The organism is Mycobacterium sp. DL592 (genome assembly GCF_011694515.1).
GTDB lineage: Bacteria > Actinomycetota > Actinomycetes > Mycobacteriales > Mycobacteriaceae > Mycobacterium.
In genome coordinates this window covers 790,448-847,882 of the sequence record NZ_CP050192.1, presented here as the reverse complement: position 1 = coordinate 847,882, position 57,435 = coordinate 790,448, and the positions used below count along the sequence as shown (strand labels likewise).

Here is a 57,435-nt window from a genome sequence, read left to right as displayed (position 1 = left end):
GCTGATCACGACCAGCAGCTGGACGTCACCCTGACCGAACTTGTCGGTGAGCAGGGTGGCCGTTCGAGACGACTCCGCGGTCGGGTCCTGCAGGCCGCCCGGGGACAGATGGGTGGCCACCGGGATCCCGAAGATACCGATGGCAACCATGACGAGCACCGCGACCGCGATCACTCGCCGCGGCGCCGCGATGGCGAGCCGGGCGATCGCTTGCAGCAATGTTTCGTCCTTCGGTTATCGGTGACGTCCTGAACCTGATACGTACACCAAGGTCCGCGAGTTCACCGCCGCTTTCCCGGCGATGGTAGCCAGTGCGGCACGCCGGCGGGGTGCCGCCCCGGGCCGTACAACGCGAATCGGCCCCCTCCGGTGCGGAGGGGGCCGATGTCGCGAACGTCGAGAATCAGGCAGCGTCCTTCTCGCTGGACCGCTTGCTGCCACCGGTGGACTTCTTGGCGGAGCCGCCGGAGGTGCCGGCCGATGACGAGGTGTCGCCGGACTTGTCCGACACCGACTTCAGCGAAGTCGCCTGGCGGGCCGAGCCGGACTTGCCCGGCTCGACCTTGTTGCCGTCACTGAGATCGGTTGCGCCGTTGCTGCTTTGGTCGCCGGAGGCGGCCGGGGTGGTGTCCGAGGAGTCCTTGACCGGCTCGGTTGCGGGCGCCGCGGACTTGACGGTCGCAGCCTTGGTCGCGGCCGCGCTGGCCTGCGCCCCGCCCGGCAGCGCGCCGACGATCGCGTTGACGATGTCGGTCACCGAGTTCTTGACGAAGTCGACGCCGGCCTTGGCGACCAGCGCCACGCCGCCGGCGATCGCCTTGACGATCGTGGGCAGGTCCAGGGTCTTGACCGCCTGAAGGACGTTGTAGATGGCGGTCTGCGGGGCGACGATCAGACTGCGGGTATTGACGAAGAGCTGGGTGGCCAGGCCCGGAGTCTGGCTGACCGGGATACCGGCATAGCTGACCAGCGTCCAGCCGTCTTGGGGGTTACCGGTGATGACGACCTGCTCGGTGTTGCCCAGCGGATGGCTGAGCAGCAGCGGAATATCCGGGTTGTTGACGTTCATCATCGTCCAGATCATGATCGTCGCGCCGTGCGAGAAGATGACCGGATCGGTGCCGCCGTTGGCGATGACCGAGGCCAGCGCGCCGTTGACGCGGGCTTCGAACTCGTTTCCGCCCTCGCCGAGCGGGATGGGCAGCGAGCGCAGGCCCAGGGTCCAGGTCAGCGGGATCAGGAAGTAGAAGATGCGACCGATGCCGCTGTCGATCGGGTCGCCCTCGAAGATGCCGGCGCTGATCTCGTTGAAGCCCGCGTTAGCGGTGGCCACCTGATGGGTGATGCCCAGCATCGGCGCCGCGGTCTGCGCGGTGCGGACCATGGTGGAGGTGTAGACGCTGGAGAAGCCGGCGTTGGCCAGGCTCTGGGCGATGCCCTGGGCCTGCTGCACGCCCAGCGTGGTGAGGTTCGGGCCAGGGACCTGGGTGTCGATACCGGCGCCGGGCACGTTGCCTTCGGACTGTGCGTGCCGGACGAAGGTCACGGTGACCGAGTCGGCCGCCCACGCCGGCAGTGCCGACGTGACGAAGAGAGCGACGGCCGCCAGGGCCGTCATGACCGCTGTGAGGGCTCGGCGCGGCATCAGCGCGCCGCCTGTCTGATCTCGCATCCATACTCCATCTGTGACCCCCAGTGTGTGGTTGCTCACAGTCGTCGCCGACTGTGCGCCCCGACACTGTACAAGATCGGAAATGTGTCTACCGAATGTTCGTCCACCGACACGGTGGCCGCATTCGGCGACCGTGGGGTATCGGGAAACTAACGATCTCGTAGTTTCTCGGCATCGACCCTCGTAACCCGCGCCCACCCGTGGTGTCGTGGATGGAGTGATGTCATCTGTGTGGGTCCGCACCGCCCGAGTCGCGGCGGTCGCGGCCGTGTCGTGCATGTTCGTCATCGGGTTGCCCTCGGCTGCCGCTGCGCCGTCCTACGACTCCCAGGGTTACGTCGACTCCACGGCACGGTGTGCCGCGTCCGAGACCGCCGTCCTTTTCGGTAGCACCGAGACCTCCCGGGTGGCGATCTGCAAGGACTCCGGCGGGCAGTACGAGTACCGCGGGGTGCGGGTGCGCGACGGCGCCAAGCTGATCCTGTCGGCGTCGGCCTACGGCAGCGGCGCCTATGACGCGGAGAACGACGGCATCACCTATCTCGTCGACTCGAAGTCACTGACGGTGAACTCCAACGGCAAGACGATCCGCAGCGAGTCGTGGGTGGACTTCCACGGGCCGCAGGCGCCGAAGTCGACGACGACCAGTTCTGCGCCGAGCACGTCCGGGACCGCCACGCCGACGACGTCGGCCACGCCCACTTCCACCACGCCCACTTCCACCGCGCCCACTTCCACCACGCCGACGTCGACCACGCCGTTGCCGCCGCCGCTGCCCGCCGAGGTGGGCGGAAGCCGGTAAGCGGCGCGCACTCAAAAACCACGATGATTCCAATCGGCCGGGCCCGGCGCCCGCCGCGGGCTTCCTCGCGCAGCTCCCCGAAAACCCACTGCACCAGCGGGTTTGTGGACCGCGATCCAGCGTGGCCGGCACGGGCCGAGCGGGCGACGCACGTGCACCGACTCTTTCGAGTTGACCTCGCTCCGCGATGGGCTTGAATTTGTTGTACGCGAGTAGAAGAGGAGTGTCGGGCATGGTGTTACGTGTCGTTCCCGAAGGACTGGCGGCAGCCTCGGCGGGAGTGGAAGCGCTTGCGGCACGACTGGCTGCCGCGCACGCGCAGACCGCCCCGGTGATCTCCGCAGTGACACCGCCGGCGATCGACCCCGTGTCGCTGCAGACCGCAACCGATTTCAGCGCGCGAGGCACCCAGCACGCGGCGATCACGTTGCAGGGCGTCGTCGAGTTGACCCGCGCCGGAGCCGGAGTGGCTGAGACCGGCGTCAGCTATGCGACCAGTGACGCCGCCATCGCATCGTCGTACGTGTTCCCTGCCTGAGGATGACCGCCCCGGTCTGGATGGCCTCGCCACCGGAGATTCATTCCGCGCTGCTGAGCAGCGGCGCCGGTCCAGGACCGCTGCTGGCCGCCGCCGCGGCGTGGACCTCGCTGAGCGCTGAATACGATTCGGCGGCAGCAGAACTCACCCAGCTACTGGCGTCGGTTCAGGCCGGTGCCTGGGAGGGCCCCAGCGCCGAGGCGTTCCTGGCGGCCAACGTGCCGTACCTGGCCTGGCTGGTGCAGACGAGCGTCGACTCCGCGGCCGCCGCCGCGGCGCACGAGACCGCCGCGGCGGCCTACACGGCGGCGCTGGCGGCGATGCCCACACTCGCCGAGATCGCTGCCAACCATGCGACTCACGGCGTCTTGCTGGCCACGAATTTCCTCGGTATCAACACGATTCCGATCACGCTCAATGAAGCCGACTACGTGCGGATGTGGGTGCAGGCCGCCACCACGATGTCGACCTATCAGGTAGTGGCGAGTGCCGCCGCGGCGGCGACACCCCAAACCACCCAGGCACCGCAGATTCTGGCGGCCGAGACCGCTGATCCATTGAGCACGCTGCAGGGCATCGTGCAGCAGATCTTTGCCATCCCGGTAAAGTTCTTGCAGCAGGTCTTCTCACTGTTCGGGTGGACCTGGGATCCTGTCGCCGGCACGATCAACGGAGTCCCCTACGCCGACATCCCCCTCGGGAGCGGTCCGATCTACTGGATCACCAGGCTCTTCCTCTACGCGCAGGAATTCCAGAACCTGTTCCAAACGCTGCTGACGAACCCGCTTGCCATCTTCCAGGCGATCGGAAGCGCCTCGCCGGCCACGATTGCGGCTTACCTTTCGTTGCACCCAGTCCTGGCCATCGCGCTAGGCGTATCACCGTTACTGGCATCAACACTGCTGTCGGTGGTCCCCGCGGCAGCCGCCGGCGCCATCGTCGGAGGGGTGCTCGGCGGGCTCGCGGCCATGCCCACCGACATTCCCGCCGACGCGCCATCGCCCGCACCGGCGCCGGTTCCCGCCGCGGGTAACCAGTTGCCGGCCGCGGGGATCGCCCCCACCGTGGCCGGTGCCGGATCCGCGGCGGCACCCGCACCGGCGGCGTCGGCCGCCGGGTCGGCAGCCAGTCCCGCACCGCCGCCTCCCCCACCGGCCACCGGGGCCGGCTTCTTCCCGCCCTACGCCATCGTCGGGCCGCCGCCCGCCATCGGATTCGATTCGGGTACAAAGACCAGGACCACCGCGAGCGCATCCGCGCGGGCCTCGGAGGCAGCGGCCGCCGCGGCCGTGGCTGCCGAAGCGGCACGGCGCAAGCGTCGCGCGCGCCGGCGCCAGACCACTCCGCAGACCGGCCACGCCGACGCGTACATGGACGTCGAGGTTGATCCGGAATGGGAAGCGCCACAGCAGGACAGCGGGCCGGCCCCCACCACTGCGGCGTCCGGACGCGGCGCCGGACCGATCGGGCTCAGCGGGACCCTGCCCAAGACCGCGGCCGAGGCCGCCGGTGTCACCACCCTGGCGGGCGGCTCGTTCGGCAGCGGCCCCACGGTCCCGATGGTGCCGCAGACCTGGAATGCCGATACGCCGCAGGGGCCGCCGGCCCAGCCCGCGGACCGCGATGACGAGGACCGACGCTAGTCGGTCTTGAGGCTGACCAGCGCCGCTGCCGGATCGCCGAGGGTGCGTTGGCCCGTCACGACATCGACCTGGTACAGCGTTCCCGTCCATGCGAAAGGCGGCTGGTAGCCGTCGCAGACGCCGATCCCCTCGTCATAGCCGGGTCGCAGCTGAGTGCCACCGATCTGCCAGACGAACGGTAGGTGATTGGAGCTCAAGCCGGTCGCCGCCACCTGTCCGTCGATGATCGCCTCGACCCGGGTTCCGCCGCCGGATTGCGGCGCCAGTCGGCACCCGAGCCGATGGCGGCCACCGCCAACGGCTGGGGTGCCGACGGTGACGGTGTCGCCCAGGATGACCACTGTCACCGTCAGCCGGCCACCGGTGACGTACGCGACCAAGCCCGCGATGCGGTCCCCTAAAGCGAACAGCACGCCGTCGCTGCCGCTGTCAGCGACCTCGACGTCGGCGCTCACCTCGGCGCCTGCCACGAGCGAGGGAAGCACCTCGTCACTCACCGGACCACCGGCCGGATAGATCACCGTGTGCGAGCGAGGCGGATAGTCCGGCGGCACCAGGCGCCCGAACCGTGCGATCAGCGAGTCGGCCAGTGGCAGAACGTTGTTACGTTCAGCTTCGGACAACCACTGCCGGGCAAGGGATTCCACGATATCCGGGTGCGCGTCGGCGACGTCGTGCGCCTCGGAGAAGTCCTCGTCGAGCCGGAACAGTGACCACCGGTCGGAGTCGAAGTCCCGGCTGCCGGTGAGAAGTTCCTCTTCGTCGACGACGCCGCCGGAGACGTGGTCGGTGGTCGCCTTCCAGCCTTGACTGACGATCGATCGCGAGCCCAGCATCTCGAAGTACTGCGTCGAGCGGGGGTCGGGCGCGTCCGGATCAGTGAACGTCGCCAACGCGCTCGCCCCGTCGAGCCCGACCGGCTGCTCGATTCCACACGCCTCCAACACCGTTGGCATCACGTCGATCGCATGCGTGAACTGGCCGCGGACCCGGCCACCCTGCGCGCCGATGACACGGGGCCAGTGTGCGATCAGCGGCACGCGGGTCCCGCCCAGCCACGAGTAGCGCTTCCACAACCGGAACGGGGTGTTACCCGCCCATGCCCATCCCCATGCGTAGTGGGGGTAGGTGTTCGGGCCGCCCCAGTCGGCGAGGTGAGCCAGGCTGGTCGCGACGTCACCCCGGATGCCATGAGCGAACAGGTGTTCGTTGACCGTGCCGGAGACCCCGCCTTCCGCACTGGCTCCGTTGTCGGAGAGCAACAGGATCAGCGTGTCGTCGTAGACACCGAGGTGCCGCAGAGCGTCGAGCAGCCTGCCGATCTGGGCGTCGGTATGGGAGAGGAAACCGGCGAAAACTTCGAGCATGCGCGCGTACACCCGCCGCTCATCGCTGCTGAGGTCTGCCCAGGCCGGAACCCACGACGGCCGAGCCGTCAATGTCGTGGTGCGGGGCACCACACCGGTGGCGACCTGGCGGGCGAACACCTCCTCGCGCCAGCGATCCCAGCCCTGGTCGAAGCGGCCGGCATAAGCGTCGGCCCAGGATGCGGGCACGTGATGCGGCGCGTGCATAGCCCCGGGCGCGAAGTAGGTGAAGAACGGCTTGCCAGGAGCGGACTCCTGCTGATTGACCACCATACGGATCGCCTGGTCGGCGAGATCCTCGGTCAGGTGATAACCCTGGGCCGGCGTCTTGGGCGCAACAATCGACGAATTGTCACGGACCAGCCGCGGCGCCCACTGATTGGTGTCGCCGCCGAGGAAGCCGTAGTACCGTTCGAAACCCAGCCCCAGCGGCCATCTTTCGAAAGGCCCGGCGTCGCCGAGTTCGTAACGGGGTGCCAGATGCCACTTACCGAACGCCATGGTGCTCCAGCCCGCGTCGCGCAACACTCTCGGCAGGGTGGGAGTCGACGGCGGAATTCGGCCCGAGTAGCCCGGCAGGTCGGTGGGGAGGTCGGTGAGCATCCCCATCCCGACCGCATGGTGATTGCGCCCGGTCAACAACGCCGCACGGGTCGGCGAGCACAGCGCGGTGACGTGAAACCTGTTGTACCGAAGTCCGTCTGATGCCAGCTTATCGATGTTGGGCGTAGCGATGTCGGATCCGAAGCACCCCAGCTGACCGAAACCGAGATCATCGAGAACGATCATCAGGACGTTGGGAGCGCCGCTGGGGGCCCTCATCCCAGACCGGCCCGCTCCCCGACCGCTGACGTCGGCCATCCCACGTCGGGCACCTGGCTCAACTGGACCTGTTCTGCCACAACACCTTCCAGCGACAGCGGATGCAGTGACGTCACGGCAGCCAGTTGGCGGCCATCCTGGACCACCAGCGTCGGCAGGTCGGCGGGTGAGCCGTCCTCACTGCGGATTGCCGCCGCCGCGGCCAGCTTCGGCCGCTGCACGGTCCCGGTGATCTGCACCGCCGTCCAAACCTCGGACGACGGGTAAGCCCGGATCTCGGCCAGCGTGCTGCCCAGATCCTCGCCGACGGTGACGCCATAGGCGGTCAGGTATCCCTGCGTACCGTCCTGCACGGAACGCCAGCGTTCCTGGGGAACCGGCCCCAGCAGGTCCGGGATGTCCAGGTCGGTGGTGTTCACCGACCAACCCAGTTCACGAAGGTGGTCGGCGAGCCGGCGCAGGACGGTCTCCGCCGTCTCACGCAGCGGCAGATCGGCTGAGCGTGCCTGCAGTGCAACCAGATTGGCTGTCGCCGACAGGGTTAACGTCACCCAGGTGGTCCGCCCGGATGCGGTGTCGCGGCTGGTGAGCCGAACCGCATCGGCGCGCACTCCGTAGCGGTCGAGGTAACCGGCGATCAGCGACAGCGGGATCTCGTCGTGCGCCCCGGGAGCCAGTCGCAGCGCGACCGTGGTCCGGGCGTCGGTGAGCGGCGCGGGTTGATGCGTCGATGGCCGGCGTCCCCGAACCAGCAGGGCGATTCGGCCCGCGACCACCGAGGTGAGGTGCCGGCCCCGCCACCAGGCCAGCAGAACCACGGCGAGGACCACGCCGACGCCGAGCACCCAGCGGTCATGGGCGGTGCGCCACGGATAAGCCAGCACGGCGGGGATCACGGCCAGCGCCACCAGGGTGATCCGGCCCGGACCGGGCAGGGCGATTCGAGACCGCAACGCGCTCATCGGGTGGTGTCCTTTCGTCGATTCGCGGTGAACGCGACCACGGCAACCGCGGCAGCCAGAACCGCCGTCCCGGCCAGCGCGATGGTGCGCGGAGTGTGGTTCTCAACCGGCTGTGGCGCCGGTGCGGCAATCTGTTCGCGGGCCGCGACCTGCGGGGCGGGCAGCTGCCAGGTGAGGGCGGCCACCGGGTCAACCGTCCCGGCGCCCACCAGCGTCGAGGGTGAACGCGCACCCCGATGGGCGGTCGCGGTCAGCCGTTCGACGACCTGCGGCGCGCTCAGTTGCGGGAACCGGCTGCGCACCAGCGCAGCCACGCCGGAGACATAGGCGGCCGAGAAACTGGTGCCACTGAGCGGGGTGAGCTTTCCCCGATCGGTGGGCGCACCGTTGGCCAGGCCGTCGCCGCTGTTGCTCAGTGAGAGCACGTTCTCGCCGGGAGCGGCCAGCCCCAGCCATGGGCCGGACATCGTGAACGTCGACGGCTGACCGTCGGCGGCGACCGAGCCGACCGACAACACGTAGGGCTGCCACCACGAAGGCACCGATACCGTGGTGACTCCAGCCCAGTCGCCCTGGTTGGACTGGCATGCAGTGCCCGCCGTCAGCCCGACGGGCCCCGAATTGCCGGCGGCCGCGACGATCACGACGTCCTTGTCGACGGCCGCGTAACGCAGCGCCGCACCGAGCAGGGACTGGTCGGGGCCGCTGCCTGCGGGCAGGCAGATCACCGACGAGATGTTGATGACCCGCGCGCCGAGGTCGGCCGCCCGCACCACAGCCCTTGCCAGACTGGAGATTTCAGCCGCCGCACGCGCGGCCGTCGGATCGTCACCGGGGATGCGTGGCCCGAACTTGTCCGATGTCTGCCGAATGGACACCAGCCGTGCGGCGGGCGCCACTCCGGAGAACCCGTCGGGGCCCGGCCGGCCGGCGATCAGGCCGGCGACCGCGGTGCCGTGCCCGTCGCAATCGGCCAGGCCGTCGCCGGCGCCGATGTAGTCGCCGCCGCCGGACAGATCGGGCAGCCGCGGGCCGGGCTGTACACCGGTGTCGATGACGGCGACGGTCTGGCCCTCACCGCGGGAGAACTGCCAGGCACTCTGCAGGTCCAGCGCGCGCTGCGCGGGTGCCGGGGTCGCCACGTCGGTGCCCTGGATCAGACCGGTCGTCTCGCACTCGAGGCGCTGCACCAGAGGTATCGCCGATCCGGTGGTGCCTGGCGGCGGCACCGCGGAGGCGTCGACCTGAGGCGGGTCCACTCCCCACGCGGGCGGGGCGCAGAGTACCGGCAGTGCGGCAGCGAGAAGCGCTGCCGCCCAACGGTTGAGAACTGCTGTCATCGATTGAGGACCCAGTCGAAGAGGCCGACGACGTAGACGATCACCGGGATCAGCGAGGCATCGAAGCCGGCTGCGACGAAGCCCAGCCCACGGCGGACGGGCAACGAGTAGCTGTCGGGATCGGCGAGACCGGGGTTGGCGGCCACCACCCACCAGGCGGCGACCAGCGCCGCGAGCACCGCCACGGTCACCAGTGCTCCGACATAGCGGCCCTGCACGGCGAAGACAGCCAGCAGCGAGAGGGTCAGCAGTGCCGGCTGGGCCAGCAGCCACGCCTTGTCGGCGGCGGTGTCCCAGATCCGGGCCCGCAGCACCGCCGCGGCACTGGTGGCCAGGACCAGATACCACGCCCACGGCCCGGGCTGGCCGAGCCCGACGACGCCGAACGACCCGATCACCGAGAGCAGCACAGCCCCGGCGATGAAACCGGTCTGATGGGCCTCGCTGATCCGGACCCGGCGGGGAAGGTCCTTGAGCACCTGCAGCGGCGGCGCGGTCGGCGCCGGGTCGCCGGGAGCCGGGATCACCGGAAGCGGGAAGCGGGCCCACAGCGCCGACAGCGGGGCGGCTTGGATGGTCACCAGCAGCGCCACCGCGATCACGATGGCGCCCAGGGTGAGCAGCGGCAGATGCCACAGCACGGCGGCGGCCGAGGCCACCAGCAGGCCGGCCCCGACCACGGTGGTGGCGGTGAAGAAGGCCAGCCCGTCCTCGCCGATGATCGTGTTCAGCAACGACCAGGCGGCGAACCCGGCGGCGGCGAGTAGAACGTGGGACCAACCGAACGGCCCGGGTACGACCAGCGCAAGCGCAGCCGTGATGGGGGCCAGAGCAACACCCGACAGCAGCAGCGATGCGCGACGGGCCCGCGCGGTCAGCAGCAGGCTCGCCACGACGACGACGGCGGCCAGCGCGCCGAGGACATATCCACCCACCGGCGTGCCCGATGCGAGGCGGTACCCCACCGCCAGGCCGGTGAGCGCCAGCACGAGGGCGACCGTGCCTGCCGAGGCCGCTCGCCGGATGTGATCAGGTCCCCAGGGCTGCTTACGCGCCTCCGAGAAGATCACCGCAGCGTCGGCGATGTCTTCGACGATGCCCGGCGCAGCGGGACCCGCCGGAATGGGCTGCAACGCAAGTAGATCCCCGTCCACCACGCCCACCGTGTCAAGGCTGGCGTCAAGGCTGAACGGCGCCCCGCCGATCGGGGCCAGGGTCAACCGTGCCGGTGCGGCCGTCTCGGCCTGTTCGACGTCGTCGCCAGTGTGGGCCAGCCGTTCGACCGCAGGCAGGATCTCGCGCAGCGGGACCTCCGCGGGCAGCGAGATCTCGGTGATCCGATGGCCGGCAAGCACGGCAACGCGGACCACCGGCAGTACCGGTGTCACCAGGGTCTCAGTCATGATTGGCTATCTCTTTTCAGTGAACGAGTTCTCGGAACAATCCGGCGCCGGAGAACCAGCGCCCTTCGGGCAGGGTGGCGGCCAGCGTGTCGACGGCCCGGGCGATCGCCGCGGGGGATCCCGGGGTGAACGTCGAGATCCATTCGCCGTCGTCTGCCTTGTCGGGCGTGACGAGGACGCGGCCGTACTCGCAGTCGACGACGGCGACTCCGACCGGACTGGTGGTGGTGCTGCCGTCGCGGTTCTGGCCCGAGACGATCTCGACGTAGCTGCGCGGCCCCGCGAACACCGCGCTCACCATCTCCCGGGCGGCGCGCGGGATCCCGAGATAGTCCATCACCGTTGACAGTTCGGCACCGGCGCGCAGTTGTGCGTCCGCCCGAGCGCCGACCCGGGCCGGAATCCGGAAGTCGGGAAACGACGCCGGTGGGCGGTTCTCCAATCCGACGGTCAGCACCGGAACCAATGCGGCCGCATCGTGGATGGCCATCTCGGTGAAGGTGATCAGCTGCGCGTTGCGCAGCGCCACCACCACGTGCTCACCGCGTCGGGCGATGATCCCCCGCAGCAGGTCACCGCTACCGTTTCGGGTTGACACACAGCGCATCTCGTACCACTGCTCGGGGTGGCACACCACCCGTATCCAGTCGGCCACCGCAGGCTCCAGTGGCACGTCGTCGGGACGGACCGGGTGCGGGGGCGTAGTCACCCCGAGCACCCAGGGGAACGTCCCCGCACCGACCGCCTCGGCGATGAACCAGGCTGCCTCGACCGAGAGTTCAGCCGCGTTGGGCGAACTCACCTGCTCAGCCCCACTTGGCGCCTTCGGCCTGGTCGCGGGCCTGCATCGACAGGGTGTTGGACTCATGCGTCGAGGCCATCGCCCGGTAGGCCGTCACCAGCTCGTCCAGCGCCTGATTCCACTGGACCTGCCAGGCCTGGTAGGTCAACCCGGTGTCACCCTGCCAGGCGCCACGCAGCGCCGCCTGCTCGGCAGCGATGTCGCCGCCGATCGCCTGCAGCGTGCCCGCATAGCCGGCCATATCGGCGGCGTGCCCGAGCATCGCCGGGTAGTTGTAAGCGATCTGGGACATCAGAAACCTCCGTAAGTTGCGGCGGCGGCCGAGTCGGCGGCCACATAGGTGCCGCCCGCCTCACCGAGGTTGGCCTGGGCCAGGTCGAGCAGGGTGTTGATCTTGGCGGCGGCTTCGACGAACCGGGCGTGGGAGACCTGGAACGCGGCCGAGGCCTCGCCGATGTGGAACGCCTGTGCGGCAACGGCTTCCTGCTCGGCTTGGGCGATGGTGGACCGCAGCAGCGCGGTCTTGGCGCCGAACGCCGATTCCGAGGCGATCAGCTGGGGGATGTGGGCATCAAGCAGACTCATGACGGGTATCTCCGATCGGGGACTGGTGAAGGACGGTTCGTCGGTCGATGGCGGTGGCGCAGATCAGGTGTGCCTCCTTGTCTGCGGTGATCACGGTCGGTGGTCCTCGCCACCCGAGACATGCTCGGCGACAAGGGGGTTGACGAGCTGGACGTAGGTCCCGGTGTCGCCGGCGGAATCGTCGTCGAGCAGCAGAGCCCGGCCCGCGGGCAGCCGGGCGAACCGGTGACCGCGGATCTTGGCGCCGTCGGCGGGGTTGCCCGACAACAGCAGGGTGGTCGCCTGCAGGTCGTTGAGACGGCGCAGCAGCGGGTTGGTCATCAGAGCGTGGGCCGAGCCGGTGGCCCGCGCGGTGACGATCACCCTTAGACCGAGATCGCCTGCCTGGGCCAGCAATCCCAGCAGCGGCGTCCACGGGCGCTGACCGGCGTAGGGACCGGTCACAGCGGGCACGTCGGGGATCTGGTCGATGTCGTCGATGATCAGGTAGTGCGTGTGCCCGGTGTAGGTCCAGCCGGTGAGCTCCTTGGCCGACGCCCCCGCCGGCGGCCGGCGGCCTTCCAGCAGGGCCGACAGTCCGAGGATCGCGGGCGTGATCCGGTCGACATTGGCGGTGTATTCGTTGTCTTCGAACAGCGGTTCCGCCACGAGGTGCAACCGCCGGTCCAGCACCGTGAACGCCACCCGGTCGGCGCTGGAGTTGTCGCGCACCGTGCGGATGACGTGCCGCAGGAAGGTGGTTTTGCCCGTCTTGCCGTCACCGAACACCGAGACCAGCGGGTTGGCGGCGAAGTCCAGGACGACGGGGCCCAGATCCTGTTCACGCTGCCCGATCACGATGCGTTCCACTCCGCGTGCAAGCGGTGCGACCGTGGCAGGCGCGAGGTCGGCGGGAAGCAGGCGCACCGGCGGTGCACTCAGTCCCGGATACCGCGCGTTGATCGCCTCGACGTATTCCGGCTGCGGCGCGGCGAACAGGAAGTGCTCGGCCCCGGTCGTCAGACCGCGGCCGGGCTGGTCGTGCGGAACACCGTCGGCCGGACGCCGGAGCTGGCCGGGGACGCGCACGTTGCTGTCGCGAGGATCGGTCAGGCGCAGCTCCAGGCGCAGGCCCAGTCCGTCGCGCATCGCCAGCGGCACCTCCAACCAGTTCGGCGTGGTCACGACGACGTGGATGCCATAGGCCAGCCCGCTGTTCGCGAGCTCGGTGACCTTGGCCAGCAACGGGTTACGCGTGTTGAACTGGTCAGTGTTGTCCCGGCTGAACCCGTAGAGGTTGTCGATCACCAGGAACACGTGGCCGTAGCCGTCGTCCCAGCGGCCGTCGACGGAGCCCGACCGCTGCCGGGCTTCCAGCAGCGCCTCGAGCTCACCGAAGGTCCTGCGGATGCGCTCGGCCTCCAGCGGCGAGGCCACACTGCCGACATGAGCCAGGCGCTCGACGTCGCGCAGCCTGCCGCCGCCGTAGTCCAGGCAGTAGAAGCTCACCTCACGGGGTGTATGCAGGGCGGCGGCCGACAGGATGAACGTCTGCAGGGCCGTCGACTTGCCCGACTTGGGCCCGCCATGGATGACCAGGTTGCCCGCGGCTGAACCGGCGTCGAAGATCAGCGGATCGCGCCGCATCTCGAACGGGCGGTCGATCTCACCGAGCGGCCAGCGCCATTGCCCGGCGGGCACACCCGCCGAATTCAGCACCGCACCAAGGGGAATGGTTTCCTCCAGCGGGGGCAGCCACAATGTGGGGGCGGACGGCCCGACCGCGGCGAGTTGCTCACCGATGGTGGTGATGAGCTTTCGGGGCGCCACCGGTAGCGCCTCCTCGACAGGCAGCACGATCACGTCCGGGTCGACGTCGACGTGCGAGGCGGTGAACAGGCGGGCTTCCGGGGCGGCGGGCAGCACCTTGGTCCTTGCCGCCGTGGGCGGTTCGTAGATCCCGTCGACGTAGGTGCTGCGGAACTTGATCGGATCCGCACCCGGATTGGGCACCAGGAAGCCGACGCCCTTGTGTTCCCTGCCCGACTCGATGTGGTAGGCGTCCTCGACTCCGATGACCTGGCGGGAGACCGCCGCGCTGGCGACCTTGAGACCGATGCGGTACGAGGTGTTCTTGTCGATGTCCTTGATCCTGCCGACGTCCAGCGTCTGCGACGCGAACAGGATGTGGATGCGGAACGAGCGGCCCTTGCGTGCCACGTAGTCGAAGAGTTCGGCGAACTCGGGGTACTCGGCGAGCATCAGGGTGAACTCGTCGGCGACGATGAACAGCGTCGGCAGCGGCGGAAGGTCGTAGCCTTCGGCCGTCTGGCGGGCGGCCTCGTACTCGGCGACCGAGCTGAATGCGCTGCCCTGGATCCGCCGGCCCGCTTCACGCAGGAGCGCTTCGCGGCGCGCCACTTCGCCGCGCAGTGTGTCGGCGAATCGATCTGCCAGTGAACGCTTTTCGGCCAGGTTCGAGATCACCGCGACGACCTGCGGGAAGTTGCGGAACACATCGGCGCCCGCCTCCCCCTTGAAGTCGGCGTAGATCACGATGAGGCGCTCGGCCGAATGGGTGGTCAGCAGCGACAGCAGGATTGACATGAGCGTCTGCGATTTGCCGGAGCCGGTCATACCGATCATCAGGCCGTGCGGACCCATCCCACCTTCGGCCTCGTCCTTGAGGTCGAAGAACAACGGCTCACCGTTGGCGGTCACGCCGATGGGGACGCGCAGTTCGTCGTCGCGACGGCGGGGCGCCCACAGCGTCGGAACGTCGAGAGCCGAGGCGTCGTCGATACCGAGCAAAGTAGTGAACGCGGCCCCGGTGGTGCCCGCCGAGCGAAGCCCGGCATGGGTGGGGTTGGAGTCCCAGCGAGACAGCCTGCGCGCCAGCTGATTCGCCTCGTGCGCCGGCAGGCTGTCGGCGTGCTCGACATAGGTCTGCCACCCGTCGGTGCCCCAGCGGTCGATGCGGCCCTCCCCCACCCGCAGGATCGGCCGTTCGGGATCCGGGTATTGGTCGCGACTGGGAGCGGCGTCGTCGAGGTGGATGACGGTGACACCGGCGAACCCCGCCGACAGCACCGAACCGGCGAGGTCGTACCCGGGTTCGTCGATGACGACGACCAGGTGGCGAAGGCCGGACTCCGAGCCGTCGAACACCGGCCTGCTGGCCAGTGCCGGTCCGACCTTGGCGGTCAGGCTGTCGACGTCGGCACTGAGATACCGGGCCGGTCCGACACCGTCGACCTCTCCCGGGATGTCGCTGTGCGGCAGCCATTTCAGCCACGACCAGTCGGCGGTGTCCAGATCCCGACTGGCCAGTGCGATGCCGAGCAGGCCGGGGTCATGCCAGGTGACCGCCTGCGCGATCCAGGACCGGACCGCAGCGCGGACCTCATCGGCGTCTCCGACCACGGTCAGCTTCGAGACCTTGGTCAGGTCGACGCCGACCGGCACGTCCGGGACGGTTCGCTGGGTGTCGAGCAGCCCGCGAAGCGCGCTGTGCGACACCGGCTCCAGATCGATCTCGTCGACGGAATCCTTCACCCGCAGCGGGGTCTGCAATTCGACGTCGCTGCGGCCGGTCCGCACCACGAGGAAGTCGCCGTCATGCGGGTCGCGCTCCCACTGGCGGCGCGATCCCGGAATCGCCGCGAGCGTTTCGGGTTCGGGATGGGACCACTGGGCGGCCGCGCGCTGATCGGCGGCCTGGGCGCGGACGTTGTCGCGGACCACCGAGAGGTAGCGCAAGTAGTCGGCGCGTTCGGCGTCGACCTCTTCGGTGCGAATCTTGTTGTCGGAGCCGCGATACAGCGCCGTGGCCGCGAGCAGCAGGACGAACGGGAAGAACAGGGTCTGCGCCGAGATGATCTTCATGCCGGTGGCGACCATCGCCACGATCATCCCGATGATCAGCGCGACGATCAGGTACGGCAGCACGCGGCGCAGCAACGACGGCGGCACCACCCTGGGCAGCTCCGGCGGCGGCTCGATGACGATCGCACCCTTGCGCACCTGCGGCGTGGGCAGGCGCCTGCGCGCCTCGAAGATGAGCCTGCTCATCGGTTCTCCGTCCCGGTGTAGGCGGCAAGGGCATCGGCCTGCGACAACGCAGGACCGGGGGTGAGCAGGGCGAGCACTGACCACGGGACCGGCAGCGGCGGCTGGGTCAGGCCCAGTGCGGCAACGGTTTTCTTGGTGCCGTCCTTAGCCGTCCCCCCGTCAATACCGAAACGCACACCGGTGTCGGAGACCCAGAACAGTGAGCCGGCGCTCGGCGATGCCGGCTGTTGACCGACGGTCTGGACGAAGTACCCGACCCCGGGTTTGAGCACCGCACGCTGCGCCCCGCCGGATCGCACGAGGTCGACACCGGGTGCATTCTGGCCGACCGGCAGGGTCCCGCCGGCCAGCAGGGTCTGCGAGCTCACGCTGGCGCCGTCCGGCTTGGCCCAGTGCAGGCAGGTGACCGGGGACGCCGAGGTGTCGACGATCTTCACCTCGCGGTCCGGGAAGGCCGCGGCGTCCAGCGCCCGTGACACCGGTGCGCGGGCGATGTCGTCGGCGGTGAGCTGCGGCGGCTGTGCGAACCCGTACGAGTTGCCGTTGCGCAGCACCGCGGCGAGCACCGGCGAGATCTCCTGCACACCGTCGGCGAGGACGGCGTAGAACACCGGCGCATTGTCCGGGCCGTATGCACTGACCACGCTGCCGACCGGTATCCCGGCGGGAAGTGCGTAGGCGGGTGGCTGGCCGGCGTCGGCGATGACGGGCTGGCTCAGCGGAGCGCTTTCCGGGATGGCGTTGAACAGTGCCGGCGAGATCGGCCGGGCGGCCGGGAGTTCGTTGCCCAGTCCCAGTGCGGAGGTCACCGACCGGTCGTTGAGGTCGATCGCGCTGCGGCGGCCGTTCCACAGCAACCACTTTCCGCTGCCGTTGTCGGCGAGGATGGCGGAGCCCGACTGCAGTGGTTTCGCGTGCTCGCCGTTCTCGACGAGCGGGCCGGCGATGACGGTCACCCCTGCCGCGGCCGGTGGGAGTCCCTCGCACACCGTCCAGTTCGCGTCGCGCGTCCCGTCTTGCACGATCCGTTCCGGGGCACCGGGTATGCCGATCGCCGGTCCACGCGACAGCGTGTCCAGGGCGGTGCTTCGCACGTCGGCCGGGTTGACCGGCTTGCCGACCGCGAGCCGCGCCGAGGTCAGGTTGAGCACCGGGTGCAGGACGTCGTTGACGCGCACGTACAGCGCTGCGCTGTCACGGTCGGCGAGCACGTCGTTGTTGCCCACCTCGCCGCCGGGCCTGATGACCGAGAACACGAAGCAGCCGATCAAGCCGGTCACCGCAAGCAGGACACCGGTCAGCACTGCCCTGGACTGGCCGCGCAGCGGGTCGACGAGCATCCGGGTGTCGTTGAGGGCGACGCCGGATGCGATGCGCCGCAACACGAATCGCCAGCCGGTGACCTGGTGGCGGGTGACGAACCCCCGCCGGTAGCTCACCCGGTCGGGGTTGGCGTTCACAGGTGTACGCGCCGTGAAGGATTGGCGGTCCTGCGGGTCGCGGGCCGGGCCCGTCATGCCGGCTCCGCCAAGCCCAGTCCGCGCAGCAACGGCCGCACGGCATTGACCACATCCGGGGCGGTGATCGTCATCAAATCCTCGTCGGTGAAGGCGCTGGAACCGGAATGCTCGGAGTGATCGAGGCGGAACTCGCGTTCCTCCTCGGAGCGTTCGACGACGTTGCGCACGAAGCGGCCGTTGCCGGCGACGTCGAGGCTGCGGCGCTCGACGCCGGCCGCATCGGGGGTGCTCGACGACGCCAAATGCGTGAACAGCGAACGGAGATCGTCCAATGCCGCTGCGTCGAAGACGCTGTCGCGTTGGCGGGCCATCGCGCTGGCGATCTCGACGAGTTCACCGGCGGTGTAGGACGGGAAGTCGATGCTGCGGGTGAACCGGGAACGCAGGCCCTCGTTGGTGTCCAGGAACCGGTCGAGGTCGGCGCGGTAGCCGGCGACGATCACCACCAGGCGGTCGCGGTCGTTCTCCATCCGCGCCAGCAGGGTGTCGATGGCCACCAGACCGAAGTCGTTCTTGGCCCCAGTGGCCACCAATGCGTAGGCCTCGTCGAGGAACAGCACCCCGTCCAGCGCGCTGTCGATGATGGCGTTGGTCTTGGCCTCGGTCTCACCGATGTGCTGACCGATCAGATCAGCCCGGTGCACCTCCTTGACGTTCTCCTTCTTCAACAGGCCCAGCCCGCAATAGATCTTGGCGACCACCCGGGCGATGGTGGTCTTACCGGTTCCCGGCGGGCCGGCGAAGACCAGATGGTGCGAACGCTGCGCAACCGTCAGACCACGCTCCTGGCGCAGCAGCGCCATGGCGACCGAACTCTTCAGCCGCGAAACCTGATCCTTGACCTCCTCCAGACCGATGAACTCGCCGAGCTGGCGCTCGGCTTCGGTCAGCAGGGTGGCTTTTCGCTCGTGTGCCCCCGGGTCGATGAAATCGTCCTCACCGGGTTCGGTGGCCGGGTCCCACGGGTCGCTGCGGGCCTCGATGCGGGCGGCCGTGGTGACGCTGATCCCGTAGGTGGGATCCAGCAGCGCGTGCTCGACCTCGGCGTTCTCCGGGTTCGCAGCGTAGAGGTCCTGCAGGGTGTCCTGCGCCTCGTCCTCCTCGCCCTGGGCACGCAGCGTCAACCCCTTGGCGAGCGCGCCGTCCACCGCCGCGACCTCGACCGGTCCGGACGGATCTTCCAGGTAGGACAGGGCGGGTGCGAACATCCCGAGGCGAGCCAGCGCGGTTCCCAGCGCGACTCTGACCGCGTGCCGGAACAGGTCGTCGGCCTCGGTGTCGTTGACGATCGGGGTGAGCAACCGGACCACATCGGACCACCGCTGCGCCCGGTAGTTGACCGCGACGGCCGCCCATCGGGCTTCCCGCGAGTCGGGTCTGCGCTCGGTGACGTCTGCGACCACCTCGGCCGCCTCGGCGAAGGCACCCCGGGACAACAGATCTCCCGCGTAGGCAAGATGAAAGTCATCGGGCCGGCTGGCCTGGAACGTCAGGTAGAGCCCGCTGTCGTAGCTGAACGTCAGGGCGCCGGCGTCGAGTTCGATGCGACGCTGCAGGGCCCCGGCGGTGTGCGCGGTGGCGGAGATCGCGTGGAGAACCTGCGGGGTCGTCTCCCCCGCGGCGGCCAGTCCCACCCAGGCATCGTTGTGGTCCTGCGCGATGCGGGTCAGCGCCGCGAAACCCGAACGGGCCGCGGTCAGGTCAGCGGGCCGGCGCCTGCCATACACCGACAGCCCCAATGCCTTGCAGCACGTGGCGAATCGGCTGACCAGGTCACCATCGACCTTCAGCGTCGGGCCCGTCGTGAGAATCTCAACAGCAGTAGTCATAGGCCATGCGCGGGCACGCTGACGCGCGCCCGCTTACTCCTCGGGATTGTCACTTGTTCCAGTTGCAAGAAGGTATCCAGATGTCGAGATCTGTGCACTACCGCCGATCGCCGAAGATCGACCATCGCGAAGGTCAATTACGCACTGCAACAACAATATTGATGCTATTGACGCGGTGTCAGTAATTATTGATCGCGGCGAGCAGAAGAGGTCGGAGCGTCGATCATCCACATCACCGAGCACCCGGCAGATACCCTGCGACGGTAGCGCGCGTCGACAGCACGCCGGAGGAGCACCATGTCATCTCTCACCTACTCGGTGGGCCGAACAGTCGCGGTCGGGCTCGGTGCCGGCGCAGTACTGCTCGCTGCCGCCGGACCCGCGGCGGCCGATCCGCCGCCCAACTGCACCTCCGCCGACCTGGCCGGCGTCATGTCCGGCGTCAGCTTCGCGTTGTCCGGCTATCTGTTCACCCATCCTGACGTCAACGACTTCTTCACCGGCCTCAAGGACCTGCCGATGGACCAGAAGCGGGCCGAGGCCAAGGCCTATCTCGATGCGAACCCGCAGGTGAAAGCGGAAGTTCAGGGCATCCGGCAGCCGTCGGTGGACTTCCACAACCGCTGTGACGTCCCCGTGCCGGTCGACATTGCCGGGCAGTAGCCGACTGCCGCTGGCCAGCGACTCTTCTGTCGGACATGCTTGACGGATGACAACCAGAGAATCCGACGAGGTGTCGGCGCCCGGCGATACCGTCGAGCCTCAGGCGGTCTTCGCGAACCTGGCCGACATCGTCTACCAGGGGTCGGGCTTGGATGACGTTCATCCGGCCATCTGCCTGGCGGCGACCATGATCGTTCCCGGCTGCGACCACGCCAGCATCCTGCTCAAACGCAAAGGCGACTACGTGACGGTGGCGGCCACCGATGAGGTCGCGCGGCGGGTGGACGACCTGGAGCGCGCGACCGGGGAAGGCCCCTGCGTGGACGCCATCGAGGAGGAATCCGCCCAGGTGGAGCCGGACCTGCACACCTTCAGCCAGTGGCCCACGCTGGCGAAGCGGCTGCTCGCGGACACACCGGTTCGCGGGATGATGGCGTTCCGCTTGATGGTCGACCAGCACAAGGTGGGCGCGCTCAACCTGTTCTCCGACACTCCGGGCGCATTCGACTCCTACGCCGCGGGCCGGGCGATCATCATGGCGTCATTCGCCAGCGTCGCGGCTGCCGCGGCCGCCCGCGGGGAGGACGCCGAGGGGCTGCGGTCCGCACTGTTGAGCAACCGCGAGATCGGCAAGGCCGTCGGCATGCTCATGGTGCTCAACGACATCGACGAACCGAGAGCGTTCGAGGTGCTGCGCCGCAGTTCGCAGGACTTCAACATCAAGCTGACCGATGTCGCCAAGGCCGTGATCGCCAGCCGCGGCAGGCCCCCCGCCGGCTGAGCCGCGCGCCGTCAGGGGTGATCGTGGTGGTCGCCGCCGGTGTGCAGCCCCATGTTCGTCACCGGTTCCGCGTGCGGGGTCTGGGCGGAATCGGTGTGCGTGGCTGTCGCCGCCGGCGGGAGGTCGTGGTGATGGCCCTGCAATCCGGACGCCAGGCCCACCGTAACCGCGACCGCCATCACAGAGTTGGCGCCGAGCAGGACCAGCGCTCGCCCGGTACCGGAAACCTGTTGTGCCCGAGAGCTTCTCAGCCAAGTCCACAATGCGCCCATGATCACGTAACACTGCAGCAGAAGCACGCAGATACCGGCTGCTTCCACCGCTTCGGGCTGACCGGCGTGCGGCCCGAACGGCATGCCGACCGTCCGTGAGACGATCCAGAGGCCCACAGAGCCGGCATTGACCGCGATGCCGGCGGCGAGTGCCACCGCCGTCGGACGCGACCAGGCCAGGAATCCCCAGATCAGCTGGAACACCGCGATCGAGGCGAAGAACACCCCGGAGACCGCCCAGTCCCGCCAGTGCGCAGGCGCGACGCCGAGATGGATGACGGCTGCGCCGATCGACGCGACCGCCGCGCAGCGCGCGGAGAGCCGGTTGTCGATCCTCATCGGATCCATGAAAGCCACGGGATCGACAGTGACACGGCCCCAGCGGTTGCGACGAGCAGGAACTCATAACGTTCGGGTGCCAGATCGACAACGCGGTCTGCGCAGCGGACCTCAGGTATCGCGGTGCCGGCGGTAGTGCCGGGCCACCCGGGTGCGGTTGGCGCAGATGTTCTGGGTGCAGAACTTCCGGCGCGCGTCGGTGGCGACGAACAGCATGCTGCAGGCGGGATTGTGGCACCGGCGTAGGCGGCCGAGGCCGGGCCCGGTCAGCAGGTCGATGAGGCTGTCGGCCACCACGGCAAGGGCGATGTCGTGGGGCTGGTCCGCGGGCGCCTGCCAGTTGGTCACGGCGGCCCATCCGGCGCTGGAGTGCTCGAGGCGCCGGATCGCCGTCGCCCGTGCGCTGACGTCGTTAACGGCCCGCACGGCGGCCGGGTCCTGGGTGGCGCCGGTGAGCTGTGCGTCGAGGATCTCCCGGACGGCGCGGCGCAATTCGACGGTGGGCTCGCGCGGCGGTACCGCGATCCCCTGCGGAAGCCGGTCGGCTTGGAGATTCCACCACCGTCGGCACATCGCGTCATCAGGTACGAGGTCGACCGGCGGATCCTGCACGGTGATCAAGGTGTCGGCGAGATCCACGGCCAGCGGCTCCCCCGCGACGAAGAAGCCGGCCGCCTGCGCGTCGGCGAGCCGCGTCTCGATGTCCACCCGACTAACGATAACAGCAACTTGACATCGTTAGTGCGTTCTGTGCATGCTGACTAACGTCAGTAATCAATTAATAGCGTTAGCACCCCAGAGAAGGATCCCGATGACCTCGCTCAACCTCCTGCACAGCGCCGACCGGCGACTCGTCACCCTGACCGCCTCGCTCGCGACCGCGGATCTCGACCTGCCGAGTCCCTGCACCGGCTGGAACGTACGGTCACTGCTCAGCCACACCGTCGCCTCGATCGACGCCTTCGCGTCCGGTGTCGACGGCCAGGGCGGGCCGACCGAGGAAGAACTGTTCAGCGGCGCGGACATCCTCGGCGCGACGCCGCTTGCGGTGGTCGAGAATTCGGTGCACCGTTCACACCATGCGTGGGCGACCGTCACCGACTGGCAGGCCCCGATTTCGACGGCGCTCGGTGTGATGCCCGCCGGGCAGGCCGTCGGCATCGTCACCTACTCCACGCTGATCCACAGCTGGGATCTCGCGGTCGCCCTCGACCGGCCCGTGGAGTTCGACGACGCCGAGGCCGAGTTGGCCGAAGCGGTCGGCTCTGCGCTGGTTCCGGCTCTGCGGCCGCAGAACCTCTTCGGTCCGGCGATCACCGCGGACACGGCCGCGACACCCACTCAGCGGGTGGTCGCCTTCGCCGGCCGGCACCCGCTGTGACGAACGGGAGCGGGGACGCCGCGGTGGGATTCCACAGCGGCGAACTCGCCGTCCAGAACCTGGCCGGAGTCGGTGCGCAGGCCGAGCGGCTGGCCCCCATGCTGGCCCGCGGTCAACTCCGCGGCGCGAGCACCGCCCTTCTGGCCAGCGCACAACTGGCCGTACTGACCGCCCGCGACGCCGAAGGCCGACTGTGGACGTCGCCGGTACTCGGCGACCCGGGTTTCCTCGCCGCCGTCAACCCGACCACGCTGCAGGTCGATGCCCGCATTGCCGACGCCGACCCGCTGCATGACATGCCGGCAGGCCAGCCCGCCGGCGTGATCGTCATCGACTTCGCCACCCGGCGACGCTGGCGCATCAACGGGGTGGTGAGTCCCACCCCGTCGGGGCTCGTGATCGAGGTCGACCAGTCGTACGGCAACTGCCCGAAGTACATCCACACCTCGATCACTCCGGATGGCGCGGCCGGCGCGGACCGCGAGCCGGTCTACACCGGGGAGGCGCTGCGGGCCGAGGACCGCAGGCTGATCCAACGGGCCGACACGTTCTTCCTCGGCACGACGCATCCGGTGTCGGGATCCGACGCATCGCACCGTGGCGGCCCGGCCGGTTTCGTGCTCGCCGCCCACGACCGGCTGTGGTTCCCCGACTATCCCGGCAACAACCTGTTCAACAGCCTGGGCAACATCGCCGTCGACCCGAGCGCAGCGCTGCTCTTCATCGACTTCGACACGGGGACAACGCTTCAGCTCTCCGGGCGGGCCGCACTCACATGGGATGACAGCGCGACTGCCGACGACATCATCACCGGCCGCGGCGTGAGCTTCACACCCGAGCGGGTGGTGGTGACGAGACTGCCGCGATAACGCGGCGAACTGCACAAACTTCAGTGGAGCTAAGAGGAATCGAACCCTGGCGTGGCAGATGGTATAGCTATCTCGTCTGGCCAAACGATGTAAAGCATGACGTGCGGCCGTACTTCGCTCGGCGAATCGCTAAAGCGATGCCCAGCATAGGCAGCCGGCGCCTCGGGGGACGGTGCGAAATCCATCTCCTCGTTGACGCCCTCCGAAGCTGGCGCACGGTGACAAAATTCGCGTTCGTCGGTTTCGGTAGGCGCACCGACCACCAATTTCGGGTGGACCACCGCTGGGCTTCTGCCAGCCCTACGCCAGAGCTGATGTGCAGTCTGGGCGGTAGCCCTGGCCTCGATAGCAGCGTGTCGAGCAGCTCAACAGAAACGGTTGAGCGGCCACGGCCACCGTTCGCATGCTGGAAGCCAGTGCCGAAGTGAAACGACGTCGGTTTCATCCTCGCGGGCGTGCCGCCCACCGGTAGATAATGCGTCGTACGCCACTGCCGTCACGACGTTAGCGAATTGGCCAAGACTAGACCCACTGTATTCGAGTGGTCCGCGTATGTAGGTGCGAACCACTTCGTACACGCCTGCACGCAGAATATCCGGAGATTCTGACCCATTTTGCGCCGAAAAGAGAAATCCGAATTCTCCGCCACGCTGCGCGAGAGCGGGTCGATTGAGAGAATCGAGCGTGCTGAATGCCCGCGCAGAAACCCTCTCGTCAATCTCGCTCCTATCCAAATAACCTGCAGTCATCTGTTGGCACACATCAAGATCCTCGACCACTCGGACCAAAAAGGCATCGAACAGGGCAGGGTCTTCGAGAACAAGCCCGCCAAACTCATCGGACACAAGGCCATATTCTTCGAACGATCTCGGCACCGGCCCCCCTATTGTTAGATGAGAAACAAGCTAACGATTACGGTTGCACTCCCCGCAAAGAAGGCGAGCTCCGCCAAAAAGAAGACAAGTTGGACCGAACCACTCTTCGACACATCCGCATCGTTGCCTTGCAACTTACTAATCATAAATTGATACCCGAGGAAAGATAGGAAGATGCACGCGAGCAGAAGAATGGCCGCGATCCGAATCGTACACAACACGTCACTTGATGGAGTTCCACGAGTGGCAAGACCGCCGACCAGTGCCAGCATGACTCCCGATGTGCTTGGCATGAGCTTGAATAGCTCACCGACAAAGTCCGTGGCTTTCGCGTCTGAACTCATTCTTGACCCCTGGCCCGACGAAGACGCGGTCCCGCGCAATCCGGGTGTGACATTAGCCCCACGAAGCGCTGCAGTAAACCGTTCACAGCAGCTCCACAGGCGGTAGCTGGAAGCTAACTAGTGTCTCGGGTCAGACCACTTGGAAAGCTTCAATTTCGTCCAACACGGTGATCGTCACTTGGATGATCAACGGACTATCCCAGTCCACATGGAGCACAAACTCGACCCCGCCAGTACCGCCCTCTGGATCGTGCGCTCCGATGTTTGTGACGTAGACATTGGCATCGCCCACGTGCGGTCGGCCTCGCTCGTCGAGCGGATCGGTGCCGGGTTGCCACTCGACGGCGGTAACGAGGACCGACGACGACTTGTTGATCGCATCCCAGTTGAAGTTCTTCTGCATCCGGCCTTGCTGATTCCGATAGATAAGTCGGATCGAACGAGACATGGCGTACCTCCAAGTACACGTAGCTGTTGACCACTCATTCGGCGAACCCATTGCTGAGTGATCAGTCCAGTCTCATTCCAGACAGCCGAGACCGAGTGAGTACTCGACTACTCGAAAACCAACTCACAGGAACGTTGAGCACGTTGTTCCCCTGGCCCGTGGCGACGATGCGTTATCCCTAACGTTCGATCGCCACCCATTCGTGTCGGCTAATGCCGAACGAGCAGTCACCCAACTCGAAACCCTCGGCTACCGAGTCACCCTTGAACCACACACCCAGCCTGCACAACCGCGCCCAACAGCAGGGACACCCGTTGCGGTCACCCAATTTTCGGGCAGAACGGTCGGGCAATCCCCTTGCCTTGTCGACGACATGCCTACTTCGTGGACAACAGCAGTTATTCATGAGTTGCACCACGAACCTGCCAGTCCGCGATGCGGAGCGAGTTCGATCTTGAAGCCTTAGGCTGCCCAAAAAGTCGCAGTTTCTAAAAGTGGAGCTAAGGGGAATCGAACCCCTGACCTTCTCGATGCGAACGAGACGCGCTACCAACTGCGCTATAGCCCCTTGGACGCTAGCAGGCTACCAGTCGAAGGCCCACCGGCTGAAACCGCCCGGGCTACTGGCCGGCTGCGCGCGGCAGGTCGTAATGCCGCGCGAACGGCACCTCGTCGAGGTGCTCGAAGATCGGGTCCTCGTCGTCGATGTCGAGCACGGCCGCACCCGGCCGGCGCAGCCGTGAGGGCACCACGTCGTACTCGCGGTCCTCGGTGTTCTCCACCCCGAGCCGCGAGCGCGCCATCCGCTGCTGCCGGCGGCGACGCACCTGCTCCTCGATGCGGGTCTGGCGGCGCAGGTAGCCCAGGTACAGGATCGTGACCACGGCGGTGCTGGCGCAGGCCCACCACAGGTCGCGGCTCACGGTGAACGCCAGCACGGCGGTCAGGATCATGATCGCCGACATCGCCGTCAGCATCCGCCTGCGGAACCGGTACTTGCGTGCCGTTACCGCGGCCGCGGTGCTGGACTCGAGGCGCCGCGAGCGGCCCACCCTGGGCGTCGCCGAGGTCGCCGGCTCGTCCTCGGTTTCCAAACCCGAGGTGTCGTCGACGTATTCGTATTCGTCGGCGGTGCCGTCCTGCGGGTCGTCGTCGGTGACGGCGTCGAACTCCTGGGTGGCGTCCAGCTCGGCGACGGGCTCAGGCGCGGGTTCCGGCGCGGGCTCGGGTTCGGCCTTGACGACGGGTTCTGCCGCCTCGTCGAACAGGGTCGGCTGAGCGGCCTGGGCGCGCACCGCGCCGCCGCCGACCGGCAGTGCGCCGGAATCCTCGTCGACCACGTCAACGTCGAGGTAGTCCTCGTCGGCGCGCACTTCTTCGGCTACCGCGGCGACGACGACCACGGCGCGGGTCCGCACGGGTTCGGCCAGCTCCTCGTCGACCTCGTCGTGGTCGTCGAACTCGTCGTCGTCGCGCTGCCAGTCGGGATCGTGGTGGTGGCCTGCGGCCGGTCGGCCTTTGCGGCGCAACAGCCGGGACTTGTCGTCGCCGTTGAGCACTCTGGTGGCCAGTGCGACGTCGCTCGTGCGACGAACAGTGTCGCGCTTACTGATGAGCATCGGCACCAACACGAACAACCAGAGCACCACAAGTGAGATCCAGAGCAATGACTGGGGGATGCTTGGCATGGTGGCCTGCTCCTTTCCCGTTCAGGCTAGGTCCGTGACCTACGCAACCCGAGACGGCGCGCCGCAGACAATTACACACGTGTAATTAGGCCATGACAAGCACCAACAGCCACAAATGTCACATTAGTAACAGGTGACGTGGGCGTCAGCTCCAGCGGGCGAGTCCTCGGTCGACCAGACGGGCCGCCACCGAGCCGTCCACCTCCTCGACCGTCATGGCCACCAGAAGGTGGTCGCGCCACGCCCCGTCGACGTCCAGATACCGCTTCAGCAGGCCCTCCTCGCGGAACCCGGCCTTGGCCAGGACCGCCCGGCTCGCCGCGTTCTCCGGCCGTACCGTGGCCTCTACCCGGTGCAGGGTCACCGGCCCGAAGCAGTGGTCCAGCCCCAGCGCCAGCGCACCGGTAGCTATCCCCCGGCCGGTCACCGCACTGGACACCCAGTAGCCGATCCAGGCCGACCGCAGGGCCCCGTGCGTCACGTTCCCGATCGTCAGCTGACCGCAGAAATGCCCGTCGAGCTCGATCACATACGGCAGCATCCTGCCCTTGCGGGCCTCGGCCCGAAGACCCGAACACACCGGCGGCCATGACGAAACGGCATGGCGCACAGTCCAATCCACCTCAGCCGTCGGCTCCCAGGGCTCCAGCCGCGACTGGTCGGCCAACCGGATCCGGCTCCACTGGGCGGCATCGCGCATCCGCACCGGCCGCAGCCGGACCAGACCGGCGGGCACCCGCAGCGGACCGACGGGAGTCGGCCAGCCCGGATGCAGCGAGCTACTGCGCCAGAGATTCACGGGCTCAGCCGCGCTGAGCCAGGAAGGCCACGTCGACGACCTCGCCGGTGCGCACCTGCTCGGTCTCGGTGGGAACCACCACCAGGCAGTTCGCCTCGGCCAGCGTGGCCAGCAGATGCGACGAGGCGCCGGGTGCGCCGCCCAGCGCCTGCACCAGGTAATCGCCGGTGTCCTGGTCGCGCATCAGCTGCCCACGCAGAAAACCTTTACGGCCGGCGACCGAGGTGATCGGCGACAGCGCGCGGGCCTGCACGACACGCCGCATGGGTGACCGCTTGCCCAGCGACAGCCGGATCAGCGGCCGCACCATCACCTCGAACACCACCAGCGCGCTGACCGGATTGGCCGGCAGCAGGAACGTCGGCACCGCGTCCCGACCGAGCTGACCGAAGCCCTGCACCGAACCGGGATGCATCGCGATCCGGCTGACCTCCATCTCACCGAGCTGGGACAGCACGGTGCGCACACCCTCGGCCGCCGCACCGCCGACCGCGCCGGCGATGACGACGACCTCGGCGCGACTGAGCTGGCCCTCCACCACCTCCCGCAGTTCCTTGGGTTCGGTGGTGACGATCCCGATCCGGTTCACCTCGGCGCCGGCGTCGCGCGCGGCCGCGGCCAGCGCGTAGGAGTTGACGTCATAGACCTGGCCGTTGCCGGGCGTGCGGCTGATGTCGACGAGCTCGCCGCCCACGCTCATCACCGTCACCCGCGGCCGGGGGTGCACCAACACCCGCTCACGTCCCACCGCAGCCAGCAGGCCGACCTGGGCGGCCCCGATGATCGCGCCGGCGCGCACCGCGACGTCACCGGGCTGCACATCGTCACCGGTGTGCCGGACGTAGGCGCCCGACCGGACCCCGCGCAGCACCCGCACCCGGGTCTGACCGCCGTCGGTCCAGCGCAGCGGCAGCACCGCGTCGGCCAGCGTCGGCATCGGGGCGCCGGTCTGGACACGTGCGGCCTGCTTGGGTTGCAGCCGGCTCGGCGTGCGGGTGCCCGCCTCGATCACGCCCATCACGGGAAGGCTGATCTCGCTGCCCTGTTCGTCGTCGTCGCCGACGGCCAGCACGTCGACGCTGCGCACGGCGTAACCGTCGATGGCAGCCTGGTCGAATCCCGGCAGCGGATGTTCGGTGATGACTTCCTCGGCGCACATCAGTCCCTGCGCCTCGGCGATCGCAACCCGAACAGGGCGGGGCGCCACCGCGGCAGCCGCCACCTTGGCCTGCTGTTCTTCTACCGAGCGCACAGCGCGCCTTTCTGCCTCGAGCCCCGGTCGCGCAGGCCCGCCGCAGCCCCTACTGTTCGGTCTTTTCGGTCAGGCCCAGTCGCGCGACCAACCATCGCCGCAAGTCCGGGCCATAGTCGTCACGATCCAACGCAAAGTCAACCGCAGCCTTGAGGTAGCCGCCGGGATTTCCCAAGTCGTGTCGAGACCCGCGATGGACCACCACATGCACCGGGTGGCCTTCCTTGATCAACAACTCGATGGCATCGGTGAGTTGAATCTCCCCGCCCACACCACGCTCCACCCGGCGCAGTGCGTCGAAGATCGCCCGATCCAACAGGTAGCGCCCGGCCGCAGCGAAGTGCGAGGGCGCATCCTCAGGTTTGGGTTTCTCCACCATGCCCAAGACCCGCAACACGTTCGGGTTGGTCGCGTCTGGCACCGTCTCGACGTCGAAGACGCCGTAGGAGCTGACCTCGGCCGCGGACACCTCAATGGCACACAACACCGAGCCGCCCCGCTTGGCGCGCACCTTGGCCATCGTCTCGAGCACACCCGTGGGCAGCACGAGGTCATCGGGCAGCAGCACCGACACCGCGTCCTCGTCATCGGAGAGCACCGGCTCCACGCAGCTGACCGCATGGCCCAATCCCAGCGGCTCGTGCTGGATCACCGACTCGACCTTGATCAGCGCCGGGGCCCGACGGACCTTCTCCAGCATCGCCTTCTTGCCGCGGGCCTCCAACGTGCCTTCCAGCACCAGGTCCTCGACGAAGTGGGCGACAACGCCGTCCTTGCCTTCCGAGGTGACGATCACCAGCCGCTCGGCACCGGCCTCGGCGGCTTCCTCGGCGACCAACTCGATACCCGGAGTGTCGACGACCGGCAGCAATTCCTTGGGCACCGTCTTGGTCGCCGGCAAAAAACGCGTCCCCAGGCCCGCCGCGGGCACAATCGCCGTGCGCGGGAACGGAACCACTGACGGCGTCATCGTTCACACCCTATCCGCAACTGCTGGACCTTCCCTATGGCGCAATGGCTGCGCTCGCTGACATGGTGGACGTCGTGCGTGCCGGAACGAAAGCTCAACACAGAGCCGCGCTGTTGGCCGCGCGCCGCGCCGTTCCCGACCAGGTCCGCGAGGCCGAGGCCCGCGCGTTGAGCAGCCACCTCGCCGCCGTCGCCCAACCCGGTGACACGGTCTGCGCCTACGTGCCCGTCGGCGCCGAACCGGGCTCGCCGGAGCTGCTGGACCGATTGCGCGATCTGGGCGCGCGGGTGCTGCTGCCGGTGACCCGCGCCGGGGACCCGCAGGCGCTGCTGTGGGGTGAGTACGCGCCCGGAAACCTGCACGCCGGCCGGTTCGGCCTGCTCGAACCTACCGGCCCGCGGCTGGATCCGACGGCGGTGGCCCAGGCATCGGTCGTGCTGGTGCCGGCCTTGGCGGTGGACCGCCGCGGCGTGCGGCTGGGCCGAGGCGGCGGCTACTACGACCGTTCGCTGCCGCTGTGCGCCCCGGGCGCACGGCTGGTGGCGGTGGTCCGCGACGAGGAGCTCGTCGCGGAACTGCCCAGCGAGGCGCACGACATCCTGATGACGCATGCACTGACCCCGCACCAGGGACTGGTCGCTCTCGGCGACGGATAATGACGCCACGGAAACACCATGCACTGCCGGACTCCCCCTGAAACCGCTTTCGCGGCAATTTACGGCCTGCCGCTCCCCCGTGCAGCGTGAGGGGAATGATACCCACCGGATGGCGGTTCTAGCACTTGACACGGTAGAGTGCTAACAAGTTTTGTTTCCTTCCGGAGGTTCATGTGCCGACCTACAGCTATGCGTGCACCGAGTGCGACAACCGCTTCGATGCTGTGCAGGCCTTCACGGACGATGCGCTGACCACCTGCCCCAAGTGCTCCGGGCGCCTGCGCAAGCTGTTCAACTCCGTGGGCGTGGTCTTCAAGGGCAGCGGCTTCTACCGCACCGACAGCCGGGACGCCTCGAAGAGCACCGCCAAGTCGGAGTCGTCCGCGTCGAGTTCGGAAAAGTCATCGAGCTCGGAAAAGTCGTCGAGCACCAGCGACTCGTCGGCAGCGAGCACCGGCTCGAGTTCGACGTCGAGTTCCAGCTCGTCGACTCCGGCTGCCGCCGCCTCCAGCTAGTTATCCACAGGCCGCCCGCCCGGCCGAGCGCCAGGACTCCGCGCGTCACCTAGCGTGGCCGCATGGGCGAATCGCTCAATCCGACTCTGCTGAGCCGTCTTTCGCGTGCGCTGCGACCCGACTTCGCCCGCACCGTTCTGGCGCGACGCGTCGCCGCGGCAGCCCTGGTCCTCCTCGCGGGCGTCGCAGCGCTGCGCCCCGATCCCGGTGATGCCCGCACCGACGTGGTGGTAGCCGCCCGCGACCTCAGCCCCGGTGTCACGCTGACAGCTGACGATGTCCGGGTTGAAAGCCGTTCTGCGGCAACACTTCCCGACGGCTATCAACACGCCACCACGCAGATCGTCGGTGCGACGCTGGCCGGCCCCACCCGTCGCGGGGAGATTCTGACCGACGTCCGTGTGTTGGGCTCGCGGCTGACCGGGCTGACGGCAGGACCGGACGCACGGGTGGTTCCGCTGCATCTGGCCGATGCCGCCGTCCTGGACCTGATCCGCCCCGGCGACGTGGTCGACGTGCTCGGCGCGGTGTCGGCCGAACCGGACGCCCAACCACGGGTGGTCGCCGCCAATGCCATCGTGGTGCTGGTGTCGGCCAAACCGAAGGCAGTGGGCTCGGGTGACGATCGTGTGGTCCTGGTGGCGCTGCCCGCCTCGGCGGCGAACTCGCTGGCCGGTGCCACCCTTGTGCAGACCGTCACGCTGACGATCCACTAGACCCCCGAACAGGACCTTTGGTCTGCTTTCCGCGGGCAGACAGGTATTACCCTTCGAGGTCTCTGCGAATCACTCGCCACCAGAAAGGGCAATACTCGTGTTGAAAGGCTTCAAGGAGTTCCTCTCCCGCGGCAACATCGTTGACCTGTCGGTCGCGGTGGTCATCGGCACCGCGTTCACCGCGCTCGTCACCAAGTTCACCGACAGCATCCTGCAGCCGTTGATCAACCGCATCGGCGCCGACAAGAACTCCGAGTACGGCATCCTGCGGATCGACATCGGCGGCGGCCAGACCATCGACCTCAACGTCGTGCTCTCGGCACTCATCAACTTCGTGCTCGTCGCTGCCGTCGTGTACTTCCTCGTCGTTGTACCGTACAACCGGCTGCGCAAGAAGGGCGAGGTCGAGCAGGCCACCGACACCGAATTGAGCCTGCTTACCGAGATCCGCGATCTCTTGGCCGACGCCAGCGGCACCCCCAAGCAGGTGACCGGCCCCGGCACCGGCCCGAGCCCCGACACCGCCACCTACACCAGCGGCGACAGGGACTGATTCCCCGCAAACAAAACGGCCCCCGGCGTGAGCCGGGGGCCGTTTTGTTGACGTGCAGGGAGTTAGTTCATGTTCCAGGGTTCGCCGTAGGTGGTGACGCTGTCGCCGGCCTTGGAGATCAGGCGAGCGAACGGGCGCAGCAGCACACCGCCGGCCGCACCGGTGACGGTGCCGTGGGCGTTGGCCACCGCCACCGAGCCGTTGGGGCCCGAGACGTCGACGGAGAAGGTGGCGACTTCCTGGATGCCCGGGCCGTTGCCCAGGTCAGCGCTGATCGACACACCGGGGAACAGGTTCGGGGTGATGATCGAGCCCAGCGGGTTGAAACCCGTCGGGGAGATGTTCGCGTCATCCAGCAGGATGTTGGGGGTGGTGTAGCTGAAGTTGATACCCACACCGAGTGACCACGGGAAGCCCACCTGGTAGCCCAGCTCCAAGGTGCCCGCGAACTCGTCGGCACCGGAGCCCACGACGCTGTAGACAGCCTTGCCGGAGTGGAACCACTCACGGGTCAGCCGGTTGCGGTCCAAGGGGAACACGCCGTCCAGGAAGGTGTCCCACTGCTGAATCGTCAACGTACGGCCACCGCCGTCGACGAGACTCAGCTGATTGTCCAAACCTGCGTGAGAGGTACCTGTCCCGACGAACATCGCCGCGACGGCGGCGACCAGGGCCACCAGTACCCGACCGATTACCTTCATGTTCTCCCTAGCTATGTCGTCGATGATCCCGGAGGAGGATCACCGAAATTTGGTCCGTGCTCGGGTCCCAACATGCTGACACCGCACACTGCGTAGTGCAGATCAAATGAGAGTCCTCACACTCTGCTCTTACGCTTTGCTCATCGTTGACACGAGGAACATAACGGCACGGCATCGAGGCGGCAACGCATAGCGATGGGGTGCGCCGGATCGAATCTTGCACGGCAAAGTTTGCTGGGGGGCTAACAACAGCCCGCGGGAATCCGCAGGTCCCTGAGCCCGCAACGGTCGCCGGATCCGCAGTTGCATGAACTTTGCGCCCGGTTCGCGTCACACGACGCTGGGTCCGGGTCAGCTGCCACCACCTGCGAAGCGCTAATGATGGTGCGGCGGAACGTTATCCCGCAGCCATTCGTCGCGGTCCGCGTCTTCGCCCCCGCCGTTCGGATCCCGTTCATCGGAAGACGCCTGAGGCAGTTCGGTACCGAAGATCTTGTTAACTGTGTTGCGGTCGTGGCGCTTGGCGTCCATCACACCTCGTCTAAATTGTGATAAAGATCACATTCGCTGCATTTGCCCAGTTCACAGACTTGTAACACAAGGGCTCCCAGTCGTATTGCAACAACCTTAAGAAACGGTACGCCGAACAGATGGCGACCGCGGAATGACCAGAAGGAAGGTCAGATCTCCAGGCTCGACAGCTGGCCGATGACGTGTGCGGCGAGCGGATTGAGCGTCGCCATGCCGTCGCGAACGGCGTAGCGCGACCCGGCGATGTTCACCACGAGTGTGCTGCCGGAGATCCCCACCAGCCCGCGAGACAGTCCGGCGTCGGTAATGCCGGCCGACAGGCCTGAAGCCCGCAGCGCCTCGGCGATGCCGAGAAGTTCGCGGTCGAGGATGGTGCGGGTGGCCTCAGGGGTGACGTCGCGCGGTGTGACGCCGGTGCCACCGACCGAGACAACCAGGTCCACACCCCCGATGACGGCGGTGTTGAGGGCGTTCCTGATCTCGATCTCGTCGGCCGAGACCACAACTACTCCGTCGACCACGAAGCCCGCCTCCGCGAGCAGTTCGGTGACCAACGGCCCGCTGTGGTCCTCCTCGTCGCCGTGCGCGGTGCGGTCGTCGACAACGACGACGAGGGCACGGCCCACCAGCTCCCCTGGCTGTTCCATGGATCTCACCGTATATCCGGCGACCGACATCGCGGCAGTCGCATCGGCCCGCGTCACGGGAAGTTCACCCACGACGCGGATCACTGGGCAGCCTTGCCCAGTGTGACCTGCACTGTCTTGTCCCCGCCGGTGGGCGCGGTGTAGGTCAGCGTGACCTTGTCACCGGGAGCCCGTGACCGGACGGCCGCCACCAGCGCGTCGGCGCTGGCGATGACCCGATCGTCGACCTTGGTGACGACGACCCCGCTGGGCAGGCCGGCGGTATCAGCCGCACCGCCCTTGGTGACGTCGACGATCTTGGCGCCGTGGGTGGTGGCATCGTTGCTGACCTGCACACCCAGGGACGCGTGCGTCGCGGTGCCGGTGCTGATCAGCTCGTCGGCGATGCGCTTGGCCTGGTCCACCGGGATGGCAAAGCCGAGGCCGATCGAGCCGCTCTGGGCGTCCGGCGAGTCGCCGCCGATGGTGGCGATCGCCGAGTTGACCCCGACGAGCTCACCGGCCATGTTCACCAGCGCGCCGCCGGAGTTGCCGGGATTGATCGCCGCGTCGGTCTGGATGGCGTCGAGCACGGTGTTCTGATTCTTGACGTCACCGCCGGTGGCCACCGGGCGGTTCAGCGCGCTCACGATGCCGGTGGTGACGGTGCCCTCCAGGCCCAGCGGCGAGCCGACCGCCACCACGTCCTGGCCGACCCGCAGGTTGGCCGACGAGCCCAGGGTGATGGGGGTCAGCCCGGAGATACCCTGCACGCGCACGACGGCGATATCGCTGGCGGGATCGGTGCCCACCACGGTGAACGGCGCGGTGCGGCCGTCCGCGAAGGTGACGGTCGTGGTCGGGGCGCCACCAGACGGTGCTCCACCGGGTTCACCGGGCCCGCCGGGGGCACCCGGGGCACCGGGAGAACCCGGGGCACCGGGGGCGCCAGGAGCGCCGGGCAGGCCCGGAATGATCGGCGGGGCAGCGGGCGGACCGCCCTGGCCTTTATCTACGGCCGCGGCGACGACGTGGTTGTTGGTCAGGATCAGGCCGTCGGTGGACAGGATGATGCCCGAGCCCTCCTCGGACTGGCGGCCGAACTCGGTCTCGAGCTTGACCACGCTGGGCACCACCTTGGCGGCGACCTGCTCCACCGAGCCGACCGGAAGGTTGGCGGCCGGCACGTTGGCCGGACCGTTGGGCGACGCGTTGTTGACGCTGGTGACCGGCTGATGGTCGGGGTGCGCCAGCAGTACCACGGTGCCGCCGATACCGGCAGACACCACGGCGATCGCCAATGCGCCCGCTGTCAGCGCACCGGCACGGGACCGCTGCCGCGGCGGCTGCATCACCGGGACGGTGGCCGGATTGCCTTGGCGGACAGCGGCATACGGGTCGTACGGCTGACGGTACTGCGGCTGCTGCGCAGTGGCGTAGCGCCAGTCGTACTGCTGCTGATAACCGGCCTGGGGGTGCTGGGAATACCCCGGTGCCGCATGCGGATTCGGCGTGGTGTGGCCGGGCTGCTGCGGCGGCGAGTACCTCGGATGGTCGGTCATGTTGTCAGGTCGCTCTTTCTCTGGACGAGATGCCTAGAAACGTTGGTTCCAGCTTGCCTTGTGCTACTGAGAATCGACTGAGATAACACTCGGCACAGCCGATGGTTTTTGGCCGGAAAAGCCCATGTCCCCGTGTACTTTCGGGATCTGGGCAGTGATTTCGCTCTCAGCCGAATCCGAATACGTCGACGGGACGATCGGCCGACCGGGCAACAGCACGAAGAACGAGGTGCCGGGCGGCTGGCCGCCGGGGACGGTATCGGCGATGCGGATCATGCCGCCGTGTTTGACCACGACCTGTTTGACGATCGCCAGCCCCAGACCCGAACCGGGCATGGCACGGGCCGATGCCGACCGGTAGAACCGCTCGAACACCAGACCCCTTTCCTGAGGCGGAATTCCAGGTCCCTGGTCGGAGACGACGAGTTCGGCGTGCGCGGCGTCGACCTGACGCAGCCGCACCCCGACATGCCCGCCCGACGGGCTCCACTTGGCCGCATTGTCGAGCAGATTGAGAACCGCCCGGGACAAGCCCGCGAGATCGCCGTACACCTCCCAGCCGATCACGTCGACGTCGAACACAACGTCGATGCGGCGCCTGCGTGCCCGCTCGAGACTGCGGTCGACGACCTCGCTGACATCGATGGCCTCGTGGACGACGCCGCCGGCATCGTCACGGGTGAGATCGACGAGATCGCCCACCAGAGTGGACAATTCCTCGATCTGGGCGATGACGTCGGTGCGCAGTTCGGCCATCTCACTGTCCGGCAGCTGCGGGGCGCCCGGTGTCGAGGAGGCGATCAGGAGCTCGACATTGGTGCGCAGCGAGGTCAACGGTGTGCGCAACTCGTGCCCGGCGTCGGCGACCAGGCGGGCCTGGCGCTCCCTTGACTCCGCCAGCGCACGCAGCATCGTGTTGAACGTTTCGGTGAGCCGGGCCAGCTCGTCGCTGCCGAAGACGGGGATGGGCCGCAGGTCGTCGGTGCGGGCCACCCGTTCGGCAGCCTCGGTGAGCCGCCCGACCGGTCTGAGCCCGGTGCGGGCCACCGTTCCGCCGGCGATGGCGGCCACCACCACACCGATCCCGCCGACCGCGAGTAGCACCCACTTCAACTTGGTCATCACCGCGTTGGTGGGCGCCAGGCTCTTGGAGATCAGCAGCGAGCTGCCGTTGGGCAGGTGCACCGCCAGCACCCGCTGGTTGGACACCGTGCGCCGGGACATGAACAGCTCACCGCGGATCACCGCCTTCTCCGGCTGTCCGACGGGCAGCGTCTGGCCCTGCTGGTTGGCGGTGTAGATCGAGCGGCCCGGGTTGACCAGCATCGCATTGACGTCGGAGTAGGCCGTGCCCTCGATGGCCTTGCCCGGGTCGGCGGCCAGGGAGCCGCTGGCGATCAGCAGCTGCGCCCGGCTCTGCAGCTGGTTGTCGATATCGGTGTAGAGCGCGGCCGAGACCACCGCGTACACGGCGACTGCCATCAGCACCACGACCATCGCCACCATCGACATGGCCAGCAACATCACGCGCCATCGCAAGGACAGCGAAGTTGACGGTTCTTCTGGCGCCCGCGGTTCCCGCGAGCGCCGCCACATCGGCGACATCAGGGCGGTGTCTCACGCAGCACGTAACCCACACCTCGAACGGTGTGGATCAGCCGCGGTTCTCCTTCCGCTTCGGTCTTTCGGCGCAGATAGCCGACGTATACCTCCAGCGCATTGCCCGAGGTGGGGAAATCGAAACCCCAGACCTCCTCCAGGATGCGGCTGCGGGTGAGCACTCGCCGGGGGTTCGCGATGAGCATCTCCAGCAGCGCGAACTCGGTACGGGTGAGGCTGATGGCGCGTTTGCCGCGATGGACCTCGCGGGTCACCGGGTCCAGCGTCAGGTCGGAGAACGTCATGATCGCCGAGTCGGACTGGTCGTCGGGCGTGGTGCGGCGCAGCAGCGCCCGCATCCGGGCCAGCAGCTCTTCGAGGGCGAACGGCTTGGGCAGATAGTCGTCGGCACCGGCGTCCAGGCCGGCCACCCGCTCGGACACCGAATCACGCGCGGTCAGCACCAGGATCGGCAGATCGTCGCCGGTGCTGCGGAGCTGACGGCAGACCTCCAGCCCGTCCAGCCGCGGCATCATGACGTCGAGAACCACCGCATCGGGCCGTTCGTTGGCGATCGCGTCAAGCGCCTCCACGCCGTCCTGAGCCAGGTCGACGGAGTAGCCATTGAACGACAGGGACCGGCGTAACGACTCGCGCACGGCGCGATCGTCGTCCACCACAAGGATTCGCACGGCCACTAGTGTCAACCCAACGCCTGAGATTGGGCTGAGAGGCACGCCGTGCTAGCAGGCAATTCGCTGCTGGCGAACGGTGTCAGCGCTTGTCGAGGTCGATCAGACCGAGGCGGGCAGCCTTGAGCAGCCGACGCGGAACCTTGTGTGCGCGGCCGGCGACGGACACGTTGACCAAGCCGGTGGCTTCGGTCTTCCACTGCGAACGCCGACTGCGGGTGTTCGAGCGCGACATTCTGCGCTTGGGCACAGCCATGACGTACATCTCCTCGATCAGGGGTGTCGCCGCACAGAGACATTGATGCCGGCGGCCAACAGTTGCGACTCAGGATAGCCGCTCACTCCGGTGGGGTCCAAAACGTCTCCCGGCAACCCGGCACGGTGACGCGGCGGGCGATTCGCCCTGTGATGCGGGACACCCCTTGACGGCCCGCCGATACCGACCAGTAACCTACCGGTTGGTTGGGCCATCGAAGGGGATATAGCGCGTGACGAATGCGGTGCGCATCGGCAACTGCTCCGGGTTCTACGGCGATCGCATCGCGGCCATGCAGGAAATGCTCACCGACGGCGAGCTGGACTACCTCACCGGCGACTACCTCGCCGAACTCACCATGCTCATCCTCGGCCGCGACAAGATGAAGAGCCCGGACCGCGGCTATGCCAAGACCTTCCTGATCCAGCTCGAACAGTGCCTGGGTCTGGCCCATGACCGTGGCGTGCGCATCGTCGCCAACGCCGGCGGCCTCAATCCCGCCGCCCTGGCCGACGCGGTGCGCGGGCTGGCCGAGCGCCTCGGGGTCCCGGCGAAGGTCGCCCATGTCGAAGGCGACGATCTGCTGCCCCGCGCCGCCGAACTGCAGTTGGGTTCGCCGCTGACAGCCAACGCCTACCTGGGTGCGTGGGGCATCGCGGACTGCCTGGCCGCGGGCGCCGACGTCGTCATCACCGGACGGGTGACCGATGCGTCGGTGGTGGTCGGTCCTGCCGCGGCGCATTTCGGATGGTCCCGCCACGACTACGACCGGCTGGCCGGCGCGGTGGTGGCCGGCCACGTCATCGAATGCGGCACGCAGGCCACGGGCGGAAACTATTCGTTCTTCACCGAGATCGCCGACCTGACGCACCCCGGGTTCCCCCTCGCCGAGGTCTACGAGGACGGCTCCTCGGTGATCACCAAGCATGCGGGTACCAGTGGACAGGTCAGCATCGGCACGGTCACCGCGCAGCTGCTCTACGAGATCGGCGGGGCGCGCTACGCCAACCCCGATGCGACGGCGCGCTTCGACACCGTCACGCTGGCCGACGACGGCCCCGACCGGGTGCGGATCAGCGGGGTGCGGGGTGAGCCGCCGCCACCGACGCTGAAGGTCTCACTCAACAGCATCGGCGGGTTCCGCAATGCGGCGAACTTCGTGCTGACCGGTCTGGACATCGACGCCAAGGCCGCCCTGGTGCGCCACCAACTCGACGCGGCACTCACCGACAAGCCGGCCGAACTGCAGTGGACGCTCAGCCGCACCGATCACGCCGACGCCGACACCGAGCAGACGGCCAGCGCTCTCCTGACGTGCGTGGTCCGCGATCCGGACGCCAAGAAGGTCGGACGCCAATTCACTTCTGCTGCAGTCGAACTCGCCCTCGCAAGCTATCCGGGCTTCCATACCACCGCGCCGCCGGGCGACGGGCAGGTCTACGGGGTGTTCACCCCCGGCTATGTGCCGGCCGCCGAGGTCGAGCATGTGGCCGTGCACCCCGACGGCCGCCGCGTCGTCATCCCCGCGGCCACCGAGACCGCCGAACTCGCCGGCACCGAATCCCCACAGCTTCCAGAACCGTTGACATCTGGGCCCACCCGCCGCCTGCCGCTGGGCACCATCGCCGGCGCCCGCAGCGGCGACAAGGGCGGCGCGGCCAACATCGGCGTCTGGGTACGCACCGACGAGCAGTGGCGCTGGCTGGCCCACCAGCTGACCGTCGACGCGCTGCGCGAATTGCTGCCCGAGACAACGGATCTGCCGGTTGCGCGCCACCTGTTTCCCGCTCTGCGGGCGGTGAACTTCGTCATCGACGGAATCCTCGGCGAGGGCGTCGCCTACAACGCCCGTTTCGACCCACAGGCCAAGGGCCTTGGCGAATGGCTGCGCAGCCGCCACGTCGACATCCCGGAGGCGATTGCACCGTGAATATCTGGACCAACCCGGAGCGCCAGCAGCTTCGTCAGACGGTGCGCAGCTTCGCCGAACGCGAGATCCTGCCGCACGCCGCCGACTGGGAGCTCGCCGGTGAACTCCCCCGCGATCTGCACCGCCGGGCCGCCGACGCGGGGCTGCTCGGCACCGAGTTCCCCGAGTCGGTCGGCGGCGGCGGTGGCGATGCCGCCGACTCGGTGCTCATCTGTGAGGGGCTGCACGAAGCTGGCACGCCCGGTGGCGTTTTCGCCTCGCTGTTCACCTGCGGGATCGCGGTTCCGCATATGGTCGCCTCCGGCGACGAGTACCTCATCGAGAAGTTCGTGCGGCCCACCTTGGGCGGTGAGCTGATCGGGTCGCTGGCCATCACCGAGCCCGGCGGCGGTTCGGACGTCGGGCATCTGCGGACCGCCGCGGTGCGTGACGGCGACCACTATGTGGTCAACGGCGCCAAGACCTTCATCACCTCCGGGGTGCGGGCCGACTACGTCGTCACCGCGGTGCGCACCGGCGGCCCCGGCGCGGCCGGGGTGTCACTGCTCGTCGTTGAGAAGGGCACACCGGGATTCGAGGTGTCACGCAAGCTGGACAAGATGGGCTGGCGATCCTCGGACACCGCAGAGCTGTCCTACACCGATGCCCGCGTGCCGGTCGCCAACCTGGTGGGCGCCGAGAACACCGGCTTCGCCCAGATCGCCGCCGCGTTCGTCTCCGAGCGGATCGGGCTTGCCGCGCAGGCATATTCGTCGGCTCAGCGCTGCCTGGACCTGACCGTGCAGTGGTGCCGGGACCGCGAGACCTTCGGCCGTCCCCTGATCTCCCGCCAAGCCGTGCAGAACACCCTGGCCGAGATGGCCCGCCGCATCGACGTAGCCCGGGTGTACTCGCGCCATATCGTCGAGCGGCAGTTGTCCGCCGGAGCCGCTGGGTCGGCGACATCAGACTCGAGCACCAACCTGATTGCCGAGGTGTGCTTCGCCAAGAACACCGCCGTCGAAGCCGGCGAATGGGTGGCACACCAGGCCGTCCAACTCTTCGGCGGGATGGGCTACATGACCGAATCCGAAGTCGAACGCCAGTACCGCGACATGCGCATCCTCGGCATCGGCGGCGGCACCACCGAGATTCTCACCGGATTGGCGGCAAAAGCGTTGGGATACCAGTCATGACCGCTCTGCACAGCATCGTCGACCCGGCCGCACCCGCCTTCGCCGAAGCCGCCGAAGTTATGACCGCCAAGCTCGCCGAGATCGACGGCGAGCTGGCCAAGGCACTCGGCGGCGGCGGACCGAAGTACGTCGAGCGCCACCACGCCCGCGGCAAGCTCACCGCCCGCGAACGCATCGAGTTGCTGCTGGACCCCGACGCCGCATTCCTCGAACTATGCCCCCTCGCCGGCTATGGCACCGACTTCGCGGTCGGCGCCAGCGTGGTCACCGGCATCGGCGTGGTGGAGGGTGTCGAATGCATGCTGGTTGCCAACGACCCCACGGTCAAGGGCGGCACCAGCAATCCGTGGACCTTGAAGAAGATCCTGCGCGCCAACCAGATTGCGCTGGAGAACCGGCTGCCGGTGATCTCCCTGGTGGAGTCCGGCGGCGCGGACCTGCCGACCCAGAAGGACATCTTCATCCCGGGTGGCCGGATGTTCCGCGACCTGACCCGGCTGTCGGCGGCGGGAATCCCGACCATCGCCCTGGTGTTCGGCAACTCCACCGCCGGTGGCGCCTACATCCCCGGGATGTCGGATCACGTGGTGATGATCAAGGAACGCTCGAAGGTGTTCCTCGCCGGACCGCCCCTGGTCAAGATGGCCACCGGTGAGGAGTCCGACGACGAATCCCTGGGCGGGGCCGAAATGCACGCCCGGGTCTCGGGTTTGGCCGACTACTTCGCCGTCGACGAACTTGACGCGATCCGCATCGGGCGCCGCGTCGTGGCCCGGCTCAACTGGGTCAAGCGGGGCCCGGCACCCAAACCCGTCGTGGCGCCGCTGGCCGACCCCGAGGAACTGCTGGGCATCGTGTCAGCTGATCTGCGCATCCCGTTCGACCCCCGCGAGATCATCGCCCGCATCGTGGACGGATCCGATTTCGACGAGTTCAAGCAGATGTACGGGTCGTCGCTGGTCACCGGTTGGGCCACGCTGCACGGATATCCGCTCGGCATCCTGGCCAACGCCCGTGGCGTCCTGTTCAGCGAAGAATCACAGAAGGCCACGCAGTTCATCCAGCTGGCCAACCGCTCCAACACGCCGTTGTTGTTCCTGCACAACACAACCGGCTACATGGTCGGCAAGGCCTACGAGGAAGGCGGGATGGTCAAACACGGCTCGATGATGATCAACGCCGTCTCCAACTCGACAGTTCCGCACATCTCGCTGCTGATCGGCGCCTCCTACGGGGCCGGCCACTACGGCATGTGCGGCAGGGCCTATGACCCCCGCTTTCTGTTCGCCTGGCCCAGCGCCAAATCCGCGGTGATGGGCGGCGCCCAGCTGGCCGGTGTGCTGTCGATCGTGAACCGCGCCGCCACCGAAGCGCGCGGCGGCACGGTCGACGAGGACGCCGATGCCGCCCTGCGGGCCGCCGTCGAAGCCCAGATCGAGGCGGAGTCGCTACCGATGTTCCTGTCCGGCAGGCTCTACGACGACGGCGTGATCGATCCGCGCGACACCCGCACCGTGCTGGGAATCTGCCTGTCCGCCATCGCCAACGGCCCGATCGAGGGGACGTCGAACTTCGGCGTCTTCCGGATGTGAGCAGGCCGATGAGCGCTTGCGCGAAGAGCAGAGGACCGAAGTGATCACGCGTGTACTCGTCGCCAACCGGGGTGAGATCGCCCGCCGGGTGTTCGCCACCTGCCGTCGGCTCGGCATCGGCACCGTCGCCGTCTACACCGATCCGGACGCGCAGTCGCCACATGTCGCCGAGGCCGACGTCCGCGTCCGCCTGGACGGCGTGAGCGGCTACCTCGACGCCGCCCAGCTGATCGCGGCCGCCACCGCATCGGGTGCCGACGCCGTCCATCCCGGCTACGGATTCCTCTCGGAGAACGCCGAATTCGCGGGCGCCGTCCTGGCCGCCGGGCTCACCTGGATCGGGCCGCCCGTCGCGGCCGTGCGGGCCATGGGCTCCAAGATCGAAGCCAAGAAGATGATGGCGGGCGCCGGTGTGCCGGTGCTGGCCGAACTGGACCCCGCCACCGTTACCGAAGCTCAGCTGCCCGTCCTGGTGAAGGCGTCGGCCGGCGGCGGCGGCCGCGGCATGCGGGTGGTCACCGAGCTCGCCGCGCTGGCGGGCCAGGTGGCCGCCGCACAGCGGGAAGCCCAGTCTGCCTTCGGTGATCCGACGGTGTTCTGCGAGCGGTACCTGCCCACCGGCCACCACGTCGAGGTCCAGGTGCTTGCCGACCAGCACGGCACCGTGTGGGCGGTCGGCGAACGGGAGTGCTCGATCCAGCGCCGCCACCAGAAGATCATCGAAGAGGCGCCCTCGCCCCTGGTGGAACGCATCCCGGGTATGCGGGAGCGGCTGTTCGAGGCCGCCCGGCTGGCTGCCAATGCCATCGGGTACACCGGGGCGGGCACCGTCGAGTTCCTGGCCGACGATCACGGTGAGTTCTACTTCCTCGAGATGAACACTCGCCTGCAGGTCGAGCATCCGGTGACCGAGCTGACCACCGGCCTGGACCTGGTCGAGCTGCAGCTGCTGGCCGCCGACGGTGAGGCGCTGCCCGCCGACCCACCGGCGACCCGGGGACACTCCATCGAGGCGCGGATCTACGCCGAGGACCCGGCACGCAACTGGCAGCCGCAGGCCGGCCGCATTCATCACTTCGACGTACCCGGTGTCACAACACAATTCGGCCGCACCCACGGAACCGGCATCCGGCTGGACTCCGGTATCGCCGACGGCAGCGCGGTGTCGATCCACTACGACCCGATGCTGGCCAAGGTCATCTCCTACGCCCCGACCCGCAGGCGCGCAGCCCAGGTGCTCGCCGCTGCGCTGGCCGGCACCCGGCTGCACGGCGTCCGGACCAACCGCGACCTGCTGGTGAATGTGCTTCGCCACCAAGGGTTCCTCGACGGCGCCACCGACACGGCGTTCTTCGACACCCACGGACTCGCCGATCTGGCCCGCCCGCTGGCCGACGCCCGGGCCGTTCGGTTGTCCGCAGTGGCTGCCGCACTGGCCGAGGCCGCCCACAACCGCGCCGCCGCCACTGTGCTCGCCGAAATCCCCAGCGGCTGGCGCAATCTGGTGTCAGGTAATCAGCGCAAGAGCTATCGAGATGCCGACGGCGACGAGCACGACGTGGCTTACCGATTCACCCGCGGCGGTGTGTTGCTGCCCGGCGACCACGATGTCCGAGTGGTGTCGTCGGCTCCCGATGAAGTGGTGCTAGCCGACGGAAACGGTGTTGCGACCCCGTTCGCGGTGCACCGCTACGGCGCCGAGGTGTTCGTCGACTCTGCACTGGGCGCAGTCGCTTTCACCGCGCTACCCCGGTTCCCGGAGCCCGGCTCCGTTGCCGAGCAGGGCTCGCTGTTGGCGCCCATGCCCGGCTCGGTGATCCGACTCGGCGCGAACCTCGGCGACACCGTGACGCTCGGCCAGCCACTGGTCTGGCTGGAGGCGATGAAGATGGAGCACACCATCACTGCGCCGGCCGACGGCGTGGTCACCCAACTCGATGTCAGCGTCGGCCAGCAGGTCGACGTGGGAACTGTTCTGGCCCGGGTGGAGAGCCCGGCATCTGAAGAAGGAAACGCATGACCGACACCAGCTTCATCGAAAACGAAGAGCGCCAGGCGCTGCGGAAGGCCGTTGCGGCCCTCGGCGCGAACTATGGCCCGGAGTACTACCTGGAGAAGGCCCGTTCCGGCGGCCACACCGATGAATTGTGGCGGGAGGCAGGACAACTCGGCTTCATCGGGGTGAACCTGCCCGAGGAGTACGGCGGCGGCGGCGCCGGCATGTACGAACTGTCCCTGGTGATGGAGGAACTGTCCGCGGCGGGCTGCCCGCTGCTGATGATGGTGGTCTCCCCTGCAATCAACGGCACCATCATCGCGAAGTTCGGCACCGACGAGCAGAAGAGGCGCTGGGTGCCCGGGATCGCCGACGGCTCGATCACCATGGCGTTCGCCATCACCGAGCCCGACGCCGGGTCCAACTCGCACCGCATCACCACCACCGCGCGCCGTGACGGCAGCGACTGGATTCTCTCCGGACAGAAGGTGTGGATCTCCGGGGTGGACCAGGCGCAGGCGCTGCTGGTCGTCGGCCGCACTGAGGAAGCAAAAACCGGCAACCTGCGCCCGGCGCTGTTCGTGGTCCCCACCGACACCCCCGGTCTCAGTTACACCAAGATCCCGATGGAACTCGTCATGCCGGAGAGTCAGTTCCAGGTGTTCCTCGACGAGGTACGGTTGCCCGCCGACGCTCTCGTCGGTGCCGAGGATGCGGCGATCGCGCAGTTGTTCGCCGGGCTGAACCCGGAGCGGATCATGGGTGCGGCCAGCGCTGTCGGCATGGGCCGGCTCGCGCTGACCAAGGCCGCCGACTACGTCAAGACCCGCCAGGTGTGGAAGACCCCCATCGGGGCGCACCAAGGGATCGCACATCCGCTGGCGGCGGCCCACATCGAACTCGAGCTGGCCAAGCTGATGATGCAGAAGGCGGCCGCCCTCTACGACGCCGGCGATGACGCCGGTGCGGCCGAGGCGGCCAACATGGCCAAGTATGCCGCCGGGGAGTCCTCCACCCGTGCCGTCGACCAGGCCGTGCAGTCCCACGGCGGCAACGGTCTGAGCCAGGAGTACGGCATCGCGGCGATGCTCACCGCGTCACGGTTGTCGCGCATCGCGCCGGTGAGCCGGGAGATGATCCTCAACTTCGTCGCGCAGACCTCGCTGGGCCTGCCGCGGTCGTACTGACGACCCGCAGGAGCTGAGATGGACACCCTGGTCACCTATGCGGCCGACGGGCCCGTCGCCCGGCTGACGCTGGACTCGCCGCACAACCGCAATGCGCTGTCGGGGCGGCTGGTCGGACAGCTGCACAACGGGCTGCGCAGGGCGGCCGACGATCCGGAGGTCCGGGTGGTGGTGCTCGGCCACACCGGCGGCACGTTCTGCGCCGGCGCCGATCTGAGCGAAGCCTCCGGTGGCGACCCGTTCGAGACCACCGCTGCGCGCGCCTCGGAACTGGCCGCGGTGCTGCGCGCCATCGTCGAATCACCGCGGCCGGTGGTGGCTGCCGTCGACGGCCACGTCCGGGCCGGCGGTATGGGCCTGGTCGGGGCGTGCGATATCGCCGTCGCAGGCCCGCGCAGCACGTTCGCCCTGACCGAGGCCCGTATCGGCGTCGCGCCGGCGATCATCTCGCTGACGCTGCTGCCGAAACTGTCGGCGCGGGCGGCCGCCCGCTGCTACCTGACGGGTGAGACATTCACCGCTGAGCAGGCCGCCGAGATCGGACTCGTCACCATCGCCGCGGACGACGTCGAGGCCGCGGTCGCCGGACTGGTGGCGGAGTTGGCCAAGGGCTCGCCGCAGGGGCTGGCGGCGTCGAAGGCGTTGACCACGGCCGGAATCTTGGCCGGTTTCGACCGCGATGCACAGCGACTGGCGACGGAATCCGCGCGGCTGTTCGTCTCCGACGAAGCCCGCGAGGGGATGTTGGCGTTCCTGGAGAAACGCCCGCCGCGCTGGCTGCAATAGAACGCTCCTGTGACAGTTGGGCGAACACTCTTGCGGTTGTGAAGCAGAGTCGTACCCTCGTATGCGATGAGCAACTTGACACCTCGGGACGCGTCGATGCGTGCCGCCGACGCTGACCGCATACAGGTCGCACAGTTGCTCGGCGAAGCCGCCGCCCAGGGTCGCCTCGACATCAGCGAATACGAACGCAGGCTGGCCCAGGCATATGCCGCGACAACGTATGAGGACCTGGAACGACTCACCGACGACCTGCCCGGCGCGCCTGAATCCTCACGGCGGCGCGGTTCGGGCCGGCCGGCCCCGTCGACGCTGTTGCTGGCCATCCTCAGCGGGTTCGAGCGGCGCGGCCGATGGAATGTGCCCGGCCGGATGACGACCTTCACCCTGTTCGGCGGCGGTGTCGTCGACCTGAGGTACGCCGACTTCACCTCGACCGATGTCGAGATCCACGCCTACTCGATCATGGGCGGCCAGACGATCCTGCTGCCGCCCGAAGTCAACGTCGAAGTCCGTGGCGTGGGCGTGATGGGCGGTTTCGACCACAACGTCGAGGAGCGCGGCACGCCCGGGGCGCCGAAGGTCACCATCCGCGGATTCTCGCTGTGGGGCGGGGTGGGCATCAAGCGCAAGAACCGTAAGGCCGGCGCGGCCGACCCGACCACAACCTAGCCTTATAAACAACGTCGGCCCCTTCCGATTGGAAGGGGCCGACGTTGTTGTGTGCGGTTGTCAGCTCTTGGCGCTGCCGCCGGTCGAACCGGAGCCGCCGCTGCCCGAGTCGCTCGAGGAACCGGAGTCCGACTTCGACTCCTTCTTGCCCGAGATCGCGTCGGCGATCTTCTGACCGATCTTAACCAGCGGGTTCTCCGACGTGGCCGCCTTCGGGGCCTTCACCGTCGGGGTCGCCTTCGGCAGGGTGCTGGTGTCGGTCGACGAGGTGGTGTCGGTCGACGTCGTGGTACCGGTCGACGGCGTGGTGGTGGTGTCGGTCGACGTGGTGTCGGTCGACGGTGCGACCGCCGTGGCGGCAGCGGCGGTGGTGGCCGAGTCGGTGGTCGCCTCGGTCTCCTTCTTGAAGCCGCCGGTGGCCTTCGTGGTCGCCTCGGTGGAGGTCGCGGCCTCGGTGGTGGTGTCCGCCGACGACTTGGCATCACCGGTGGTGGTGTCCGTGGTGGCCGTGGCCGACAGCGCGGTGGCGGTCTTGGTGGCCGCCGCAGTCGTGGCAGCCGCTGACGGCAGAGCATCACTGATCGAGGTGACGATGTAGCTCAAAACCGCTGACAGGCCGGGAGTCCCGTAGCTGAACTTGCCGTCCGGGGTGGCGCCAGTGAAGAACAGGCTGGTCAAGATGCCGCCACCAACCGTGATCGGGCCAAGGTTGAAGGTCGGCAGAGCCTCGGCTGCGGAGACGAGCAGACTGTTGATGACGTTGGTCACGCCGTACTTGAAGACCGTGTCGGCGATCAGGGCCGGGACCGAGCCCGAGCCGAAGACCTCGTTGGCGGCGACGTCGAGGACCGCAGGCAGGCCGCCGGCCTCGAAGAAGTAGTTGTCCAGCGTCAAGCCGCTGCTGCCCTCGCTGCTGGTGCACGTGTTCGAAGTCGCGCAGTCGATCACGTAGTAGAGGACACCCGAGATGCCACTCACATAAATGGGGCTTGAGCTCTGGTAGTAGGGCGTGGTGCTGGTCAGGAAGCCACCCCAGCCGAACCAGTAGGCGTCGTTGATGCCCTGCACCGTGATCTCGCTGATGGAGGTCAGCTCGTATTTCGCGGTCGAGAGCGCGAGCGGTGCGGATGGCGATGCCACCGCGACATCATTAGAAGGAACGATTGCCGGCACTGCGGCGACGACGGCTGCGGCGCTGGCAAGCGCGACTCCCGTCATGACGATTGGCCGAGTTCGTGACGCCATTGCTGATTCCCCTTGCTGGTGCGGGTTCGCCGAGGTCGTGACGAACTCGATGCTTTGCTGATACGAAACTTAGAAGATCCTGATGAATACTAAGGGGCTGTTTGCCGTCTAGCAAGCGGAACCGGGGAAATGGGTAGCTGGCAAGTTTCTCACCCGTCACAGCAATTACATAGCTTCGACACCCCGCGCGTTGCCGGATACTACCGCTGATACCGTGCCACAACCTGCACGTCGCACGTGTTCGCTAGAATTGCACGCCATCGGACGGTGGCGTTAATAAACCTGATGTTTGCCACGCTCTCTGCGACCCGATGTGACACGTGGAAACACGGCGAAACAATCGTGTTGTTTGCTGAGCGATTGCTGGAGGCGGCTCAACGACGCCGTCTACGCGACCTTAGATAGTCGCCGACGACGGCCGCGCCCAGTCCGTCGAGGTCGGGTTCGACCACCCGGCCCTCCACGCGGCGAGCAACCTGATCGATGAAACGGGCCAGCCCGGGATCGTTCCCCAACCTGAAAATCGTCACCTGCGCGCCAAGCCTGGCGACCTCGTCGAACCCGCGGACGGTGTGGGCGATGGTCCGCGGGTGCGGCGGGTAGTCAAAAAAGACCGACGACCCGCGGCCGTCGAAGTCCTCCAGGTGTGCGGTCGGCTCGCCGTCGGTGACCACGAGCACCACCGGCTGGGCGTTCGGGTGCCTGCGCAGATGCCGAACCGCCAGCGCCAGCGCATGGTGCAGGTTGGTGCCCTGCTCGTAGACGCCTTCCAGTCCCGTCAGCTCGGCGGCGGTGACGGTCCTGGCGTAACGGCCGAAGGCGACGATCTGCAGCGCGTCGGACCGGAACCTGGTGCTCACCAGGTGATTGAGTGCGAGCGCGGTCTGCTTCATCGGCAGCCAGCGGTTCTCCATCACCATCGAGAAGGAGGTGTCGACCAGCAGTGCGACCGCGGCCTGCGTGCGGGTCTCGGTCTCCGACACCTCGACATCGTCGACGGCGATGCGCAGCGGCTCGTCGGCATCGGTGCCCCTGCCAATTCCCGGGTCGCTTCGCTCCTGCCCTCCGGCCTGCCGCAGCACGGCATTGGTCAGCGTCCGGGTGACGTTCCACGGTTCGGTGTCGCCGAAGGCCCACGGGCGGGTGGCACCGGTGAGCTCACCGGCCGCACCGGCCCGGCGGGTGGCCCGCTCACCGTGGCGGCCGGAAAGCTGTTGTGCCACATCGCGAAGCGCGGCCTGGCCCAGCTGACGCATCGCCTTCGGCGACAGCCGCCACTGACCGTCCGAGCCGCGGTCGAGGAAGCCCTGGTTCATCAGCGCGCGTTCGAGTTCGGCCAGTGTGCGGGCGTCGACGGCGGCTTGGTCGCCCAGCTGGCGGGCCAGCGCGTCGAGGTCGACGTCATCCATGGTCGCCCCGGCGTAGCTCTGCGACAGCTGCTCGGCGAGCTGCTCGAGTTCGGCGATGTCGGAGAGCGCCTGCGCGCCCTCCCCCATGCCCAGCGGGTTCTCGCCGGAGAACTCCGAGGAACCGTTCCAGTCCTCACCCGGCCGGGCCGCCTGCAGATGGCCGTCGAGCCGATTGAGCGCGTTCATCAGCTGCGGCGAGCCGAATGCCTGCTGCGCCAATGCGTCCAGTTCGGCGCGCTGGTCGGGGGTCAGGCTGTTGCGGAAGCGCTGGGCCGCGGCGGCACGCTTGGCCAGCGAATCCAGCAGCTCATCGACATTCTTCGGGTTCTCCGGGAAGTACTGGCCATGCTTTTGCATGAAGTTGCTGAAGTCGTCGGGGGTGTCTTCCCCACGAGAGTGCTTGTCCAACAAGTCATTCAGGTCATCGAGCATCTCGTTGACGGCCTGGCGGTCCTCGTCGGTGGCATTCTCCAGCGCCTGCTTCATCCCGGCGAACCGCTGGTCGAGCATCTCCCTGCCGAGTAGATCCTTGATCTGCTCATACTTCTGGCGGGCTTCCGGGCTGCGCCAGTCGTAATCGGAGAGCTCCTGTACCGCCTTGGCCGGCGACGGGGACAGCGACTCGATCTGCAGCTCGGAGAACCTGGCGTCGTCGTCGAGCGCCCGCGCGAGCTCTTTGCGCTCGGCCAGCACGGCCTCGTCGAGCAGTTTCTTGATCTCCTGCAACGTCCCGTCAAGGTTGTTGCGGTTCAACAACTCTCGCCGTCGACGGTTGGCCTCGGCGGCCAGCCGGTCGGCGCCGCGCATGTTCGGGGTGCCGCGGCGCAGCAGTTCGGACAGCGCACGGCGCGGCGAGGTCCCTTCCATGACGTCCTGGCCGATCTGCTCGAGCGCCTCGCGCAGGTCCACCGGCGGGGCCAGTGGATCAGGCCCGCCGGTGTACGGCGAATACCGGGAGCCATGCCCGTGCCTGGCTCTAGCCATGGCCGTACTCCTCACCGCGGCTCGTCCCTCGCCGCTTTATCGTCGTACGGCGATCAGCCATAGACGGTTTCACCCTCGCCGGTCACCTTGTCGATGCGCTTGGCCAGGTACAGCGCTTCCAGCGCCAGTTCGAGGGCGGCGGCACGCTGGCCGTCGGATTCAGCCCCGAGACGCTCAGCGATCGCCTCGATGACCGGCAGATCGGGAAGGGCGGCCAGCACGTCCTTGGCCGACACCAGCTCGCCGGTTGTCACCGCCGAACCGCCCTCCACCGCCGAGACCAGGGGGCCGACGTCGATGCCGCCGAGTGCCCGCTGGGCGGTGTCGGCGGTGGCGCGGCGCAGCAGGTGCTCGAGTACCGCCTGTTCGCGGCCCTCCTCGCCGGACTCGAATTCCAGCTTGCCGCGCAGCACGTCGATGATGGTGCCCAGATCGACCACTCGGGCCACCGGGTCGTCCTCGCCGAGGATCGCGCCGCGGTGCCGTGCGGAGGCGGCGACGGTTTCGGCGGCCGCGATCGCGAAGCGCGCCGAAACGCCGGAGCGCTGGTCGACGGAGTTGGACTCGCGCAGGTAGCGGGCGAAGCGGGCGATGATCTGCATCAGGTAGGCCGGAACCTGCGCCGACAGGTGCGCTTCCTGGGTGATGACGCCGACTTCGGCGTCCAGTTCGCGCGGGTAGTGGGTGCGGATCTCGGCGCCGAAGCGGTCCTTCAGCGGAGTGATGATGCGCCCGCGGTTGGTGTAGTCCTCCGGGTTGGCGCTGGCGACGACGAGCACGTCCAACGGCAGCCGCAGCGTGTAGCCGCGGACCTGGATGTCGCGTTCCTCCATCACGTTGAGCATCGAGACCTGGATGCGCTCGGCGAGGTCGGGCAGCTCGTTGACGGCGACGATGCCGCGGTGCGCCCGCGGGATCAGGCCGTAGGCGATGGTTTCCGGGTCGCCCAGGGTGCGGCCTTCGGCGACCTTGATCGGGTCGATGTCACCGACCAGGTCGGCGACGCTGGTGTCCGGGGTGGCCAGCTTCTCGGTGTAGCGCTCGCTGCGATGGCGCCAGGCCACGGGCAGGTCGTCACCGGAGTCCGCAGCACGGCGGATCGACTCGGGCGTGATCGGCGAATACGGGTGCTCGCCGATCTCGGCGCCGGCGATCACCGGCGTCCATTCGTCGAGCAGGTTGGCCAGCGAGCGCAGGATGCGGGTCTTGCCCTGCCCGCGCTCGCCGAGCAACACGAAGTCGTGACCGGCGATCAGCGCCCGCTCGAGCTGCGGGATGACAGTGTCCTCGAAACCGAATATGCCTGGCCAGACGTCTTCGCCTTCGGCCAGCGCGGCAAGCAGGTTCTCCCGGAGTTCCTCTTTGACGGTGCGCTCGCGGTGGCCGGAGGCACGCAGTTCACCAAGGGTGCGGGGGAGGTTGTCAGGTGACGTCACGCCTCCACGCTACGACTGCTGTCGCGCGCAAGCACGGGCTACCTCCTTACCCGTGCGTGACGGCTGCCCTGCTACGCGGGCGAGAGCATCTGAAATCCGGACAGGATCGTCTCGGCGTCACGGCGGTAAGTTGGGTTGCCCGGGTCCGCGCTCTGCACCGTCACCGTCATCGCATAGGTCCGGTTGTCGGTCTGCAGCACCGCGCACAGCACGCGTGCCGGATGCGGCGGCAGGCCGCCGACCGAGGGCATCTGGTAGTCGATGGTTTCGGCGGGCAGTCCGCACAGCGTGGTCTTGGCCGACTGCATGTCCTTGGCACCGATGCCGGACCGCAGCCCCTGGCGCTGCGCGTCGAACACGTCGTTCGGCTCGGTCAGGCCGGGCCTGCTCTCCAGCGTCACCACTGCCGTGGGCGCGAAGCCCGCAGTGACCAGGTCGGTGTTGCGCATGGTGTAGCGGATCAGCTCGGAGTCCATCATCCGCACGCGTTCCCAGCCGGCCGGGTGCGGGATCTTCAGCACCGGCTCGCCCTGCTCCCGGCTCGGAATCGTGGTGAGCGGAACGTCGACCGACGTGCAGTCGGCGGCCGTGGCACCCAGGTTGCCCAGGTTGGGCGCGGCGACCCCGCGGGCGTCGTCGACCACCCGGGTGCACGACGTGAGCAGCACCAGGGCGGTCGCCGCGACCATCACCACCCGCGGGGTCATCATGGCGATCTCAGTGCGCGAAGTGCCGGGCGCCGGTGAGATACAGGGTGATTCCCGCCTTGGCGGCAGCCTCGGTGACCAGTTCGTCGCGCATGGATCCGCCGGGATGCACGATCGCTTTCACCCCCGCTGCGGTCAGTGTCTCCAGCCCGTCGGGGAACGGGAAGAAGGCGTCGCTGGCCGCGACGGCCCCGCGTACCCGGTCACCGCCGCGCTCGACGGCGAGCCTGGCGGCGTCGACCCGGTTGACCTGGCCCATGCCCACCCCGACGGTGGCGCCGTCGGCGGCGATGACGATCGCGTTGGACTTGACCGCACGGCAGGTGCGCCAGGCGAAGGCCAGGTCGGCCAGAGTTGCCGGGTCAGCGGCCGCTCCGGTGGCCAGCGTCCAGTTGGCCGGATCGTCACCGGGGGCGTTGATACTGTCGCGCTCCTGCATCAGCAGCCCGCCGCTGATCTGACGGATCTCCACCCCGTCGACGGGCGGCTCGGCGGCGACCAGGACGCGAATGTTCTTCTTGCGCGCCAGCACCTCGACCGCACCCGGCTCGTAGGCCGGCGCGATGATGACCTCGGTGAAGATCTCCGAGACGAACTCGGCCATCTCCACCGTCACCTCGGTGTTGGCGGCGATCACCCCGCCGAACGCCGACAGCGGATCGCACTCGTGGGCTTTGCGGTGGGCGTCGGCCACCGAGGTGTGCGAGATTGCGATACCGCACGGGTTGGCGTGCTTGATGATCGCCACGCAGATCTGCTCGTGGTCGAAGGCTGCCCGCCACGCGGCGTCGGCATCGGTGAAGTTGTTGTAAGACATCTCTTTTCCGTGCAGCTGCTCGGCCTGGGCCAGGCCCGGCCAGCCGACGTCGTCGCTGTAGAGGGCGGCCTGCTGGTGCGGGTTCTCGCCGTAGCGCAGCTGCGAGGTGCGCCGCCAGGTGCGCCCGAACCACGGCGGCAGGAACGGCGGTGCGTCACCATCCTCGGGCGCCAGGGTGAAGCCCATCCAACTGGCCACCGCGACGTCGTACTCGGCGGTGTGCCGGAAGGCCAGCGAGGCCAGCTTCTTGCGCTCGGTCAAGGTGAACCCACCGGAGCGCACGGCCGCCAGCACCCCGTCGTAGCCGAGCGGGTCGACCACGACGGCGACGCTGGCGTGGTTCTTGGCGGCGGCGCGGACCATCGACGGCCCGCCGATGTCGATCTGCTCGACGCATTCGTCGATCTCGGCCCCGGAGTCGACGGTCTCGCTGAACGGGTACAGGTTGACCACGACGAGGTCGAAGGGCTCGATGTTGAGCTTCTCCAGCGCCTGCACGTGCTCGGGGTTGCGGGTGTCGGCGAGCAGTCCGGCGTGGATGTGCGGGTGCAGGGTCTTGACCCGGCCGTCGAGTACCTCGGGGAAACCGGTGACCGTTTCGACCGGTGTGACTGGAATACCCTTGCTGGCAATGGTTTTCGCTGTCGAACCGGTGGAGACGATGTCGACGCCTGCCTCGTGCAAGCCCTGGGCCAGCGGGATCAGCCCGCTCTTGTCGTACACGCTGATCAGTGCGCGGCGGATCGGTCTCTTGCCGATCAAAGTCCCCGTCGTCATCCTATGGTCGCCTTTCTGCCACTCCAGGTCACACCGCGGGTTGCCACCGCGGCCAGCACGTCCACCAGCAGTCGTCGTTCGACGACCTTGATGCGTTCGTGCAACGTGTCTTCATCGTCGCTGTCGAGAACCTCGACCGCTTCCTGAGCAAGGATCGGCCCGGTGTCCATTCCGGCATCGACCAGGTGCACAGTGCACCCGGTGATCCTGACCCCGTAGTTCAGTGCGTCCGGCACGGCGTGCGCACCGGGAAAGGCGGGCAGCAGCGCGGGGTGGGTGTTGACCACCCGGCCGATGAACCGCGAAAGAAACTCGGGGCCAAGGATTTTCATGAATCCCGCGGACACGACCAGGTCGGGCTCATAGGCGGCGGTGGCGTCGGCGATGGCGGCGTCCCAGGCGGAGCGGTCGGGGTGGTCGCCGAGGCGTTCGCAGTAGGCGGGAATCCCGGCGGCCTGCGCGATCTGGACGGCCCGGCAGTCGCGGTCGACGCCGACGGCCACGATGCGGGCCGGGTAGTCCCCCACCGCGGAGTCCAGCAGGGACTGCAGCAGCGTCCCGGTTCCCGAGGCCAGGACGACGACGCGAGCCGGCGCGCTGGGCGGGATGCTGAGGGGATGCTGCACGGCGATGAGCCTAACGGTGGTTCGTCCCCGGCGAGACCGGGCACCCGGCTGATCACCGCGGGATTGACGTCACGCCGGCGGCTGGGGCTCGTCCGCCTCGATGTCGTCGTCGACGAACATCAGATCCTCGACGTCCTCTAGGTCCGGTGCGGGCCGGACCGGTGGCGTCGGGGGTGCCGGTTCCAGCTCCGGCTCGGGCTCGGGTTCTTCTTCGGCTTCGAACAACGGCTCGGCCTCCTCGTCCGGAAGCAGCGCGAGGTCCTCGACGTCGGCGGGCTCGCCGAACACGATCGGCTCCGTCATAGGCTCACCCGCTGGCTCACCCGCTGGCTCACCGTCGGGCTCGGCCACCGGCACCGGCGCCGCGACGCGCTTGGGCCGGCGGATCACACCACCCGACATCACTACGGTCAGGCCACCGACGAGGAAGAACCAGAAGAACACGCCCGGGCCGAACGTCGACTGGTCGACGCCGACATCGCCGAAGTTGCCCAGCTTGCCGCCGCCGGCATAGCCGAGCAGCGCCATCGTCAGCGCCGCCAGCAACGCGGCCACCGCCAGCTTGCCCAGCGCCGTGGGCAGCGGCAACGGCCGGCGCGCACACTGCTGTCCCACCGCCACACCGGCTGCGGCGCCGACGATGAGCAGCGCCACCCACACCGGCCCGAGCGGCGGTGTGGGTACTGCCGCCAGGATCGGAACAGCTGGAATGTCACCGCCGAACACCGTGAAGGAACTGAACGTCGCGAAGCCGATGTGTGCGCTGGAGCCGACGGCCACCGCCGAGGTCCCGACGATCACGTTCGGCGCGTACAGCACCGACAGCACCGTCAGACTCAGCTGGCCGAACACCGAGTCGGTGATCGCGAACAGTTCGTGCATGGTGCCCCAATGCACCACCAGCGACGCGGCCGTCACCGCCGCCGACAGGCCGAACAGCGCGAGGATCCCGGCGAGCGCGGCACGGACGGTGTCGCCCAGCCACATCGGCAGCCCGGCCGAACGCAGGGCGCGCCAGCCCACCTGTGAGCCCACTCCGAGCAGCGCGCCGGCGGCATGCACCGCCAGCACGCCGGAGAAAGCCCGCAGTGCGCTTGGTGTCTGCAGGTCGGTGATCACCGAGGAGGCGTCGTGGATGACCGCCAGGGCGATCGCGGCGATCAGCAGGGGGCCGCCGAGAGCAGAGGCGGCGATCCAGCGGATCACGAACCACGATGCCCGCGGCGATGTCGCCTGGGCAGTCGTGCGAGCGGTGCCCCACACCATCAGCAGCACCGGCAACAACGGCAGCACGCCGAGTTGATGGCCGGCGATCGAGATCGGCACCTGGTGCACGGCCAGCCACATGCTGGCCACCGCGCCCAGCGTGCCGGTCATGTCGCTGTTGGCGATGACGAGCTGCAGCAGCGTCACCGCGGTGATCACCACCAGGGCAACCAGCGACGGCCCGAACGCGACCCGAACCAGGTCACGCGCCTGGCGGGCGCCGACGGGTCGCTGGTCCTCTATTCGCGTCACTGGTCGCACTGGTTATCTGGAGTGCGCGAGGCGCACCCGGTCAGGACGGTGTCGGGCCTGATGACGGCGACGATGACGGCGCCTGTGACTGCTGACCGGGCTGCCCGGGCGCCGGCTGCTGCTGACCTGACCCGACCGACGGCGGCGGGCTGAAACTG

Annotated in this window: 53 protein-coding genes and 1 tRNA gene (1 of these 54 running past the window's edge); 18 read left to right on the top strand and 36 right to left on the bottom strand. The window is 68.1% G+C overall.

Going from position 1 to position 57,435, the window contains the following annotated elements:
- Window positions 1-219, bottom strand: the start of a protein-coding gene (locus tag HBE64_RS04185; protein WP_167098079.1) for an MMPL family transporter. Its footprint begins 2,076 nt before the window's first position; only the first 219 of its 2,295 coding nucleotides appear in the window; its start codon is at window positions 217-219; the stop codon falls past the left edge of the window.
- Between the two features lie 184 nt (window positions 220-403).
- Window positions 404-1,672, bottom strand: coding sequence for a histidine phosphatase family protein (locus HBE64_RS04180; protein WP_167098075.1), 1,269 nt, complete (start codon window positions 1,670-1,672; stop codon window positions 404-406).
- Between the two features lie 220 nt (window positions 1,673-1,892).
- Between HBE64_RS04180 and HBE64_RS04175 the strand changes: the two genes are divergently transcribed.
- The 3 genes from HBE64_RS04175 to HBE64_RS04165 all read left to right on the top strand — a co-directional run bounded on the left by HBE64_RS04175 (window position 1,893) and on the right by HBE64_RS04165 (window position 4,655).
- On the top strand, window positions 1,893-2,474 hold the full coding sequence (locus tag HBE64_RS04175; RefSeq protein WP_167098072.1) for a hypothetical protein: 582 nt from the start codon (window positions 1,893-1,895) through the stop codon (window positions 2,472-2,474).
- A gap of 232 nt (window positions 2,475-2,706) precedes the next feature.
- Window positions 2,707-3,012, top strand: coding sequence for a PE family protein (locus HBE64_RS04170; protein WP_167098068.1), 306 nt, complete (start codon window positions 2,707-2,709; stop codon window positions 3,010-3,012).
- 2 nt (window positions 3,013-3,014) lie between these two features.
- Window positions 3,015-4,655 carry a PPE family protein gene (locus HBE64_RS04165; RefSeq protein WP_167098064.1) on the top strand — a complete coding sequence of 547 codons (1,641 nt, stop codon included), beginning with the start codon at window positions 3,015-3,017 and terminating at the stop codon, window positions 4,653-4,655.
- On the opposite strand, the gene HBE64_RS04160 is transcribed toward HBE64_RS04165, so the two are convergent.
- The 10 genes from HBE64_RS04160 to eccA all read right to left on the bottom strand — a co-directional run bounded on the left by HBE64_RS04160 (window position 4,652) and on the right by eccA (window position 19,335).
- Complete coding sequence (locus HBE64_RS04160; protein ID WP_167098061.1) at window positions 4,652-6,844, bottom strand: arylsulfatase; 2,193 nt, start codon at window positions 6,842-6,844, stop codon at window positions 4,652-4,654. The two genes, HBE64_RS04165 and HBE64_RS04160, sit on opposite strands and share 4 nt — an antisense overlap.
- Window positions 6,841-7,806, bottom strand: a complete 966-nt coding sequence (gene eccE, locus HBE64_RS04155) for a type VII secretion protein EccE (protein WP_167098058.1) — start codon at window positions 7,804-7,806, stop codon at window positions 6,841-6,843. The genes HBE64_RS04160 and eccE overlap by 4 nt, the downstream gene beginning before the upstream one ends.
- Complete coding sequence (mycP, locus tag HBE64_RS04150; protein WP_167098055.1) at window positions 7,803-9,146, bottom strand: type VII secretion-associated serine protease mycosin; 1,344 nt, start codon at window positions 9,144-9,146, stop codon at window positions 7,803-7,805. Before mycP ends, eccE begins: the two co-directional genes overlap by 4 nt.
- Window positions 9,143-10,549, bottom strand: a complete 1,407-nt coding sequence (gene eccD, locus HBE64_RS04145) for a type VII secretion integral membrane protein EccD (protein WP_305792205.1) — start codon at window positions 10,547-10,549, stop codon at window positions 9,143-9,145. The genes mycP and eccD overlap by 4 nt, the downstream gene beginning before the upstream one ends.
- Window positions 10,550-10,565: 16 nt before the next feature.
- Entirely contained in the window at window positions 10,566-11,351 is a 786-nt protein-coding gene (locus tag HBE64_RS04140) for an ESX secretion-associated protein EspG (protein WP_243841487.1), read from the bottom strand.
- A gap of 4 nt (window positions 11,352-11,355) precedes the next feature.
- On the bottom strand, window positions 11,356-11,643 hold the full coding sequence (locus HBE64_RS04135; protein ID WP_167098049.1) for a WXG100 family type VII secretion target: 288 nt from the start codon (window positions 11,641-11,643) through the stop codon (window positions 11,356-11,358).
- The gene (locus HBE64_RS04130) at window positions 11,643-11,936 is read right to left on the bottom strand and encodes a type VII secretion protein EsxS (protein ID WP_167098046.1); all 294 of its coding nucleotides are present in this window, start codon (window positions 11,934-11,936) and stop codon (window positions 11,643-11,645) included. The genes HBE64_RS04135 and HBE64_RS04130 overlap by 1 nt, the downstream gene beginning before the upstream one ends.
- A 90-nt stretch (window positions 11,937-12,026) precedes the next feature.
- A complete protein-coding gene (gene eccCa / locus HBE64_RS04125) occupies window positions 12,027-15,986 on the bottom strand; it encodes a type VII secretion protein EccCa (protein WP_167098043.1) in 3,960 nt (1,319 codons plus the stop codon).
- On the bottom strand, window positions 15,983-17,503 hold the full coding sequence (gene eccB, locus HBE64_RS04120) for a type VII secretion protein EccB (protein ID WP_167098040.1): 1,521 nt from the start codon (window positions 17,501-17,503) through the stop codon (window positions 15,983-15,985). The genes eccCa and eccB overlap by 4 nt, the downstream gene beginning before the upstream one ends.
- Entirely contained in the window at window positions 17,500-19,335 is a 1,836-nt protein-coding gene (eccA, locus tag HBE64_RS04115; protein ID WP_167098037.1) for a type VII secretion AAA-ATPase EccA, read from the bottom strand. The genes eccB and eccA overlap by 4 nt, the downstream gene beginning before the upstream one ends.
- Before the next feature lie 297 nt (window positions 19,336-19,632).
- On the opposite strand from eccA, the gene HBE64_RS04110 reads away from it, so the two are divergent.
- Both HBE64_RS04110 and HBE64_RS04105 read left to right on the top strand, forming a co-directional pair.
- Complete coding sequence (locus tag HBE64_RS04110) at window positions 19,633-19,998, top strand: heme-binding protein (protein WP_167098032.1); 366 nt, start codon at window positions 19,633-19,635, stop codon at window positions 19,996-19,998.
- A 46-nt stretch (window positions 19,999-20,044) separates the two neighbouring features.
- Window positions 20,045-20,779 carry a GAF and ANTAR domain-containing protein gene (locus HBE64_RS04105; RefSeq protein WP_167098029.1) on the top strand — a complete coding sequence of 245 codons (735 nt, stop codon included), beginning with the start codon at window positions 20,045-20,047 and terminating at the stop codon, window positions 20,777-20,779.
- An 11-nt stretch (window positions 20,780-20,790) separates the two neighbouring features.
- Here HBE64_RS04105 and HBE64_RS04100 read toward each other — a convergent pair whose 3' ends face one another.
- Both HBE64_RS04100 and HBE64_RS04095 read right to left on the bottom strand, forming a co-directional pair.
- A complete protein-coding gene (locus tag HBE64_RS04100; protein WP_167098026.1) occupies window positions 20,791-21,390 on the bottom strand; it encodes a hypothetical protein in 600 nt (199 codons plus the stop codon).
- Between the two features lie 111 nt (window positions 21,391-21,501).
- Window positions 21,502-22,098 carry an ABATE domain-containing protein gene (locus tag HBE64_RS04095; RefSeq protein ID WP_167098023.1) on the bottom strand — a complete coding sequence of 199 codons (597 nt, stop codon included), beginning with the start codon at window positions 22,096-22,098 and terminating at the stop codon, window positions 21,502-21,504.
- A gap of 103 nt (window positions 22,099-22,201) precedes the next feature.
- Here HBE64_RS04095 and HBE64_RS04090 point away from each other — a divergent pair, with 103 nt between their 5' ends.
- Complete coding sequence (locus HBE64_RS04090) at window positions 22,202-22,771, top strand: TIGR03086 family metal-binding protein (protein ID WP_167098020.1); 570 nt, start codon at window positions 22,202-22,204, stop codon at window positions 22,769-22,771.
- Window positions 22,768-23,640: a pyridoxamine 5'-phosphate oxidase family protein gene (locus HBE64_RS04085; protein ID WP_243841486.1), complete on the top strand. Its 873-nt coding sequence runs from the start codon at window positions 22,768-22,770 to the stop codon at window positions 23,638-23,640. The genes HBE64_RS04090 and HBE64_RS04085 overlap by 4 nt, the downstream gene beginning before the upstream one ends.
- A gap of 365 nt (window positions 23,641-24,005) precedes the next feature.
- Here HBE64_RS04085 and HBE64_RS04080 read toward each other — a convergent pair whose 3' ends face one another.
- The 8 genes from HBE64_RS04080 to HBE64_RS04045 form a co-directional block, all read right to left on the bottom strand.
- A complete protein-coding gene (locus HBE64_RS04080) occupies window positions 24,006-24,485 on the bottom strand; it encodes a hypothetical protein (protein ID WP_208300559.1) in 480 nt (159 codons plus the stop codon).
- A gap of 44 nt (window positions 24,486-24,529) precedes the next feature.
- Window positions 24,530-24,859, bottom strand: coding sequence for a hypothetical protein (locus tag HBE64_RS04075; protein WP_167098013.1), 330 nt, complete (start codon window positions 24,857-24,859; stop codon window positions 24,530-24,532).
- A gap of 130 nt (window positions 24,860-24,989) precedes the next feature.
- A complete protein-coding gene (locus HBE64_RS04070) occupies window positions 24,990-25,262 on the bottom strand; it encodes a hypothetical protein (protein WP_208300558.1) in 273 nt (90 codons plus the stop codon).
- A 540-nt stretch (window positions 25,263-25,802) separates the two neighbouring features.
- Window positions 25,803-25,875 (bottom strand) — tRNA-Ala (locus HBE64_RS04065).
- A 52-nt stretch (window positions 25,876-25,927) separates the two neighbouring features.
- On the bottom strand, window positions 25,928-26,995 hold the full coding sequence (glpR, locus tag HBE64_RS04060; RefSeq protein WP_167098008.1) for a gephyrin-like molybdotransferase receptor GlpR: 1,068 nt from the start codon (window positions 26,993-26,995) through the stop codon (window positions 25,928-25,930).
- Between the two features lie 145 nt (window positions 26,996-27,140).
- Window positions 27,141-27,794, bottom strand: a complete 654-nt coding sequence (locus HBE64_RS04055) for a GNAT family N-acetyltransferase (RefSeq protein ID WP_167098005.1) — start codon at window positions 27,792-27,794, stop codon at window positions 27,141-27,143.
- A 4-nt stretch (window positions 27,795-27,798) separates the two neighbouring features.
- Window positions 27,799-29,046: a gephyrin-like molybdotransferase Glp gene (gene glp, locus HBE64_RS04050; protein ID WP_167098002.1), complete on the bottom strand. Its 1,248-nt coding sequence runs from the start codon at window positions 29,044-29,046 to the stop codon at window positions 27,799-27,801.
- 49 nt (window positions 29,047-29,095) lie between these two features.
- Window positions 29,096-30,016, bottom strand: coding sequence for a UTP--glucose-1-phosphate uridylyltransferase (locus HBE64_RS04045; protein WP_167097999.1), 921 nt, complete (start codon window positions 30,014-30,016; stop codon window positions 29,096-29,098).
- A gap of 44 nt (window positions 30,017-30,060) precedes the next feature.
- Here HBE64_RS04045 and HBE64_RS04040 point away from each other — a divergent pair, with 44 nt between their 5' ends.
- The 4 genes from HBE64_RS04040 to mscL all read left to right on the top strand — a co-directional run bounded on the left by HBE64_RS04040 (window position 30,061) and on the right by mscL (window position 32,456).
- Complete coding sequence (locus HBE64_RS04040) at window positions 30,061-30,672, top strand: 5-formyltetrahydrofolate cyclo-ligase (RefSeq protein ID WP_371744089.1); 612 nt, start codon at window positions 30,061-30,063, stop codon at window positions 30,670-30,672.
- 173 nt (window positions 30,673-30,845) lie between these two features.
- Window positions 30,846-31,187, top strand: coding sequence for an FmdB family zinc ribbon protein (locus HBE64_RS04035; RefSeq protein WP_167097997.1), 342 nt, complete (start codon window positions 30,846-30,848; stop codon window positions 31,185-31,187).
- Window positions 31,188-31,249: 62 nt separating this feature from the next.
- Window positions 31,250-31,903 (top strand): SAF domain-containing protein, encoded by a 654-nt coding sequence (locus HBE64_RS04030; protein ID WP_167097995.1) that lies wholly within the window; start codon window positions 31,250-31,252, stop codon window positions 31,901-31,903.
- Window positions 31,904-32,000: 97 nt separating this feature from the next.
- A complete protein-coding gene (mscL, locus tag HBE64_RS04025) occupies window positions 32,001-32,456 on the top strand; it encodes a large-conductance mechanosensitive channel protein MscL (RefSeq protein WP_167097993.1) in 456 nt (151 codons plus the stop codon).
- A gap of 62 nt (window positions 32,457-32,518) precedes the next feature.
- Here the strand turns inward: mscL and HBE64_RS04020 are convergent, their stop codons facing one another.
- From HBE64_RS04020 to rpmF, 7 genes are all read right to left on the bottom strand, one after another.
- Window positions 32,519-33,157: an MspA family porin gene (locus HBE64_RS04020; protein ID WP_167097991.1), complete on the bottom strand. Its 639-nt coding sequence runs from the start codon at window positions 33,155-33,157 to the stop codon at window positions 32,519-32,521.
- Window positions 33,158-33,532: 375 nt separating this feature from the next.
- Complete coding sequence (locus HBE64_RS04015) at window positions 33,533-33,688, bottom strand: hypothetical protein (RefSeq protein WP_167097989.1); 156 nt, start codon at window positions 33,686-33,688, stop codon at window positions 33,533-33,535.
- A 149-nt stretch (window positions 33,689-33,837) separates the two neighbouring features.
- The gene (locus tag HBE64_RS04010) at window positions 33,838-34,365 is read right to left on the bottom strand and encodes a molybdenum cofactor biosynthesis protein B (protein WP_167108619.1); all 528 of its coding nucleotides are present in this window, start codon (window positions 34,363-34,365) and stop codon (window positions 33,838-33,840) included.
- A gap of 50 nt (window positions 34,366-34,415) precedes the next feature.
- Window positions 34,416-35,876, bottom strand: a complete 1,461-nt coding sequence (locus tag HBE64_RS04005; protein ID WP_167097987.1) for a S1C family serine protease — start codon at window positions 35,874-35,876, stop codon at window positions 34,416-34,418.
- A 63-nt stretch (window positions 35,877-35,939) separates the two neighbouring features.
- A complete protein-coding gene (locus HBE64_RS04000) occupies window positions 35,940-37,472 on the bottom strand; it encodes a HAMP domain-containing sensor histidine kinase (RefSeq protein ID WP_167108616.1) in 1,533 nt (510 codons plus the stop codon).
- Window positions 37,473-37,480: 8 nt separating this feature from the next.
- Entirely contained in the window at window positions 37,481-38,167 is a 687-nt protein-coding gene (locus HBE64_RS03995; protein WP_167097986.1) for a response regulator transcription factor, read from the bottom strand.
- Window positions 38,168-38,249: 82 nt separating this feature from the next.
- Window positions 38,250-38,423 carry a 50S ribosomal protein L32 gene (rpmF, locus tag HBE64_RS03990; RefSeq protein WP_167097984.1) on the bottom strand — a complete coding sequence of 58 codons (174 nt, stop codon included), beginning with the start codon at window positions 38,421-38,423 and terminating at the stop codon, window positions 38,250-38,252.
- 244 nt (window positions 38,424-38,667) lie between these two features.
- Here rpmF and HBE64_RS03985 point away from each other — a divergent pair, with 244 nt between their 5' ends.
- From HBE64_RS03985 to HBE64_RS03955, 7 genes are all read left to right on the top strand, one after another.
- A complete protein-coding gene (locus HBE64_RS03985; protein WP_167108613.1) occupies window positions 38,668-40,353 on the top strand; it encodes an acyclic terpene utilization AtuA family protein in 1,686 nt (561 codons plus the stop codon).
- Window positions 40,350-41,528, top strand: coding sequence for an acyl-CoA dehydrogenase family protein (locus HBE64_RS03980; protein WP_167097982.1), 1,179 nt, complete (start codon window positions 40,350-40,352; stop codon window positions 41,526-41,528). Before HBE64_RS03985 ends, HBE64_RS03980 begins: the two co-directional genes overlap by 4 nt.
- Window positions 41,525-43,120, top strand: a complete 1,596-nt coding sequence (locus tag HBE64_RS03975) for an acyl-CoA carboxylase subunit beta (protein WP_167097980.1) — start codon at window positions 41,525-41,527, stop codon at window positions 43,118-43,120. The genes HBE64_RS03980 and HBE64_RS03975 overlap by 4 nt, the downstream gene beginning before the upstream one ends.
- A 40-nt stretch (window positions 43,121-43,160) precedes the next feature.
- Window positions 43,161-45,140 (top strand): biotin carboxylase N-terminal domain-containing protein, encoded by a 1,980-nt coding sequence (locus tag HBE64_RS03970; protein WP_167097978.1) that lies wholly within the window; start codon window positions 43,161-43,163, stop codon window positions 45,138-45,140.
- On the top strand, window positions 45,137-46,303 hold the full coding sequence (locus tag HBE64_RS03965; RefSeq protein WP_167097976.1) for an acyl-CoA dehydrogenase family protein: 1,167 nt from the start codon (window positions 45,137-45,139) through the stop codon (window positions 46,301-46,303). The genes HBE64_RS03970 and HBE64_RS03965 overlap by 4 nt, the downstream gene beginning before the upstream one ends.
- Window positions 46,304-46,321: 18 nt before the next feature.
- Window positions 46,322-47,089, top strand: a complete 768-nt coding sequence (locus HBE64_RS03960; protein WP_167097974.1) for an enoyl-CoA hydratase family protein — start codon at window positions 46,322-46,324, stop codon at window positions 47,087-47,089.
- A gap of 66 nt (window positions 47,090-47,155) precedes the next feature.
- Complete coding sequence (locus HBE64_RS03955) at window positions 47,156-47,758, top strand: DUF1707 domain-containing protein (RefSeq protein ID WP_167097972.1); 603 nt, start codon at window positions 47,156-47,158, stop codon at window positions 47,756-47,758.
- Window positions 47,759-47,818: 60 nt separating this feature from the next.
- Here the strand turns inward: HBE64_RS03955 and HBE64_RS03950 are convergent, their stop codons facing one another.
- The 7 genes from HBE64_RS03950 to HBE64_RS03920 form a co-directional block, all read right to left on the bottom strand.
- Window positions 47,819-48,898 (bottom strand): hypothetical protein, encoded by a 1,080-nt coding sequence (locus HBE64_RS03950; protein WP_167097970.1) that lies wholly within the window; start codon window positions 48,896-48,898, stop codon window positions 47,819-47,821.
- 479 nt (window positions 48,899-49,377) lie between these two features.
- A complete protein-coding gene (locus HBE64_RS03945) occupies window positions 49,378-51,396 on the bottom strand; it encodes a VWA domain-containing protein (protein ID WP_167097968.1) in 2,019 nt (672 codons plus the stop codon).
- Between the two features lie 53 nt (window positions 51,397-51,449).
- Complete coding sequence (locus HBE64_RS03940; RefSeq protein ID WP_167097966.1) at window positions 51,450-52,832, bottom strand: ATP-binding protein; 1,383 nt, start codon at window positions 52,830-52,832, stop codon at window positions 51,450-51,452.
- A gap of 71 nt (window positions 52,833-52,903) precedes the next feature.
- Complete coding sequence (locus tag HBE64_RS03935; protein WP_167097964.1) at window positions 52,904-53,542, bottom strand: DUF1795 domain-containing protein; 639 nt, start codon at window positions 53,540-53,542, stop codon at window positions 52,904-52,906.
- Between the two features lie 7 nt (window positions 53,543-53,549).
- Window positions 53,550-55,133: a bifunctional phosphoribosylaminoimidazolecarboxamide formyltransferase/IMP cyclohydrolase gene (gene purH, locus HBE64_RS03930; RefSeq protein ID WP_167097962.1), complete on the bottom strand. Its 1,584-nt coding sequence runs from the start codon at window positions 55,131-55,133 to the stop codon at window positions 53,550-53,552.
- Window positions 55,130-55,759: a phosphoribosylglycinamide formyltransferase gene (purN, locus tag HBE64_RS03925; RefSeq protein WP_167097960.1), complete on the bottom strand. Its 630-nt coding sequence runs from the start codon at window positions 55,757-55,759 to the stop codon at window positions 55,130-55,132. The genes purH and purN overlap by 4 nt, the downstream gene beginning before the upstream one ends.
- A 69-nt stretch (window positions 55,760-55,828) precedes the next feature.
- Complete coding sequence (locus HBE64_RS03920) at window positions 55,829-57,268, bottom strand: DUF6350 family protein (RefSeq protein ID WP_167108610.1); 1,440 nt, start codon at window positions 57,266-57,268, stop codon at window positions 55,829-55,831.
- Between the last annotated feature and the right edge of the window lie 167 nt (window positions 57,269-57,435).

Excerpts from the sequence above, each read along its gene's own strand:
- HBE64_RS04175 (WP_167098072.1), top strand. The coding sequence starts at position 1,893 with ATGTCATCTGTGTGGGTCCGCACCGCCCGAGTCGCGGCGGTCGCGGCC.
- HBE64_RS03975 (WP_167097980.1), top strand. The coding sequence starts at position 41,525 with ATGACCGCTCTGCACAGCATCGTCGACCCGGCCGCACCCGCCTTCGCC.
- HBE64_RS04015 (WP_167097989.1), bottom strand. The coding sequence starts at position 33,688 with ATGGACGCCAAGCGCCACGACCGCAACACAGTTAACAAGATCTTCGGT.
- eccD (WP_305792205.1), bottom strand. The coding sequence starts at position 10,549 with ATGACTGAGACCCTGGTGACACCGGTACTGCCGGTGGTCCGCGTTGCC.
- HBE64_RS04040 (WP_371744089.1), top strand. The coding sequence starts at position 30,061 with ATGGCTGCGCTCGCTGACATGGTGGACGTCGTGCGTGCCGGAACGAAA.
- rpmF (WP_167097984.1), bottom strand. The coding sequence starts at position 38,423 with ATGGCTGTGCCCAAGCGCAGAATGTCGCGCTCGAACACCCGCAGTCGG.
- mycP (WP_167098055.1), bottom strand. The coding sequence starts at position 9,146 with ATGACAGCAGTTCTCAACCGTTGGGCGGCAGCGCTTCTCGCTGCCGCA.
- eccB (WP_167098040.1), bottom strand. The coding sequence starts at position 17,503 with ATGACGGGCCCGGCCCGCGACCCGCAGGACCGCCAATCCTTCACGGCG.
- eccE (WP_167098058.1), bottom strand. The coding sequence starts at position 7,806 with ATGAGCGCGTTGCGGTCTCGAATCGCCCTGCCCGGTCCGGGCCGGATC.
- HBE64_RS04020 (WP_167097991.1), bottom strand. The coding sequence starts at position 33,157 with ATGAAGGTAATCGGTCGGGTACTGGTGGCCCTGGTCGCCGCCGTCGCG.
- glpR (WP_167098008.1), bottom strand. The coding sequence starts at position 26,995 with ATGCCAAGCATCCCCCAGTCATTGCTCTGGATCTCACTTGTGGTGCTC.
- HBE64_RS03965 (WP_167097976.1), top strand. The coding sequence starts at position 45,137 with ATGACCGACACCAGCTTCATCGAAAACGAAGAGCGCCAGGCGCTGCGG.
- HBE64_RS04045 (WP_167097999.1), bottom strand. The coding sequence starts at position 30,016 with ATGACGCCGTCAGTGGTTCCGTTCCCGCGCACGGCGATTGTGCCCGCG.
- HBE64_RS04160 (WP_167098061.1), bottom strand. The coding sequence starts at position 6,844 with ATGAGGGCCCCCAGCGGCGCTCCCAACGTCCTGATGATCGTTCTCGAT.
- HBE64_RS04090 (WP_167098020.1), top strand. The coding sequence starts at position 22,202 with ATGACCTCGCTCAACCTCCTGCACAGCGCCGACCGGCGACTCGTCACC.
- eccA (WP_167098037.1), bottom strand. The coding sequence starts at position 19,335 with ATGACTACTGCTGTTGAGATTCTCACGACGGGCCCGACGCTGAAGGTC.
- HBE64_RS04070 (WP_208300558.1), bottom strand. The coding sequence starts at position 25,262 with ATGCAGAAGAACTTCAACTGGGATGCGATCAACAAGTCGTCGTCGGTC.
- HBE64_RS04165 (WP_167098064.1), top strand. The coding sequence starts at position 3,015 with ATGACCGCCCCGGTCTGGATGGCCTCGCCACCGGAGATTCATTCCGCG.
- HBE64_RS04010 (WP_167108619.1), bottom strand. The coding sequence starts at position 34,365 with ATGTCGGTCGCCGGATATACGGTGAGATCCATGGAACAGCCAGGGGAG.
- HBE64_RS04135 (WP_167098049.1), bottom strand. The coding sequence starts at position 11,643 with ATGTCCCAGATCGCTTACAACTACCCGGCGATGCTCGGGCACGCCGCC.
- HBE64_RS04170 (WP_167098068.1), top strand. The coding sequence starts at position 2,707 with ATGGTGTTACGTGTCGTTCCCGAAGGACTGGCGGCAGCCTCGGCGGGA.
- HBE64_RS04180 (WP_167098075.1), bottom strand. The coding sequence starts at position 1,672 with ATGCGAGATCAGACAGGCGGCGCGCTGATGCCGCGCCGAGCCCTCACA.
- HBE64_RS04130 (WP_167098046.1), bottom strand. The coding sequence starts at position 11,936 with ATGAGTCTGCTTGATGCCCACATCCCCCAGCTGATCGCCTCGGAATCG.
- HBE64_RS04030 (WP_167097995.1), top strand. The coding sequence starts at position 31,250 with ATGGGCGAATCGCTCAATCCGACTCTGCTGAGCCGTCTTTCGCGTGCG.
- purH (WP_167097962.1), bottom strand. The coding sequence starts at position 55,133 with ATGACGACGGGGACTTTGATCGGCAAGAGACCGATCCGCCGCGCACTG.
- HBE64_RS04105 (WP_167098029.1), top strand. The coding sequence starts at position 20,045 with ATGACAACCAGAGAATCCGACGAGGTGTCGGCGCCCGGCGATACCGTC.
- HBE64_RS04000 (WP_167108616.1), bottom strand. The coding sequence starts at position 37,472 with ATGTGGCGGCGCTCGCGGGAACCGCGGGCGCCAGAAGAACCGTCAACT.
- HBE64_RS03955 (WP_167097972.1), top strand. The coding sequence starts at position 47,156 with ATGAGCAACTTGACACCTCGGGACGCGTCGATGCGTGCCGCCGACGCT.
- eccCa (WP_167098043.1), bottom strand. The coding sequence starts at position 15,986 with ATGAGCAGGCTCATCTTCGAGGCGCGCAGGCGCCTGCCCACGCCGCAG.
- HBE64_RS04110 (WP_167098032.1), top strand. The coding sequence starts at position 19,633 with ATGTCATCTCTCACCTACTCGGTGGGCCGAACAGTCGCGGTCGGGCTC.
- HBE64_RS04075 (WP_167098013.1), bottom strand. The coding sequence starts at position 24,859 with ATGAGTTCAGACGCGAAAGCCACGGACTTTGTCGGTGAGCTATTCAAG.
- HBE64_RS03945 (WP_167097968.1), bottom strand. The coding sequence starts at position 51,396 with ATGGCTAGAGCCAGGCACGGGCATGGCTCCCGGTATTCGCCGTACACC.
- HBE64_RS03960 (WP_167097974.1), top strand. The coding sequence starts at position 46,322 with ATGGACACCCTGGTCACCTATGCGGCCGACGGGCCCGTCGCCCGGCTG.
- HBE64_RS03935 (WP_167097964.1), bottom strand. The coding sequence starts at position 53,542 with ATGATGACCCCGCGGGTGGTGATGGTCGCGGCGACCGCCCTGGTGCTG.
- HBE64_RS04100 (WP_167098026.1), bottom strand. The coding sequence starts at position 21,390 with ATGAGGATCGACAACCGGCTCTCCGCGCGCTGCGCGGCGGTCGCGTCG.
- HBE64_RS04005 (WP_167097987.1), bottom strand. The coding sequence starts at position 35,876 with ATGACCGACCATCCGAGGTACTCGCCGCCGCAGCAGCCCGGCCACACC.